Raw genomic sequence first — 41,931 nt, 5'->3', positions numbered from 1 at the left:
GCGCGGGGACGACCGTCGTGAACTTCCCGTACCGGTCGATCGTCAGCGGCCGGACACTGACGGGCTCCGCCTCGTTCCGGAAGAGACCGCCGGGGTAGTAGGAGAGCTGCACGGTGCCGCTCCGCAGCGTGGACCAGTAGACGTCGCCGTCGGCGCTGACGCTGAGGGCCCGGACCCGGCCGGTGATCCGTGAGGACCGGCCGTCGGTGGCCCGGGGGGTGGTGATCGACGCGTCCAGCACCGTCTCGCGTCGCACGGACACCGTCTCCGCGTTGTTCACGTCGACCCTGTGCCACATCGACCGGCCGTCGGGACGCTTCACCCGCGCGGTGAACTCGATGCCGACCCGGTAGGAACCGGGCGTCAGGGTGCCGGGCAGCTTGATCGTGCCGCTCCGCTTCCCGTCCCTGTCGACGGTCACCGGAAACTGGCGCACCTGCTTGGCGCCGACCCGCTGGAGCGTCACCACGCCGTCGAAGTCGCTCACGCTCAGCTTGCCGCCGGACCAGTCCAGGTCGATCTCGTACCGGACCTTGGCGGCCGAGAGCTTGTCGGTCGTGACGTCGCCCTCGATCACGGACCCCCACGCGTCCATGCGGGTCTTGACGACGGTTCCGCCGCGCGAGTCGAGGTCGACGACGGGCACGGCCTGTGCGGACGGGGCGACGACGAGGCCGCCGGCGAGGAGCGTCGTGGCGGTGGCGAGCGCCACCAGGCCCCGACGGAGGAGGGCGGTACGGGACGTGCGGTGCTGAGACATGGCTGTTCCTGTCTGCTCGACGGCGCCTGTCCCGGCGAGCTGGTCGCTCGCCGTCAGGCTTCTGCTGTCCAACACGGACAGGGCGTCAGGAACGATGTGGGTGAAGAAATGCGGCAGCGCCCGTCCGGTCGGGACCGGACGGGCGCTGCGCGTGCTTCTATCGTTCGGTGGCGCCGATCATCGGCAGGCCGAACGACAGGCAGACGGCGAGGATGCCGCCCACGAACAGGTAGGGCGACGACGCCGCCTCACCGAGCGAGCCGACGGCCATCAGCGCGAACCCGCCCAGGAACAGGGCGAAGCACACGATGAAGCGAACCACCAGCGCCGCCGTGGGCTCCTGCTTCTGCCTGCGGGCCACCTCGAAGTTGCTCATGAGGTAAATCTACCGGCTCACGGCGACCATGAGCTCGCCGCGCGCGCCGTTGACCGTGACGGTCACCGTGGCCCGGCCCGGCCGCAGGGCCGTGAGCTCGTGCGTGGCGGGGTCGAGCGCGAGCACCGCGCCGTGCGAGCAGTCCCGCAGGGCGTCCCGGCCCCGCTCGTCCGTGACGCACACCCCCGTGCCGCCCCAGTCCGACGAGACGGGCCACGCCACCGGCACCTCGCGGTCCCCGTCCTGCACGACGACGGCGGACGCAGGCGCGGACGCGCCCACCGCGAGCGCCGTCGGGCCGGAGACCGTGACGCGCTCGGCCCGGGCGTTGACCTCCCAGGTGAGCCACGGGTCACGGGACCCGCCGCCCGGGAAGCTGCCCCGGACGTTTCCCGGGGCCTTGCCAGATGCCGGGCGCACCCCGACCATCGACCAGCCCGTGAAGCCGCCGTCGGCCGGGGTGCTCGCCGGGCTCTTCCCGGAGTTGCCGTTGACCAGGTACGGGACGCCGTCCTGCGTGCTCGCGTGGAACACGCCCACGTGGGAGCCCACCGACGCGACCGACTTGCCGGAGGTCTCCTCGAAGTCCTCGAACCAGCCGCGCAGCGTGTCGGCCTCCAGCCGGTCGGTGAGCTGGCTGGCCTTGGTCGGCAGCGGGTCGTCGAGCGGGTGGTGCGCGAACACCAGCACGCCGGTGACGGCGCGGTCGGTCGCGGCGTCGTCGAGGGCCTCGCGCAGCATCTGGACCTGCGCGAAGTCGGCGCCCAGCCGGCCGGCCGACGAGTCGAGCATGACGAGCCGGGTGGTGCCCGTCCGGTGGCCGGAACCCCGCGGGCCCGGCGTCGGGATGTCCAGCACCCGGGTCCGCTCGCCGAACTCCTCCTCGAAGTTCTCGATCGAGCCGCCCATCACCTCGTGGTTGCCCGGCAGGTAGTACCAGGGGAAGTCGGCGTCGGCGAGCTCCTCCGTGAGGACGCGCCGGGCGAGATCGAAGTCCTCGGGGGCGGCCTCGTCCACCAGGTCGCCGTTGATGACCAGCAGGTCGGGATCGTCGTCCACGATCTCGCGCAGCGCGGACCGGGCACCGGCCACGGCACCCGACTCCGGGTCGCGCGCCACGAACTGGGCGTCGGACAGGACGGCGACGCGCAAGGGCGCGTCGTCGGTGGCGCCGTCGGCGCCCACGACCGGGTCCTCGACCCGGGGCGCCTCGGGGGCGTCCACCGCGGGCGGCACCTGCGCCGCGACCGCCGACAGCGTCAGCGCGCCGGTGTACTGCTCGCCCGCCGCCGTCTCCAGCGCCCGCACGCGCTGCAGCCTGAGGGGGAACGCGACGCCGTCGGGCACCGGGAAGGTGACCTGGCGCCATCCGGTCCAGGTGACCTCGGGGCCGTCGAGCTGCGTGACGACGCCGTCGCCCTGCCGCACCTGGAGGCGCAGCCAGGCGCCGTGACCGTCGCCGTCCACCCACATCGTCACCGCGCGCGGCGCGCCGGGCAGCTCGCGCCCGCCCGCGGCGGCCTCGGGCAGCACCGCGTACTGGCCGCGTGTCGCCGTGGACCGCGTGAAGTCGTAGGTCATGCGCAGCCCGGCCGCGCCGTCGTGCCCGGTAGCCGGGGCGAGCGTGCCGCCCGGGGCGCGGTCGTTGGCCGAGGTCCAGGAGGCGGCGTCGGCGAAGTCGGCCACGACGTCCTCCTCCAGGCTGACCGTCACGGCCACCTCGGTGGTCAGGTCCGTCCCGCGAGGGCCGGGCGCGGACAGCTCGAACGTGGTGCCGCCCACCGCCGCGAGCGCCCGGACCTCGAAGGACCCGTCGGCCCGGGGGACCAGCTCGGCGACCGGTTCGCGGGTCGCACGCACCCCGGCGATCCGGGGCTCGCCCGGCTCGACGGCCGTCACCGTGACGTCCTGCGCCTCGATCGGCGCGGCGAAGCCCTGGGCGTCGTAGCCGGTCAGGACCAGCGGCGCGGTCGCGTCGGCGTCCTCCAGCCCGACGACCGGCGTGTCCACGCCGGTCCGGACCAGGTCGCCCAGGACCTCCACCTCGGTGGTGCCGGTGGCGAGGCCCCAGCGGCTCAGGGATGCCGCGGTCACCATGGTGGTGCCCGTCTTGCGGCCGGTGACCACGCCGTCGCGCACCGAGGCGACCCGCCCGTCGCGAGCGCGCCACGAGGAGGGTTCGCTCGCGACGGGGCCCATGGCGTCGTCGTACCCCTTGCCGGTCAGGGTGCGGTGCAGCCCGGGGAACACGCGGTCGGCGTCGGCGGCGGGGACGGTGGTGCGCACGTCGTAGGCCGCGACGCGGCCCGAGCCGGCCGGGACGTACAGGCCGAGGCCGTTCGCGTCGGACCGCTCGAACCCGTCGGACGGGCTGTTCAGGATGGTGGTGGCGCTGTCGCCCGGCAACCGGGCGACCATCTCGGAGGAGCCGCCGCCGTCGAGGTTGATCGCGTCGTCGGCACCGAGCTGGGCCATGAGCTCGCCCAGCTCGTAGAGATTCATGCCGATGCTGTGGGTCTGGCGGCCGTCGACCACCACGAAGTACGCGCGGGTGCCGGACCCGTCGAAGCCGACGGCGGTCCGCGGGTGCCGCAGCTCCACGTGGTCGCCGGTCGCGGACGTGACCTCGCCGTCCTCCAGCAGCGGGTCCTCCGGCCCGCCGCCGATGGCGACGGCCACGTCGTCCGCGTCGGCGCGCAGGCCGTAGGCCAGGTCGACCCGGTCGCCGGGCCGCAGGGCGGCCAGCGCGTCGGCCGCGGCGCCGGGCCGCGCCACGAGGGCGCGCGTCCCGTCCGGGAGCTGCCCGGCGGCAGGCTGCCCGACGGCGGTCACGGTGCCGTCCGCGGAGACCGTCACCTCGACCCCCTGCTCGCCGGCCGCCAGGGGACGCGCGCGGGTGAAGCCGCCCCAGGCGGCGTCGAACACGGCGACGCCGCCCGCGGGCAGGGCGGTGACGTTCAGGCCGCTGACCGGGACCTCGATGCGGCCGGCCGCGTCGTCCGAAGCGTCCGCCTCGTCGCCCGAGGCGCCGGCCCAGCTCACCGAGCCCTCCAGGAAGATCTGCGCGAGCCGTCCGACGCCGCGCTGCCCTGAGCCTGTCGAAGGGGCCGACCCGAACGCGGCCGAGCGCTCCCGGCCCGGGGAGGCGGACTTGAGCAGCGTGCCGTCGTCGACGCTCGCGCCGAGCGCGGCGCCCGAGTTGTTGATGTCGAAGTAGTCGCCGTTGATCGCGGCGATCGCGCCGCGCCCGGAGGCCATCTCGGAGACCGTGGCCGTGCCGGCGACGTGCTCGGCGCCCACGTAGCCGACCCGCACGGTGCCCTTCGGGACCTGCCCGCCGGCCCCGGGCGCGCCCAGGTCCGCCACGAGCACCTCGCCGCTGAGCCAGCCGTCCGCGCCCAGCCGCGCGAACCGGGTGAGCTCCAGGCCCGGCGCGATCAGCCGCTCCTCGCGGCGGGTGACGACGGCGTCGCCGTCGTCGTCCAGCCTGAGCGGGGTGACTTCTGCCGACGTCTCGACGGGCGTCCCGGAGCGCAGCGGCGCGCTCGGGAACGGCGTCGGGGCGGCCAGTGCGGCGGCGCTGCGCGGGACGTCCTCGGGTGCCGGAAGCGGTGCCGCGACGGCGCCGCTCGCGGGTGCGACGAGGAACGCGGCGACAAGTCCGCAGGTCAGCGCTTTGGCAGATATTCCTCGTGGCTTTTCCGGCCGCGCGCCGGAGAGTGCTCGTCGCATGCTCGTTCCTTCTGAGGAGTCGGGGAGAGCGTTCTGCGGCAGGCTTGCGCGGCGAGGTTATGGCCCCACGACCTCTGTGTGAATATCACCCGAATCGCTACGTTGTTCACTGAACGCGAAACATGGGCGAGTTCGTGTGACACTACGATGCGTTCGTGGCAAACACGTCCCCGGCCTTCGACCAGCGTCCCGCCCGTGTGCGCACGGACTGGGGTATCTCCGGCGCTCTCGCCCTCACCAGCACCGACGCGCGCTCGTCGCTGGTGATCGTCGTGGACGTGCTCTCCTTCTCGACCACGGTCACCGTGGCCTGCGAGCAGGGGGCCGGCGTGTACCCGTTCCCGTACCACGATCCCGCGGGGGCGGCCCGGCTCGCCCGCACCATGCGCGCGGCCCTCGCCGGTCCGCGCTGGGAGGACGGCATCAGCATCTCGCCGGCCTCGCTCCAGGACCTCGACGCCGAGCGCCTCGTCATCCCGTCGCCCAGCGCCGCGCAGATCTGCCACACCATCGCGAACCGCGGCGCCCTGATCGTCGCGGGCAGCCTGCGCAACGCCAAGGCGGTGGCCGGCCTCGCGGCGGCCCACCTGGACGCGTCCGAGCGGCACGACGTCGTGCTCGTGCCCGTGGGCGAGCGGTGGCCCGACGACACGCTGCGCCCCGCTCTCGAGGACTACCTGGCCGTCGGCTCGATCGCGGCGCGGCTCACCGCGATGCTGCCCACCGTGAGCATCTCCCCGGAGACCGAGGCCACGGTCACCCTGTGGAAGGGCACCAAGGACATCGTCGACTCCGTCGGCGGCACCGCGAGCGGGCGTGAGCTGCTCGACTCCGGCTTCGCGGACGACGTCATGATCGCCACGGACGTGGACGCCACCGACGTGGTGCCGGTGCTGATGGACGGCGCGTTCGTGCCGCTCGGGCACCGTGTCGCCGCTGCTCGCGGCCGCCGCAACGTGGGCGCGGGCGCGCGCTAGCCCCGGGCTCGACGCACAGCGTCAGCCCCGGGCGAGGTGACGGGCGGCGCCCGTCACGACCTGCACGTCGCCGTCCAGCCAGGGGACGTCGTCCAGCTCGCCGGCCGTCAGCCAGCGCAGCTCGTCGTGGTCCTCCAGCGGTTCGGGCGTGCCCTCGGGCAGCGCGAACCACACGCGCATGCGGTGCCGGGCCGTGATCGGCCACGCGCCGTCGTCCGGCCCGGTCAGCTCGTCGCCGACGACGACACGGACGCCCAGCTCCTCGTGGAGCTCGCGCCGCAGCGCGTCGAGGGGCTCCTCACCGGGCTCCACCTTGCCGCCCGGGAACTCCCAGCGACCGGCGAGCTCCTCCGGCGCCGAGCGGCGCGCGGCGAGCAGCCGGGTGGGATGGTCCAGGTCGTCGACGAGCACGGCGGCGACCACGTGGATCAGGGTCTGCTGCATGCCGAGCAGTCTCCCACCCGGCGCCCCGGCGGTCGTGGCACGACGGCCGGACACAGCACGACGACGGCGCCACTGGGGAAGGCGCCGTCGTCGGGTTTACTGCTGCGTGTCAGGCGACGATCTCGAACTCGTTCGCCTTGGCGATCGCCTCCGCGCGCGAGGACACGCCGAGCTTGCGGTACACACTGCGTACCTGCGTCTTCACCGTGTTACGGGTGACATAGAGACGTCGAGCGATCTGCTCGAGGGTGGCGTCCTCGGTGAGGTTCGCCAGGATCACCCGCTCACGGCGGGTGAGGCTGGGCAGACGGTGGTCAAGGGTCATCGCGGTCATGATCGGTTTCCTCCACACAGCGGCCGGCTCTGGGGTTCCGGCCTACGGATGCTGCTATGAGAAGAACGGCGCTGACGCAGGTTCATGACGCGGTTCTGCAAGAACTTCTTGACCGTTATCAGTCCGATATAAAAACCGCCCCCCGAGCGCATGAAACTGCACGTCGAGGGGCGGTTTCGCCCGGGCCCCGCCTGCGGGGGCACCAGCGAGGGGCCCGTCAGGCCCCGGTGTGCTCCGCGTACTGGGCCGCGGTGAGGAGCTCACCGGTGCCGGAGACCTCGACCTTGAAGAGCCAGCCCTTGCCGTACGGGTCCTGGTTCACGATCTCCGGGTTGTCCACCGCCTCGGTGTTCACCTCGGCGACGGTGCCGCTCACCGGGGAGTAGAGCTCGGACACCGACTTGGTGGACTCGATCTCGCCCACGACGGAGCCCGCCTCGATCGTGGCGCCCACCTCGGGCAGCTCCAGGTAGACGACGTCGCCCAGCGCCTCGGCCGCGACGTCCGTCACGCCGATGACGGCGGGGGTCGACTGGTCCAGCCACTCGTGCTCGGTGGTGTACTTCAGGTTCTCGGGGAAGTCAGCCATGACAGCTCCTTGCGTGTAGGTCAGTTCTGAGGACGACGGTAGAACGGCACGGGCACCACCACGAACGGTTCGGCCCGCCCGCGCACGTCGACGGCGAGCTCGGTGCCCTCGGCCGACACCTCGGGCGTCACGTACGCCAGCGCGATCGGGTAGCCGAGCGTGGGCGACGGCGCACCGGACGTCACGCGCCCGACGACGGCGCCCACCTCGGTACCGACACCCCGCTGCACGACCTCGTGGTCGGCGCGGGCGGGGCGGCGGCCCTCGCCGCGCAGCCCGACGAGCACGCGCGCGGGCGGCGACTGCTTGCGCGCGGCCAGGGCGTCCCGGCCCACGAAGGGGATCGGCGTGCCGTCGTCGGACACCTTGTCGAGGCGCACCACGCGGCCCAGCCCCGCCTCGAAGGGCGTGGTCGTGGTGTCGAGCTCGTGGCCGTAGAGCGGCATGCCGGCCTCCAGGCGCAGCGAGTCGCGGGCCGACAGACCGGCCGGGACCAGCCCGAAGGGCTCGCCCGCGGCGAGCAGCGCGCGCCAGAGCGCGACGGCCTTCTCGGCGGAGACCCAGAGCTCGAACCCGTCCTCGCCCGTGTACCCCGTCCGGCCGACGAGCAGGGGCTCGCCCTCGAACCGCATCCCCATGCACGCGTAGTACTTGAGGTCGGCGAACGCGGTGCCGCCCGAGATCTCGGCGTCCTCCACGAGACCGGCCGTGGCGAGCATGATCTCGGCGGCCCGCGGGCCCTGCACCGCGATCAGCGCCTGGCCGGGCTGGACGTCCTTCAGCACGACGTCGAAACCGGCGGTGCGCTCCCCCAGCTTCGCCAGGACGAGCTCGGCGTTGGCGGCGTTCGCGACGACGGAGTACTCGCCGGGGGCGTCGTGGTAGACGATCAGGTCGTCCAGGACGCTGCCGTCCTCGGCGCAGATCATCGAGTAGCGCGCACCCATCTCGCGGACCTTCGAGATGTACCCGACCAGCGCGTGGTCGAGGAACGCGGCGGCGTCGGGGCCGGTCACGTTGATGTTGCCCATGTGCGACAGGTCGAACAGGCCGGCGGCCTCGCGCACGGCGCGGTGCTCGGCCAGGTCGGACGTGTAGCGCAGCGGCATCAGCCAGCCGCCGAACGGCGTCATCGACGCGCCCAGCGCCACGTGCTCGTCGTGCAGCGGGGTCTTGCGGTCCTCACCCATGGATCGATCCTCTCGTCGGCGACGTGTCAGACGTACAGGTCACCGGGGTGACCTGTACGTCTGACAAATGCAGGTTGGTCCTCACTCGGCGAAGGCCTCGACCGGCGGGCAGGAGCACACCAGGTTGCGGTCGCCCTTGGCGCCGTCGATGCGGCGCACCGGCGGCCAGTACTTCGCGGCCCGCAGGCTCGCCACGGGGAACGCGGCCAGCTCGCGGGAGTACGGCTTGGTCCACTCGTCCGTCGTGACCGACACCGCCGTGTGCGGCGCGTTGTGCAGCGGGTTGTCGTCGCGCGGCCACGTGCCGGCGCCGACGGCGTCGATCTCGCCGCGGATGGCGATCATCGCGTCGATGAACCGGTCGAGCTCGGCCAGGTCCTCCGACTCCGTGGGCTCCACCATGAGGGTGCCCGGCACGGGGAACGCGAGGGTCGGGGCGTGGAAGCCGTAGTCCATGAGGCGCTTGGAGACGTCCTCCGCGGTCACGCCGGTCTCGGCGGTGATCCTGCGCAGGTCGAGGATGCACTCGTGGGCCACGAGCCCGTTCGGGCCCGTGTAGAGCACGGGGAAGTGCGGGTCGAGCCGGCTCGCCACGTAGTTGGCGGTCAGCACGGCGGCCTTGGTCGCCTCGGTCAGCCCGTCCGGTCCCATGAGCGCCACGTAGGCGTACGAGATCGGCAGGATGCCGGCGGAGCCGTAGCGCGTCGAGGCCACGGGGATGCCCGCCGCCCCGGCCTCGCCCTGCCCGAGACCCGGCGTCGGGTCGCCCGGGAGGAACGGCACGAGGTGCTCGGCCACCGCGACCGGGCCCACGCCCGGGCCGCCGCCGCCGTGCGGGATGCAGAACGTCTTGTGCAGGTTCAGGTGCGAGACGTCGCCGCCGAACTCGCCCGGCCGGGCCAGGCCCACCAGGGCGTTCAGGTTGGCGCCGTCGATGTAGACCTGGCCGCCGGCCTCGTGCACCAGGTCGCAGACCTCGCGCACGTGCTCCTCGTACACGCCGTGCGTGGACGGGTAGGTGATCATGATCCCCGCGACCTGGGGGCCGTGCTGGTCGAGCTTGGCGCGCAGGTCGTCGAGCAGGATCTCGCCGTCGTCGGCCGTGGACACCACCACGACGCGCAGGCCCGCGAGCGCCGCCGACGCCGCGTTCGTGCCGTGCGCGGACGCCGGGATGAGCACGATGTCGCGGTGCTCCTCGCCGCGGGAGGCGTGGTAGCCCTTGATCGCGAGCAGGCCGGCGAACTCGCCCTGGCTGCCGGCGTTGGGCTGCACGGAGACGGCGGCGTAGCCGGTGATCTCGGCGAGCTGGCTCTCCAGCGCGGTGACGAGCTCGGTGTAGCCCTGCGTCTGGTCGACGGGGGCGTACGGGTGGATGTCCGCGAAGCCGGGCCAGGAGATGGCCTCCATCTCGGCGGTCGCGTTGAGCTTCATGGTGCAGGAGCCCAGCGGGATCATGGTGCGGTCCAGGGCCAGGTCCTTGTCCGAGAGCTTGCGCAGGTAGCGCAGCATGCTGGTCTCGGAGCGGTGGCTGTGGAAGATCGGGTGCTGGAGGTACTGGGTCGTGCGGGTCACGTCCGCGGACAGGACGGACGCGGCGGCCGGGACCGTCACCTCGGGCGACGTGCCCGCGACGACCGCGAGCACGGCCGCGACGTCCTGGGCGGTCGTGGTCTCGTCGGCGCTGACCTGCACGTGGTCGGCGTCCGGCACGAACAGGTTGTACCCGGCGTCGGCCGCGGTGCGCGCGATCTCCCGGGCCCTGCCCGGGACGACGGCGCGGACCGTGTCGAAGAAGACGTCGTGCTCGACCTCGCCGCCGGCGGCGCGCAGGCCCTCGGCGAGAGACACGGCGTGCCCGTGCACGCGGGTCGCGATCGCCTTGAGCCCCTCGGGGCCGTGGTAGACCGCGTACATGCTGGCGACGATGGCCAGCAGCGCCTGCGCGGTGCAGATGTTGCTCGTGGCCTTCTCGCGGCGGATGTGCTGCTCGCGGGTGGCGAGCGCCAGGCGGTAGCCCGCGGCGCCGTCGGCGTCGATCGAGACGCCGACCAGTCGGCCGGGGAGCTGCCGCTCCAGGCCCTTCTTCACCGCCATGTAGGCGGCGTGCGGGCCGCCGTAGAACAGCGGGACGCCGAAGCGCTGCGCGGAGCCCACCGAGATGTCGGCGCCGAGCTCGCCCGGGCTGGCCAGGAGCGTCAGCGCGAGCAGGTCGGTGGCTACGGTGACGAGCGCGCCGGCCTCCTTGGCCTCGGCGACGACGGCGCGGGCGTCGAGCACCCGGCCGGACGCCCCGGCCTGCTGCAGCACGACGCCGACGAGCTGGCCGGCCGGCAGCTCGGCGGGCAGGCCCGCCCGCAGGCCGCCCGAGAGGTCCGCGACCACGACGGGGAGGCCGATCGCCTCGGCGCGGCCGCGCGCGACGGCGAGCGACTGGCCGAACAGGTCGGCGTCCAGGACGACGTAGCCCTCCTTGGCCCGCGAGGCGCGCCACATCAGGGCGACGGCCTCGGCCACGGCGCTGGCCTCGTCAAGCAGGGAGGCGTTCGCGATCTCGAGGCCCGTGAGGTCCTCGACCGCGGTCTGGAAGTTGAGCAGCGCCTCCAGGCGGCCCTGGCTGATCTCCGGCTGGTACGGCGTGTAGGCCGTGTACCAGGCGGGCGACTCGAGCACGTTGCGCCGGATGACGGCGGGCGTGTGCGTGCCGTAGAAGCCCTGCCCGATCATCTGGGTCTTGACCTGGTTCTTGCCCGCGAGCTCACGGAGGTGCGCGAGCACCTCGGCCTCGGTGCGGGCGGCCGGCAGGTCCAGCGGCGCCTGGCTGCGGATCGCCTTGGGGACGGCCCGGTCGACGAGGGTATCCATCGTGTCGATGCCGAGCTGGTCCAGCATGGCGCGGACCTCGCGGCCGCGGGGGCCGAGGTGCCGGTCGGCGAAGACGTCGGGGTCGAAGACGTCGGAATGGTGGGGCGTGCTCACGGCGGGCTCCTGGCTGTCCGAGGGCGTGGGGACGACTGCGGTCCCTCCCCGCTCTGTCATCGGACCCTGCCCGCGTGCGGGCATGCGTCGACCTGAGAGTTTTGCCGGTCCGTCATCCCTCCCGGACAGCGGGGAGAAGGGCGGGACGCGCCGGCTTGCACCGTCGGTGGAGCCCCCGCGCCCGGCGGCCCGGGCCTTCGACAGGCTCAAGGCACCGCGGCGGCGGCTCGCTTTCCAGAGTTGCCTCACCGCGGCGGTACGGGGGCCTGAGAGATTCCCGGGGAGGAAATTGCTCCTTCGGCGCCGGTTCGCGCGGCGTCTGGACGACGACGGCGCGGGGCCGGACTCTCCCGCCGCGGTTCGGGCGGCACGGTCCCGGTTCGAGCCGATGGAGGTCGGGCCGGGGCCGTTGAAGATGTTCAGTTATGCGGACATCGTAGCGGGCGCTACCCGAGGTCGATCTCTCGGGCCGCGAGGACCATCTCGTCCACCACCGCCCGGACGATCGGGCCGGGCTCGTGCCGGTTCTGGCGGTGCCGCACCACGAGCCGGCGCGAGCCGAGCCCGGCGAGCGACACGACGACGACGTTGTCGGGCACCTCCCGCTGGAGCGCCAGGGCGGGCAGCATCGCGACGCCCTGTCCGGCGGCGACCAGCGAGATGGCGGTGTCGAAGTCGTTGTACGCGTGGCGGGTCTCGAAGGTGGTGCCGAGCTGGGCGGCGAGCCTGCTCAGGGCGCGCTCGGCGGCCGACTCGGCCTGCGGCCCCACCCAGGCGAGCGCGGCGAGGTCGTCCAGCCGCTCCGGCTCGGGAAGGCTGGTGGGCACGACGATGCGCCACGGCTCGTCGAGCAGCGGCACGTCGTGCGCGCCCCGCGGCGCCGGGGCGTCGACGGCGACGTCGCGCTCCAGCACCACCGCGTCCAGGTCGCCGGCCCGCAGCTTGCGCACCGACTCGATCGGGTCGTACTCCTGGACGTCGACCTCGATGTGCGGGTGGCGTTCCGCGAGCGAGACGAGCATCGGGGCGATGACGGTACGGATCGCCGTCTGGATGGACCCGACCGAGATGCGGCCCGTGAGCTCGCCCTCCAGGGCGGCAACGGCCTGCCGCGCCTGGACGAGCTCCGCCTCGATGCGCTCGGCGGCGTCGGCGAGCACCCGGCCGGCGGGGGTGAGCGTGACGCCGCGGGGGCCCCGGTCCAGCACGTCGATGCCCTCCTCGGCCTCCAGCCGGGCGATCTGCTGCGACACCGCCGACGGGGTCACGTGCAGCAGGTCGGCCGCCGCGAGGACTCCGCCGGCGCGGTGCACGGCAAGGAGGAACGCGAGTCGGCGCGGGTCAGTGGCCATGTAGCGATGCTACATCCCGGAGTCACGAACATTCGATTGTGCTGAACGCAGATCTGTCTCATGATTGACCGTGGCGGCAGCCGGACCCCCGGGTCCCGGGCCACTGCCACACCCTCCCCCATGGATTCCGCGTCTCGGTCTCCGCCACATCCTCGAATCGTTTCGAGAAGTTCCCCAGGAGTTCTCTCATGTCCCTCATGCTGGTCGTCACCGTCCTCGGCTGGGTTGGCGCGCTCGCCGGCCTCGTGGCCTATGCCATGGTCAGCCGCGGTCGCTGGAGCGCGGACTCGATGGCGTTCCAGGGCACCAACATGCTGGCGGCCGGGACCCTGCTCACCGTGGCCGCGGCGAACGGCATCTGGCCGTCCGCCGCCTCGAACCTGGCCGCCATCCTGATCGGCGTGAACGCGGTCTACACCGTGGTCCGCGCCAGGAAGCGCGCCGCCAAGGAGGCGGCCGCGGAGGTGCCCGTCCTGACGGTCGTCGAGGACGTGACGCCCGTCCAGGTGCCGGACCACGTGCCGGCCGGCCTCGCGGACCGCATGCCCGCGGCGCAGCCCGCCGTCGGCTACCGCGCGTACGCCGAGGCCGCCTGACGAGCGGACGTGTCAGACGTACAGGTCACCCGGGTGACCTGTACGTCTGACACGTAGTGCCCGCTCCGCGAGATCCGGTGTCTCCCCTCGGATCTCGCGGAGCATCGCGCGTCTCCCGTTGCGACCGGCGCGGTATGTGGTGCGCTGGCCTCATGACCCCGCGCATCCAGCAGGTGGTGCTCGACACCACGGACGCCCGTGCCCTCGCCGAGTTCTACCGGGAGCTGTTCGGGCTCACCTACCGCCCCGGCGACGAGGCGCCGCCCGAGGGCGAACCCGACCCGAACGGCAACGACTGGCTCGTGCTGCGCAACGACGACGGCGCGCACCTGGCGTTCCAGCAGGTCTACGACCTGCCGCGGTCGACCTGGCCGGAGTCCGGCATCCCGCAACAGCTCCACCTCGACACGACGGTGCCGGACGTCGACGCCCTCGTCGAGGCCCGCGACCATGCCCTCGCGCTCGGCGCGACGCTGCTCTACGACCGGTCGGACGACCCGGAGGAGCCCCTCTACGTCTTCGGCGACCCGATGGGCCATCCGTTCTGCGTCTTCGTGGCCTGAGACCGCGGCTTCGGTAGGCGGCGCTACGCCGTCGGGCCGGCGAGGGTCAGGTCGACGACCAGGGCCTGGTGGTCCGAGACCCCGGTGTCCACGGCCCGGCCCTCCACGGGGCCGAGGCGGCCGGGTCCGTCGTCGTCCAGGAGCACGTGGTCGATCTGGAAGCGCGGGTCGTGCCGCGGGAACGTGTCGCCCGTCGCGAGCGGCCGCCAGCCGGTGCGGTCGGCGGGCAGGGAACCGCGCAGGTTGAAGTCGCCCAGGAGCACCAGGGGCCGGGGCAGCCCCACGAGCCGACGGCGCAGGTAGTCCACCTGGTGCTCCGCCTGCCGCTCGCCGGGGGTGCCACGGCGGTAGCCGACGACGCGGCGTGCCAGCCCGGCCGCGCGGCCGACGGCGGAGAACTTGTACACGCTGAGGTGCGTGCACACCACGGTGACCGGCCCGGACGGCGCGTCCACCCGGGCCGCGAGCGCCACCCGCGGCTCGTCGGTGCCGAGCTGCACGCGGCCCCAGACCCACGGCGTCGCGGGTGGCAGGAGCACGGCGTGCCAGCTCAGGACGGGGTACCGGGACAGGAGCGCGATGCCGTAGCCGGGGGCGCCGTCGCGTTCCCGGCGGCGGGCCCGACGTCGGACGCCGGGGTAGCGGAACGGGCCGGCGAGCGCCGGCCGGAACCGGTGGTCGACGGCGCCCATGGCCTCGGCGCAGAGCGCGGCCTGGTCCGCTCCCCCGGAGCGCGCCTGCCCCTGGTCGACCTCCTGCAGCCCGACGACGTCGGCGTCGAGCGCGGCGACGGCCCCGGCCAGGCGGTCGTTGTCGACGCGACCGTCCGGGCCGAGGCCGTGCTGGACGTTGAAGGTGGCGATGCGCACAGCACCGATCATGGCGGTGCCGTGCGACATCCGCCATCGTCAGCGGTGCGGTGAGCGGTGCCCGGGGCGGGTCAGCCGACGGTGACCCGCACCTTCTTGACGTCGGTGGCGTTGACGTTGTTCTGCCGGTTGCCCACCTGCCAGGTGCCGGACGCGTCGGTCCACACCCGGACCTTGTAGACGCCGTCGGCGTCCGTCTTCACCGTCTTCTCCAGCTCGGGCCGCGACCCCACGATCCAGGAGACGTCCACGTTGGTGTAGCGGGCGGCCTTGAACGCGGCGCTGCCGCCGTCAGCGGCCAGGGACAGCTTGCGCACGCGGCCGGTCAGCGTGACCCAGCCGGGCTCGTCCAGCGAGGTCCTGTTCGCGGTGGCCGTGACGAGGCTGGCGCGGCGCAGGCGGAAGACCTCGAGGCTGTGCTCCTCGAACGAGAAGTCCTCGGAGGCGATCTCGCCGTCGTCGTCGGTCAGCGGCGTCTCCGTGTACACGCTCATCGAACCGCAGGCGCCGATCTCGTAGAGGCCGACGGGGTCCGTGGCCCGGAAGGTCTCCGTCGTGTGGCCGGAGCCCGGGTTGGTCCAGCGGGTCGGGGCGGTGTTGGTCCGCTCGCCGGACGCCCACCGGCCCTCGACGCTGATGTTCCGGAAGCAGGGCGTGAAGTCACCCTGGCCGTAGCTCTCCATCGTGGCGTCGAGCGGCACCTTCACGGGCGTGGTGCCGAGCACCACGTCCCGCGCGAAGACGCGGCCCTCCGCCCGGGGAGCGGTGTTCACCGTGAAACCCGACGTCTTGAGGGTCCACCTGTTGATCGGCCGGATCTCCTGGCGTACCTCGACCGTCGCGGGCTCGTGCGTGTCGTCGCCGTAGTAGCGGAGGCTCCACGTGGCCGTGCGCTGCGGGTTGATGTTGAACGCGAAGGCGCCGCTCGCGCTCACGAGCCCGTGGCTGGAGAAGAACTCGCGTCCGTCGTCGAGCACGCGGTAGACGCTGAACGGCGCGCCCTCGTGCGGCACCCAGTCCGCGGGCTCGCTCCCCGGCTCGGAGCCGCGGGCCAGGAGGCCGTACACGCGGCCGGACCCGCTCTGGTACGCGGTGTCCGGCGTCACGTAGACGTCCATGAACTGCGTCTCGGTCAGCTCGGCGGGCTCCTCGTCCGCCGTCGCGGGCGCCACCGCGCCGCTCACCACCAGCCCGAGAGCTGCCGTCAGGACCAGGATCGTACGGTTCTTCGACCTCATCGCCGTGCCCCTCGCTCGAGGTCCCCGATACCCGGGGGTCCCGTCCACTGTGAACCTCGGACGAGCGGTACGCACGGAATGTTCGGGTGAACTCGGCGCCCTCCCGGCGGTTCCACCCGGACATACCGGCCAAAGATCAGTGGCCGCCCGGGGCGCCCGGGTCGGCGAGGAACCGGTCGATCGCCTCGCGGGTGGGGACCACGGTCACGTCCGGGCCGGAGAACAGGTCCACCAGCGTGAGGGCGATGTCGCGCACCGCGATGTTCGCCAGGTTCGACGCCTCACGGAGCAGGCCGAACGCCTCTTCCTCGTCCACGCCGTAGACCACCATCAGCACGCCCTTGGCCTGCTCGATCACCGCGCGCCGCTGCGCCGAGGCCCGGATGGAGGCCGTCGCGTCGCGTGCCGCCGCCGCCCGGTGCGAGTCGGTGACGTCGATGAAGTACCCGAACAGCTCCGTCACCCGGCCGCTCTCCGGGTCGCGGAGCCCCTGCCCGGTCACCGCGAGCGTCCGCGTCTCGCCCGCGGCGTCGAGGATCCGGTGCACCGAGCTGAACGGCTGGCCCGTCTCGGCCGCCTCCAGCAGCACGCCGTCCACCCGGTCCCGGTCGTCGGGATGCTTGTGCGAGAGCATCAGGGGCGTCGTCGGCACGACCTGGCCCGGCTCGAAGCCGTGCATCACGTACACCTCGTCGGACCACGCCCACTCGCCCGTGGCCAGGTCCAGCCGGTACCGTCCCACCGGGGACGTGCTGCCGACCGCGAGCACCTCCTCGACCTCGTCCGCGATCGCGGGCTCGTCCGGCGTCGGTGCAGAGTTCACAAGGCTCCTTCCAGGGCCGTTGTCCCCAACCTGGCGGGACCGAGAGTACGGGAAGTGCGGCTCGGTGACCCCCGGGCTAGCGTGAACAGCGGTCGAAGAGAGGCCACTACGTCGACGCGTCGCACGACGATGGAGGACGACATGAGCCAGGACCAGGCGTTCCCACCGCAGCAGCAGAACCCGCCCGGGACCACCGACCAGATGATCCCGACGCCGGACCACGGGGAGACCAGCTACGTGGGCAGCGAGAAGCTGCTCGGCCGCAAGGCGCTCGTGACCGGAGGCGACTCGGGGATAGGCCGGGCGGTCGCGATCGCGTTCGCGCGCGAGGGCGCCGACGTCGCCCTGTCCTACCTGCCCGAGGAGGAGCACGACGCGCGGGCGACGGCGGAGTGGGTGCGCGGCGCGGGACGGCAGTGCGCCCTGCTCCCGGGTGACCTGCGGGACGAGGCGACGGCGCGCGGCGTCGCGCACCGGGCCGCCGGCGAGCTGGGCGGACTCGACGTGCTGGTGAACAACGCCGGCTACCAGATGGCACGGCGCGAGTCGGTGGCGGACGTGACCACCGAGGACCTGGACCGGGTGTTCAAGACCAACCTGTACGCGCTGTTCTGGGTGACGCAGGCGGCGCTGGAGCACATGGGCGAGGGCGGCGTGATCATCAACAACTCGTCGATCCAGGCGTACCAGCCGTCGACGTCGCTGCTCGACTACGCGTCCACCAAGGCCGCGATCAACAACCTCACGGTGAACCTCGCCGCCGAGCTGGGTCCGCGCGGCATCCGCGTGAACGCCGTGGCGCCCGGTCCCATCTGGACGCCGCTGCAGCCGGCCACCCAGCCCGAGGAGAAGATCACGTCGTTCGGCACGGACACCCCGCTGGGCCGGGCCGGCCAGCCCGCCGAGGTGGCGCCGGCGTTCGTCTTCCTGGCCTCGCCGGCCACGGCGTCGTACGTGTCGGGGACGGTGCTCGGGGTGACGGGCGGCAAGCCGGTGTTCTAGGAGCGTCCGGCGGCGCCCGTGACGGGGCGCGCCTGCAGGACGGCCGGCGTGCCGTCGTGCACCGCCCACTCGACGTCCATCGCGACGCCGTACAGCTCCTCGATCCGGACACCGAGCGTGGCGAGCCGCACCGCCTGCTCGTCGGTGAGCGAGGGCCGGTCCCGGAGCGCGGCGGACACCGGCTCGTCGCGGGTGCCGTCAGCCGTGCGCACGGTGCGGACCTCCTTGGTGCTCACCGCGCGCTCGACCGCCCCGCCGACCCGGGCGACGTAGAAGGTGTCGGGCGTGACCCGGCCGCCGACGACCGCCTCGCCCAGTCCCCAGGCCGCGTTGATCAGCACCCGGTCGCGGGAGCCGGTCATCGGGTCGACGGTGAACAGGACGCCGGCCGCGTCGGCGTCGACCAGCCGCTGCACCACCACGGCGAGCGTGACCTCGTCGGCGGGGATGCCGCGTCGCGCCCGGTAGGCGATCGCGCGCGCCGTCCACAGCGAGGCCCAGCAGTCGCGGACCGCCCGGAGCAGGGCACCCTCGCCGCGGATGTTGAGGAACGAGTCCTGCTGGCCCGCGAACGACATGCCCGGCAGATCCTCGGCCGTCGCGGAGGAGCGGACGGCGACGGCGGGTTCGACGGCGTGTGCCGATCCGGCCGTGCTGCCGCCCGCGGCGCCGTCCGGGGAGCCGCCCGCGGCGCGCAGGCTCGCGTACCCGGCCCGGACGGCGTCGGCCAGCGGCTCCGGGACCTCCAGCGCGGCGAAGACCTCGGCGATCCGGGCAGCCGCGGCCTCGTGGGTCTCGGGGCGGTCGGGGTCCACGTCCCGCGCGGCGGCGAGGATCGCCTGCTGCGGCGGACCGGCCACCGCGGACCGGTATGCGTCGGTGGTGACGTGGAACCCGCCCGGGACCGGCAGGCCGGCCGCGGCCAGGCGGGCGAGGGACGAGCCCTTTCCGCCGGTCACGGCCAGTTCCACCGCCGTGGGGTCGTCGAGCGGCAGCGTGAACGAGTGCGTGACGTCCGTGCTCACGACGGTTCTCCTTCGATCTGGCCGTCCTCGGAGGCTAGATCTGGGCGCCGGCCCGGTCAACACGCTCGCGGCGGCCGTCTGACCTGCGGATTCGGAGACGCGTCACGGGGCATGGAACCTTTCTCGTGGGTCGCCGCGTGGTGGGGGACATGACGAGGGAGAGCACGCGAACATGTTCGCCGAGGTGAGCGACGAGGCGCGGGTCCAGGTCGACGTCACGCGCACCAAGGACCAGGAGTTCACGGCGTTCGTGCACGAGGCGGGACCGTACCTCCACAAGACGGCACTCCTCCTGTCCGGTGACGCGCACCGCGCGGAGGAGCTGGTCCAGGCGACCTTCGAGCGCACCTACCGGTCCTGGCACCGGGCGCGCGCCGGAGAGCCGCGGGCCTATGCCCGCCGCATCCTGCTCAACCTGCGCATCGACGGCTGGCGGCGCACCCGCGGCGAGGTGGTGTCCGACGTCGTCCCCGCGGGGTCGGTCGCCGGTCCGGCCGAGGGTGTGGCCGTGCGCGACGAGGTGGTGCGCGCGCTGGCCGCGCTCCCGCTGGCGCAGCGCCGGGTGGTGGTGCTGCGGCACCTGCTCGACCTCACCGAGCAGCAGACGGCCCGCGAGCTCGGGATCGCCGTCGGCACCGTCAAGTCCGCCAACGCACGCGGGATCGCCCGCCTGCGCGAGATCTTCCAGGAGGGCGAGCGATGAGCATCGACGACACGGGCGTCGTGGCGCGCCTCCGGGCCGGCGCCGACCAGGTCGAGCGGCACGAGTTCGACGCGGCACAGGTGGTGGCCGGGAGCCGGCGCGCCCTGCGGCGACGTCGTGCCTGGCAGGCCCTGGGCGGCGGCACGACGGCGGCCGCGGTCGCGTTCTCGCTGGCCCTCGCCGGTCCGGTTCCGGTGCCGGGGGTCGGCGAGCTGACGCTGCCGGGGAGCGAGCAGATCCGCGAGCTGTTCGGGCTGACGGAGGCTTCGGACTGCGTCGCGCCGGAACCTGCGTTACGCCGAGACTCCGTCGACTGGGACACCAGTGTGCGCCCGGAGGTGACGTTCGACCTGGCCGACGCCCGACCGGTGTCCGCCTGCTCCGACGTGACGCTCGACAAGGTCTTCCAGCGCTCCGATCTCTGGCCGGAGACCCTGACCGAGTCCGGAGGGTTGTGGTGGACGGGCACCAAGAACGGCCTGGAGGCACGGAACCCCAGCGAAGACCCCTACGTGATCGGCCATCACCTCGTCGACGGTCCTTCCCGGGAGATCATCGTGGAGATCGCGCGTGTGGAGGGCAAGGAGACCTTCATCGGAGGGCTCAGCGCCGAGAACGGCCGCATCGCCTGGTACGAGCGCACGCTGACCGGTTCCGAAAGCATTGCCGACATGCCACGCACGATTCGCGTCGCCGGGATCGGCGAGCCTGTCCGGACGATCGCCCAGGTCCCTTCGCTGGACGTCGGCAGCCTAAAGTTGACGGGGCAGCACATCGCCTGGCAGCACGGTTCCAGCGTGTCGCTGGCCCCCTTCGACGGCTCCGGAGCTCCGGAGACGGTGACCGACCACGCGACCGCCGTCGGGGCAGGCCATCACGAGATCGTCGTCGCCGCACTCGACCAGCCGGCGTCCGGGGCCTGGACCACTACCTTCACCAGCTACGACGACGACGGCAGCGAGACGACGGTGCTGGTCCTGGAGCATCCGCGCGACACATCCGTTCCGCTGGTCGACATCACCGAGGATGTCCTCGCCTACACGCTGGAGGGTGGCGACCTCGTCGTCCTGCCCCGGGTCGGCGGAGTGGTCGATCCCGCGGCGTCGAACGGCGTCGTGATCCGGCCGGGTGGCGCCGGTGTCGACACCCTGACCGCTGAAGCCGACAGGGTCGCCTGGGCGTCGGGGCGCATCGGATACCTGCTGCGGGACGTCCCGTCGGGCGGCGAAGGCCGACCGGACCTGCTACGACTCGGTCAGAGCGGGCCGGAACACAGGATGATAATCGGCCTCAACGGGGGTCTGATCGCATGGAACACGGCAGGCGACCCCGGGCCCCAGGTCAACGTCGGCACCCTGCTGGACCCGGACGCCGGTGCCGCGCTCCGGGACTCCGAGGCGGAGGCACCCGGAACGTCTGCCGGGGCGAAACCCGCCGCGCCTTTGGTCACAGTCCCGGAGGACGCCGTCTTCCACACCTACGACTGAGCGGTGCGGAGACGGAAGAGGTCCGCCTCCAGGATGTGACCTGGAGGCGGACCTCTGCGGGTGCTTCGCCGGGTTCGGTCAGCGGACCGTGATCGTCACCGACCGCTCCGACGGGGCCTGCAGGCTGGAGCCCACGTACTTCGCGATCCACTTGCCGGACTTGCTCGTCTTTGCGGTCGTCCGGTACACGCCGCTCGAGTTCGTGCGGACCGTCTTCTTGTAGACGGGCCCGGCCGAGCCGGCCGGGTCGAAGTACAGCTTGACCGCCGTGTTCGGTGCCCAGCGGTTCGCGGCCTTGGCAGCACTGATCAGCTGCACCTTGCGCACCGAGCCCTTGAGCTCGATGTTCCGGGACCCGGTGAACGACGTCGACGACGCGGAGATGGTGGTGGTGCTGGCACGGCGGACCCGGATGGTGGTGATGGGCTTGTGCGGCATCTTGACGTACAGATTTCGGAGGGTGCCGCTGCCGTCCCGGTCCCAGTAGTCGTCGTAGTGGCCGATCTTGTAGTTGTAGTAGACGTCGTAAAGGCCTGCGGGATGCACCGCGGACATGCGATAGGTCTGCACCGCGCTGTACCTCGTGGACCATCTTCCCCAGCCGGGTGTGAGGAACTCGCCCGCGCTGTACTGCCCCTCGGCACGGCGGGTGACCAGGTAAGGCCGGGGGTCGAAGGACGTGTTGCCTCCCGGCGACAGAATCCCCGCATCGAGGTACACGGTCTGCGGTTCCACACCTGTCACGACGTCTTGAGTCGTCACCCTCATCTTCGCGGTAAAGCCGTTCTTCGTGGCCGAGATTCCGCCGGACCGGACGGTCTCGTTGGTCGACCTCGCGGTGAAGGTCGCCATCTTGGTCCCCCTGGGCTCACCGCTCTCCTGCGCGATGATGTCGTACGTCCCCGAGGTGGACGGCCGGTAGGTCCTCTGGAACCAGCCGTCCTCGTCGGTGACGACTCTGTCCACCGCACGACGGGGCGCCGTTCCCTTGGGGTTGAAGTACACGTCCACCGTCGCCTCGACGAAGGGTTGGCGCGAGCTTGCGTCCCCGACGTACCCGTGGAGCTGGACCGCTGTACCGGCCGGAGCGGCGTTGGGCGCCAACGCCACGTCGTAATAGGTGTACAACATCTGCGGCCCGACTGATCCCGAGGCCGCATCGTCCGGGCTCGCGGCACTCGCCGGCGGCCCGCCCAGCAATGTCCCGGCCAGCACCAGTCCGAGCGCAGAAGTGAACAGTTTTCGGGCACCGACGACCATGGGATACCTCGCGAGGAGAATGTGACCCGAGAACCGGGAGCAAGCACAGATCCTGCCAGTACCGGGGAATTTCCAGGCCGGTATTTCCGGGTGAACTTCCGGGCAGCACAAAGGTCCGCCCCCACCAGGCGATCAGGCACGGATTCGCGGGAGAACCCATGCCTGACCGGCTGGCGAAGGCGGACCTCTGTCCACCGTCAGCCGAGGAGGAGCTAGCCGACGGACACGTTCACGCCCGCCTGCGACGGAGCCAGCAGGCCCGTCCCGGCGTACTTGGCGATCCACTGGCCCGTGGAGGCAGCCCGGACCGACGTCGAGAACGTCCCGTCGGCGCCCGTGGTGACCGTCTTCTTCAGAGTCGGCCCGGCGGAGCCCGCGGGGTCGAAGAACAGCTTGACCGCCACGTTCGGCGCCGGACGGATCGCCGCGCCACCGCCGCTGACCAGCTGCACCCGCTCGACGTCGCCGCTCAGCGTGATGTTCCGGGCGGAGGGCACCGACGCCTGCGACGCCGCGACCGTCGTGGTGCTGGCGCGCTTGACCGAGATGGTCGTGACCGCGGGGTCCTCGACCAGCACGTTGTGCGTGCAGTTGCTGGTGCCACCCTCGAGGCCGTCCCAGTCCGGAGCGGAGCACGCCTTCATGGCGTCCCGGATGCCGATGTCGTAGACACCGGCCGGGAGGGTCGGGTTGAACGTGATCGTCGCGTGGCTCGTGCCGAGACCGGAGTGCGTCATGTCGCGCTGCACGCGGTACCCGTCCGGGTAGTTGCCCTCGCCCCGCCGGCTCTCCGCACTGATCCAGCCGGAGGTGCCGCCGACGGTGAAGCCGAGGCTGCCGACGTCGACCCGGCGCTGCACGGGGGCGAGGCCCAGCACGACGTCGTGCGTGATGAGGTGGTCGCCCGCGGTGTAGGCGCCCTGCGTGGCGGAGACGGTGCCCTCGCGCAGCTTGGTGTCCCGGGCGCGCTCCCCCGAGGTCAGCGTCCACACGGCCTTGGCGCCGGTGTCCGTCATCGGCATCTCGGCCCGCCACTTGCCCGACGCGCCCGGCTTCTGCCGGGTCGTGAAGTAGCCGCGGTCGTCCGTCGTGAGGGTCTCGATGAAGACTTCCGGCGCGTCGCCCGTGGGGTCGAAGTACAGCTTGACCTCCTGGTCGGCAGCCGGCTCGTAGTCACCGGTCCCGAGGCTCCGGATGTTGGCCGCCCCGGAGACCGAGATGGTCGAGCCCGCGGGCGCGCTCGACGGCGAGGTCCAGATCAGGGGGATGTTCCGCTTCGCCCGGAACGGCACCAGGACCGGGTCCGCGGTGCGGATCGGCACCTTGACCACGCCGTCGGTCGTGGTCACGTCGATCTCCGCGGACACGGACACCTCGTAGACGCCGGGTGCGGCGTCCGCGGGGAGCGTGACCTTCGAGGTCCACGTGTTCGCCGTCCCCGACGCCACGAACTGGGCGCCGGTCAGGCTGCGCCCGTCGGGGTCGATCATCGTCATGCGCCCGGACCGCATGGCCGCGGACGAGCCGTTGTGCGTGATCGACATGGTGCCGGTGATCGAGCCCTGCACGTCCCCGCCGGGCGGCAGGGAGATCTTCGCGGAGACGACGACGTCGTCCACCTTCTTGGTCATGCCCTGGACCGTCGTGGTGCCGGGCGGGGGAGCGCTGCTCGCCTCCGCCGCGATGCCCGGAGTAGCGGCAACGCCGGTCATCATCAGTGCGGCCCCGAGCGCCATGCTCAGTGGCGCGCGCATCCTCGATCTCATCAATGCAGCCCCCTTGTTCGAAGGACGCGGACGCGTCCCGCCCAGCCGCATGCTCCCCCGGCAGACAGGGGCGGGCCACGGGAGGCGGTGATGCGAGCGGGTGAATTTCTCTCACCCGCAACGCCAAAACGGACGTTGAGTGAGAATGGGGATTATGCAGACCGACGGCCGGCAGGAGACGCAGACCGAACGCGCGGACCGGAACTGGAACGAGCTCCTCCAGGAGCTGCGCGTGATGCAGACCGGCGTCCAGATCCTCACCGGTTTCCTGCTGACCCTGCCGTTCCAGTCGCGGTTCGCGGACCTCGACCGGTACCAGGTGACCGTCTACCTGGCCCTCGTCGTCGCCTCGGTCACCGCGACCGGCCTCATCGTGGCCCCGGTCAGCGTGCACCGCGCGCTGTTCCGCAAGCAGCTCAAGCGCAGCATCGTCACCCTCGCGGACCGCATCACCCGCGCCGCCCTCGCGGTCCTCGCCCTGGTGATCACGGGTGCGACCCTGCTCGTGTTCGACGTCGTCGTCGGACGGACGGCGGGGATCGTGGCCGGGGCCAGCGCGCTCGTGCTGCTGGCGCTGCTGTGGGTGCTGCTCCCCGCGGTGCTGCGCCGGCGGGCCTGAGCCGGCGCAGCACCCAGGACTACCTGACGGTGACCGAGACCGTGCGGCTGGACGGCGCGTTCAGCGATGTCCCCGGGAACTCCGCGATCCACCTGCCCGACGCGCTCATCGGGAACTTCGCGGTCCAGGCGCCCTTCGCGTTCGTGGAAACCGTCTTCTTGTACCGGGCGGGAGCGGAGCCTGCCGGGTCCCAGTAGAGCTTCACAGACGTCTTCGGGGCGAGGCGGTACGCGGCCTCCCTCTTGCTGACGAGCTGCAGCTTCCGCACGGAGCCCTTGAGGGTGACCCAACCGGGCTTGGCGAGTACCTTCGACGACGCGGAGATCGTCGTCGTGCTGGCCCGCTTCACGGTAAGGGTCGTGACGGTGTCGTCGTTGATCCGCACGTTCTTGCTCCCGCAGCTGCCGGACGTCGGGTACGCCTCCCCCCACCACTTCGTGCAGGAATTAACCGTGACATCGGCGCCGACGTCGTACACCCCGGGCGGAGTCAGAGCGTCCATCCTCGTCGTGATGTAGCCCGCCGTGCCGTCCCCGCTGAACTTGTGGCGCGGCCAGAGATGACGGCCGTTGGGGTAGATACCTTCTCCCCGACGCCCGTCGAGGTGCACGCCGTAGACGCTCAGGATCGTGCCGAACGTCGTCACACCGAAGTCGACACGCACGGTTTGCGGTTCCAGCGTCGTCACGACGTCCGTCGACGTCACACGGATTCCCGCAGTCACACCGTTCTGCGTCCGCTCAGCTGTACCTTGATGAATCGCCAAGTCATGGGGCCGGGCGGTCTGTGTGACACGGACCGTCGCCGCCAGCTGGGTCTCGTTCCCGGCGTAGGAGGCGTACCACTTGCCCGGTCCCGCGACACGAGTGCTGAAACTGTAGAAGCCCGTTTGGTCGACCTTCGCGCTACCCAGCGTTCTGCGAGTCGCGGCCCCGTCAGGATCGAACGCGAAATCGACCACCGCGCCCGTCGCCGCGACCGGGGCGTATTCATCAGTGCTGTCGCGGACGAGCCAGCCCAGAGAACCCGCGAGCGTGGTGACCGCCCCGACCGGCATGTTGGCCGACCGAACCGTCATCTCGAGGTCGGACCGATAGAGAACCTGGAACGTCACGACGTCCGCCGCTCCGATCCGCACCGAGGCGGGGCCCGAAGGACCGTCGACATCGACAAACGCAGTGAAAGAGACCGTGTAGTCGCCGATCGGCGCATAGTTCTGGAGCCGCGGTACAGCCCGCAGGTGACCATCTGCAATCTCTGTGAGACCCGAGTCCCCCGCCCTGAGGTCTCTTCCGGCTGAGTCGGTCACGACCACCCATCCCTGGTCCAGCGAGATCGCAGTGCCGTCGTGCTCGAGGTAGATGTCGACCGGCAGCTCATAGGGCGTGGTCGTGGACCGATCCTCCACGACGACGCGCGCCGTCACCTCGTACCCACCGGACGTGACGGTGACCGTGCCTTCACGCACGTCCGCCTCGGCCGGAATCACACCAGCGCCTGTGATCAGCAGCATCGTTCCGAGCGTCGCGCCGAGCGCACGCCTCACCTGTGACATCACTGTCGTGGCCTCGCAAGAAGGAAGGGAGAAGTCACCGGAGATCCCGGGCACCGAGATCCTGCCAGAGAGGGCCTGCCGGCCACGCGGTCAGCCGGATATCCACAGGGTGATCTTCGCGAGCTCCTCAGAGCGTCTTGTGCCAGGCCACGATCCGGTCGACCGCGCGCGACACCGTGTCGAGCGACGACGCGAACGACAGCCGCACCCACTCCCCGCCGTGCACGCCGTCGAAGTCGGTGCCGGGCGTGATGGCGACGTCGGCCTCCGCGAGGAGGCGGGCGCAGTAGGTGATCGAGTCGAGCCCGAACGAGGCGATGTTCCCGTAGAGGTAGAACGCGCCGTCGGCCGGGGCGACGGGCCGCCAGCCGAGCTCGCCGAGCCGCTCCAGGAGCAGCCTGCGCGACGCCGCGTACCGCGCGACGTTCTGCGCCGCCGCCTCGTATCCCTCGGGCGTGAACGCCGCGATGCCCGCGTGCTGCGCGAGCGCGGGCGGCGAGAGCGCCACGTTGCTGGCGAGGGCGTCGACGGGTGCGACCAGCTCGTCGGGCAGCACCAGCCAGCCGAGTCGCCAGCCGGTCATCGCCCAGTACTTCGAGAACGAGTTCACGACGACGGCGCCCTGGTCGACGAACGTCGACGCGGTTGCCTGCGCCACCTCGTCCGAGTAGGCGATGCCGTGGTAGATCTCGTCGCTGATCAGGCGCACGTCGTGGTCGGCGCACCACTCCGCGACGGCCGCCAGCTCGGCCGGCGTGATCATCGTGCCGGTCGGGTTGGCGGGCGAGGCAACCATCACGCCGTCGAGCCCGCCGCCGTAGTACGCCTCGTTGAGCTGCGACACCGTGGGCTGGTAGCGAGTCTCGGGGCCGCAGTCGAGCTCCACGACCTCGCAGCCCAGCGCAGACAGGATGTTCTTGTAGGCGGGGTACCCGGGCCGCGCGAGCGCCACCCGGTCGCCGACGTCGAACGACGCGAGGAACGCGAGCACGAAACCGCCGCTCGACCCCGTGGTGACGGCGATCCGCGCGGGGTCGACGTCGACGTCGTACCAGCGCTTGTAGTGGCCCGAGATCTCGGCGCGCAGCGCCGGCACGCCCATCGCCTCGGTGTAGCCGAGGTTCCCGTCGCGGAGCAGGGCGATGGCACGCTCCCGCACGACGTCGGACGCGCCGGTCGACGGCTCCCCCGCACAGAGGTTGAGCACGTCGGCACCGGTGGCGCGGCGCGCGTTCGCGGCGGCGAGCACCTCCATGACGGCGAACGGGGGCACGTGGGACCGACGAGAGACCTTCATGCCGCCATCATGGCCCACCTGGGGCCCCTGTCATCCGCGAGCCACCCTTTCGGGCCGCTTGTGAAAGTTGTAACATGACGCCCATGGCGCCGGGACCGCGCGACGACGCAGACAACGACCCCCTCCGCCGGGCCGCGCAGTACCGCGTGAGCCGGGAGGCCGACGCCGAGCGCGCGGACACCGCCCGCTCCCCCGAGCGCCCCGCCGACGAACCGGACGACGACGCCAACGGCTCCCCCGGCAAGCGGCCCGGCAGCATGACCGTCGAGGAGCGCTCCCGCTACGTGGACGTGGTGATCGACCAGGCGATGCACCGCGGCGAGTTCGACAACCTGCCCCTGCACGGCAAGCCGATCCCGGGCATCGGCGGCAAGCACGACCCCGACTGGTGGGTCAAGGGCCTGATCGAGCGCGAGAACATCACCGGCGTCCTGCCGTCGGCGCAGCTCCGCAAGGACGACGCCGAGCTGGACGCCCGGCTCGACCTCGAGGCGATGGAGGAGCGCGTCCGGGAGATCGTCGGCGAGTTCAACGCCCGCGTGGTGGACGCGCGGCGCCAGCTCCAGGGCGGGCCACCGATCGTCACGCCCACCCGCGACGTCGACGAGCAGGTGCGCAGGTGGCGGGAGCGGCGGGCAGCACGAAGGGCCGCCGCGTCGGCCCCGGCGCCGTCGCGCGAACCGGGGACGCCGGCCCGCCGGCCCTGGTGGAAGCTCTGGTGACGGCGGGTCAGAACCCGTAGGCCGTCACGATGACCACGGCGGTCATCAGCCAGTACGGCACCGACCCGAGCGCGAACCCGAGACCTGCTGCGATGGCCATCCGTCCGCGGCCCGCGCCGAACCTGCTGGACACCGCTCCGACCGCCATCGTCAGGCAGCCCACGATGGTCACGCCCTCTGCCGCGCCCTGCGAGATCAGCATCCCGAGGACGAGCGCCACCAGCCCGACGACCGCCTCGCCGCGAGCGAGGTACGGGCCACCTCGACGGGCCCGCGAGTGAGTCTCCTGGTGCGTTGTCATGGCATCGCCCCTCGTGCCCGACATCGGTGTGGGCACCTCCGTTCCAGGATCGCACCATGACCCGTTCTTTGCCAGGGACGCCCGGGATCCAGGGACGCCCGGGATCAGGCCCGTGGAGCGCCGTCGTCGGCCGGGGAGAGCACGTAGCCGCGGAACCAGCGCCGCGTCTCGCGCCACACCTGCTCCCGGGCGGGCGCGGCGGAGAGGGTGGCGTCGTGCAGGCCGCCGGCGATGCGCACGAGCGTGGTGAGGGAGCCGACGTCGGGCACGCGGCGGGCGATGCCGACCACGTCCAGCACCGAGTCCGTGCTCCTCATCTCCTCGCTCCACCGCGTCGGGATGCTGCTGCGGGCGCTGAGCAGCACCAGGACCGGCACGTCAATGCCCAGGCCGCGGGCGACCTGGTCCTGGCCGCGGAAGATCGCGGCGAGCCAGGCGGGGGTGGCGCGCCATCCGGCGTCGGGCCGCCAGGCGACGTCGTAGTCCCACTCGCCGTCGAACCGCGACGAGATCGAGCGCGCGTAGAGGCCGCGGTCGAGGTTGACGAGCTGGCTGCGGGGCACGAGCACGGACTGCACCCGGATGCCGGGCTCCATGAGCTTGCGCCCCGCCTCGCGGGTCTGGAACTCCAGCCACGGCCCGTTCAGCACGAGCCCCGCGACACGCTCCTGGTTGTGCGCCGTCCACAGGCTGAGGATGAGGCCGCCCGTGGAGTGGCCCATCAGCACGAGCCTGCGGTCCGTCCGCTGGTCGCGGCCGTGCCCCATGACATCGAGCGCCGCCTCGATCTCCTCGTCGTAGATCGCGAGGCTGCGGACGTAGCCCGGGGTCTGGCCCTCGCGCAGGCTGCGGCCGTAGCGCCGCAGGTCGAGCGCGTGGAACCGCACGCCCTGGGACTCCCAGAAGTCCGCGAGGTGCGTCTGGAAGAAGTAGTCGAGCCAGCCGTGGACGTAGAGCACGTCGACGCCGGCGTCGGGCGGGGTCGGGTCGGGCGGGGTCCCGTCCTGCTGCGCTGCGCCCGGCTCGCCGTCCGCGTCCGCGTGGTGGCGTGCCGCGCCCGGCAGCCGCAGCCGGCGTCCGAGCTCCGACAGCTCGTCCCAGAGCCGGGCCACCTGCGGGTTCTCCGCGCCGATCCGGTGCATGACCCGGCGTGGCCCGGCCTCGCCGTCGCAGTCCGCCGCGCCCTCGCCCGTCCCGTCAGGGGCGGGCCGGGCCCGGCGCACCAGCGTCGCGACCACCTCGGGCTCGTCCTCGTCGGGCTCCAGCGGCAGGGTCAGTCGTTCGAAGCCCGGCAGCACGTCGGGCTCCCAGACCGGCTCCGAGGCCGGCCCGTCGTCAAGACCGGGGGAGAGGCTCGTCATCTGACCGACGGTAACCGGAGGTGCGCCCACTCCGCCGGGTAGTCGTCGAGCCAGACCTCGAACGAGCGCGCCGCACGCCCGGCCAGGTGCCCGACGTCGGGGCTCACCCGCGCGAGCACACCCGCCTCGATCGCCTGGCACTGCGTGATCCAGTCCTCCACCTCGGTGGCGGTCGACCGGTAGAACAGGGCGCGCGCCTGCTCCACCGTCTGGGGCACGTACCTGATGGTCCGGCCGACGGCCTCCGAGAGCGTCGCCGCGATCTCGTCGAAGCCCAGGGCCTCGGGCCCGGTCAGGTGGTAGGCCAGGCCCGCGTGCCGGCCCGGGTCCTCGTCGAGGAGGACGGCGGTGGCGACGTCGGCCACGTCGTCGTGCGACACGGTGGCGACCCGGCCGCGGCCGGCCGGTGCGCGGAGCAGCGCGTTCTGACCCGAGCCCGACGACTCGTCGTACACCGCGAACGTGGGGGTGCGGTGGAACATGCTGGTGCGCAGCATCGTCCACGTGAGGTCGGTACCCCGCAGGTACTCCTCGGTGCGCCAGTCGTCGCGGGCGCCGGAGGCGATCGCGTCCGGCGCCACCCCGATCGACGAGACGTAGACGACGTGCCGTACCCCGGCGAGCACGGCGGCGTCGATCGCCGCGCGATGCCTGGTCAGCCGGCCCGGCCGGTCCCGGCCCGGCACGAGGAAGACGGCGTCGGCGCCGGCGAAAGCGCTGGTCAGAGCCCTTGTGTCGGCGTCGGCCGGGATCGCCGTGACCTCGGACTCGGGCAGCGGGGCGCCGTCGGGCAGACGCGGTGCGACCCCCCTGCCCGTGACCAGCAGGCGCTGCCGGCCGCCCGCCGCCGCGAGACGGAAGGCCAGTCTGGAACCCAGCCGACCGTCGGCCCCGGTGAGGACGATCAGCCGTTCCGGCGACACGGGGGTCATCCACTCACCGTAGACGGCGGACCGCCGGTCAGCCGGTCGGGGCAGGGTGAAAAGCTGGTCAGGTGCCCGAGGACACACCCAGCTCGGCCCGGACGAAGTCGACGACACCGTCGGCCGCGGCCTCGATCTCGGCGAGGCACTCCTCGAAGTCCTCGGGCCCGCCGTACCAGGGGTCGGCGATGTCGAGCTGCTGCTCGGACGCGCCCTCCGTGGCGGGGTCGAACGACCGGTACATCCGGATCGCCGGATCGGCCTGGCCCCGGCCGGCGAGGTTCCGGAGGGCCTGCGCGTGGCGCGCCGTCATCGCGAGCACCAGGTCTCGCGAGCCGACGTCGTCCCTGGTCACCTGGCGTGCCCGATGGCCGTCGCCGACGGGGTACCCGTGCTCGGCGAGGACGGCCCGGGCGCGCCGGTCCACCGGGTTGCCGTGCTCCTCGTCGCTCACGCCGGTCGAGTCGATCTCCACGGCGTCACCCAGGCCCGCGGCCTCGAAACGGTCGCGGAGCACGATCTCGGCCATCGGGGACCTGCAGATGTTTCCGGTGCAGACGGTCATCACGCGGTAGGCAGTCACGCACACATTCTCCCCGGCCGCACCAGCCGCCTGCGAGCAGGGAACCGAGGCGCGGGAAAGCCCGCGGGGCGACGAATGTCAGCCGTGCTGGACGAGGGCACGGCACCCGCGGGCTCCGGTGGTCGCGAGGAAATCGCCACCAGTGTCCCGTTGCGCCTGAGCTGGTCAGGAAGGCCCCGTGCTGAGCCCCCCGACCGCCGTCGGCGCGAAACGCTTACGCGTCACGCGACTAGCGCGCGACCACCTCATGGGTCCGATGTGAAATCACTTCTCGGATCACCTCCCTTCTCATGTGCCACTGAACCTACGCCGCACCGCGCGGTACGCCCAGGCTTTTTCCTTCGGGCGAAATTCGTCGCCCCGGGCATGTCAGGGAGCGACGATTTTTCGGGGACCGGCTCGTCTGCCCTGCATGACCACCACCACCGTCGACGCCCTGACGACGTCGGCCGACGGGACGCGGATCGCGTTCGACCTCACGGGGCCGGGCCGTGGCCTGGCGCCTGCGGTCGTCGTGGTCGACGGCGTGCTCGCGCACCGGATGCCCGTCACGCTCGCGGTGGCGTCCGTGCTGGGCGACCGCGTGACCACGCTGCGGTACGACCGGCGCGGGCGGGGCGGGAGCGGTGACACCCGGCCGTACAGCGTGGACCGCGAGGTCGACGACATCGCCGCGTTGCTCGAGGTCACGGGCCCGGCGGCGTTGGTGGGGATCTCCACGGGCGGGTTCCTCGCCCTGCGCGCCGCCGCCGACCTGGGCTCCTGCGTGACCGGTGTGCTCTGCTACGAGCCGGGCTACGACGTCGCCGGCGGGGAGCCGCCCGCCGACCCCCGGATGATCGCGGGGGTGGAGGCCTGCGTCGAGGCCGGCGACCCGGGCAGCGCGGTCGAGCTGTTCCTCGACGTGGTGGGCATGCCGTGCGCCCTGGTGCCGCGGATGCGGGCCTCGGCGTCGTGGCCGGACCTGGAGGCGATGGCGGCGACCATCGCCTACGACGGCCGGGTGCTCGCCGCCGTCGCCCTGGGCCGGCGCGCGCTGATGGGCCGGTGGGACGGGATAGACCAGCCGGTCGTGGTGGCCCACGGGGCCGCGAGCGCCGCGCAGGTGGCGGCGTCGGCGCGGTCCCTCGCGGCGGTGCTTCCGGCGGCGCGTCGCGTGACCCTGCCCGGGCACGGGACGGACGTGCCGCCGGAAGCGATGGCGGAGGCCGTGGCCGGCCTCCTCGGGATCAGTCCGTGACCGTGGCCCGGAAGCCGGTCAGCGGGGCGACGCCGGCCGGGGCGGCGAGGCCCGGGGCGGCGAGGCTCGTCCGGGCGGCGGAGCTCGCACCGCTGGGGTTGAACAGCTCGTACTTGGCGTACTGGATGTAGTTCTGCCCGCTGGAGCGGTCGATGATGCGCCACCGTCCACCGTCGCGAACCGACTGCGGGGCGTTGGAGTACGCGACGAAGGAGCCGCAGCCGTCTTCGTCGAGCGGGACGCCCCACGAGAGGTGGTCGCCCTGCTCCGAGCCGGCGTCGGCGTAGACGTGGCCGTTGTTGCCGACGAACCGGACGCTCAGGTCGTTGCTCGCGTAGTACCCGGGCGCTGCGCAGATCCAGACCTGGGCGGCCAGGTAGCCCTGGTACTGGTCGGAGTTGGTGACCAGCGCGTTGTAGTTCCACAGGCTGAACCACTGGTTGATCGCGAACGGGTGCGCCAGCGAGGACTGGATCCACATGTAGCTGTAGGCGCTGGTGTCCCTGCCCGCCATGTTCGTCACGACCACGCGGAACCGGTTGAGGTCGAGCGTCGTCGAGCCCTTCATGGTGAGCGTGGAGCTCGTCCGGCCGGACATGTTGGTCCACTTCGGGTTCGCCGGCGTCCAGCGCTGCCACTGGTAGCGCAGGCCGCCACCGGTCGCGGAGACCTTGAGCGTGATGGTGCGGCCGACGGTGGACTCGGTGGACTGCGTCGGGTTCTTCGTCACCCGCGGCACGCTGATGCCGACGGGCCACTTCACGGCGGCCGTGCTCGAGCTGCGGCGGGTGGCCGTCAGGTAGGCGTGCTTGCGGCCCTTGACCTCCACGGAGATCTTCTTGCCGTGCTCCTTGGTGGTGAGCTTGTAGGTGCGGCCGGTCGCACCGGCGATCACCTTGCCGTTGGCGAGCCAGCGGTAGCTGACCGACGTCGGGGCGGGCGACCAGGTGCCGCGGTTCGCCGTGAGCGTCTTGCCCACGCGGACGGTGCCGCTGATCGTGGGCGCGACGGTCCTGGCGAACGGCTTGGCCACGACGGACGACGCCGAGGTGACCGTGCGGGTCGTGTACCCGGTGCGGGACGCCGTCGCGGTGACGGTGAGCTTGTCCCCGTGCAGCCGCGAGGGGATCGTGTAGGTGCGGCTGGTCGCGCCGGAGATCGACCGGCCGTTCGCCTTCCAGCGGTAGGTCACCTTGCTGGGCGCGGGGGAGAAGTTGCCGGTCGTGGCGCTGACCTTGCCGCCGACCTTGACGGTGCCGCTGATCTTCAGCGACGTGGCGGTGAAGGTCGCCTTCGCGACGGTCGCCGCGGCGCTGGACACCGTGCGCGAGCCGTAGCCGGCCCGGGTGCCCGTCACCTCGAGCCGCAGGGTGCGGCCCGCCTGGGTGGCCAGGGGCGTGTAGGTCGCGGCGGTGCCGGCGGTCGTGCCGCCCACCACCCACCGGTAGGCGAACGTGGTTCCCGCCGGCCAGCCGGCGGTCTTCGCGGTCAGCTTGTAACCCACCCGGACGGTGCCCGAGACGGACGCGGTGCCCGCGACCAGGTCGCCCTCCACCACGGGTCCGACGACGGCGGCGGCGGGCTCGCCCGTGAGGCCTGCGGCCGTCCCGGTGACGGTGCCGATCAGGTACTTGCCGAGGTGCTCGGGCAGCAGGGTGAGCGACTCCGCGGTGGCGTCCGTGACCGGGACGTCCGCGTCGTCGAGGGCCGCGTCGTCACTCAGGAGCCAGGCGTAGGCGCGGCTCTCGGGCTCGGGCGTCCAGGTGCCGCCGGACTCGTCGAGGGTGAGCACGGAGCCGACGGCGGCGGTGCCGTCGGCCGTCAGGGTGCCGGCGAAGACCGGGCCGTCGGCCTCGGCAGCCGACGCCGGGGCGGCGGCGAAGGGTGTCGCGACCAGGGCCAGCGCGGCGAGCGAGGCGGTGCCGCGCCAGCGGCGGACCGTGCTCCGGGTGGGTATGGCGGACGCGTGGGTGGCGTCGCCGAGGACTGTGGGGTTCATGGGGGGTCCTTCGTGATCCGTGACTCGGACGGGCGCCGGGCCGTCGTCGGTCCCGCGCGCCGCGAACCTAGCCCCCGCCGCCCTCGCCCGGAAGCGAATTCCCCTGCGGATCAGCGGAATCACGTCGCACTTCACCCGCCACTTCACCCGTTGCCGGGACGTGCCGGGGCCTGGGCCCCGACACGTCGGCCGGCTACCCCCGGACCTGGTGCGTCAGAACGGCCGGCGTGCGGTGACGAGGATGCGGGGCGCCTCGTCCACGAGCTCGTTGCCCGTCGCGAAGTGCATGTGCAGCCCGCGCAGCGCGGCCTCGTGCCGCGCGACGGCGGCCGGCGTGAGCTCGGCGAGGTCGGGCACCTGCCATGCCGCCGTCCGCAGGTACCAGAGCACGGACGACAGGTCCTTGAACGTGCGCGTCCCCGCGTACTCCGTGGCCTCGACGATCTCGAGGCCGGAGGCGACGAGGCCGTCGGAGATCACGTCGATCGTCACGCCGTCCGGGTCCCAGCCCAGCGGCACCCGGAGCGCCTGGTTGAGCACGATGCCGTCGCGGGTGTCCACCTGCTCGGTCAGGAACGTCCCGCCCGGCTCCAGCACGCGGCCGACCTCGTCGGGGTCGATGCTGCTGAACCGGCTGAGCACCGTGCTGAACTGGCCGTCGAAGAACGGCAGCAGCACGTCGCCCGTCCAGGACGGCTCCACCCGGCGCACGTCGACGCCGAGCGGCGCCAGGCGGCGTCGGGCCGCGAGGAAGACCGGGCCGGCCTCCGTGGCGGCCGAAGCGATGGGCAGCGGGCCGAGGCCCGCGAAGAAGTCACCGTCACCGGTGCCGATGTCGAGCACGGCGCCCCGTGTCTTGAGCACGATCTCGCGTGCGAGGGCGGGGTAGTCCCAATCCGGCGTGTCGGTCGTGAGACGGTCGACGGCGGGGGTCGCGTCGAGACCACCCGTGAACAGCGCCGCGGGTGTTGCAGGAGTCGCAGGGGCGTTGCGCGCCCATTCGACGTGGTCCTCGAACGGCGCGTCCGGCGCCGGAGCAGGGGCGATCGAGACGTCAAGCATGTGGGAGATTGTGACGCAAACGGGGAGTAAGGGCTAACACTGGTACAAACACGACCGGAGGAGTCGCCGTGATGGGAGATCCCATACCCGGAGCACGCATCTCACCGGCAGACCCGCGGTTTCCACTCCGAGTGGTCGGCCTGATGTCCGGCACGTCCCATGACGGGGTCGACGCCGCGGCGTGCGAGCTCCGGCTCGCCGGCGACACGCTGACGCTCACGCCCCTCGGACACCTCTCCGTCCCCTGTCCGACGGCGCTGCGGAACGAGCTCGTGGCCGCCCTGCCGCCGTCCGCCACCTCGGCGGAGACGTTCTGCCGCCTCGACACCGGCATCGGCCAGGCCTTCGCCGACGTCGCCGCGCGGGCCGTCGCGGAGCTGTGCGACGGACGCGCCGACCTCGTCGTCTCGCACGGCCAGACGGTCTTCCACTGGGTGTCGGACGGCGGGGCTTCGGGCGGCGGGGCTTCGGGCGGCGGCCCCGGCGGCGGCGTGCGGGGGACCCTGCAGATCGGCGAACCCGCGTGGATCGCCGAGGCGACCGGCCTGCCCGTCGTCTCCGGCCTGCGCACGCGCGACGTCGCGGCGGGTGGTCAGGGCGCCCCGCTGGTCGGCCTGTTCGACGCCCTGTGGCTCGCCGGGCGCCCCGGCACGGCGGTGGCCCTGAACCTGGGCGGCATCGCGAACGTGACCGTGCTGGCCGGCACGGGCGATGCGCCGGTCGCCTTCGACACGGGCCCCGCGTGCGCCCTACTCGACGCCGCGACCAGGCACGTCACCGGCGGCCACCTCGTCTTCGACGCCGACGGCGCGCTCGCCGCCCGCGGCCGCGTGCTGCCCGACCTGCTGTCCCGGCTGCTCGACGAGCCGTACTACGCGCGCCCCGCCCCCAAGTCAACGGGCAAGGAGCTGTTCCACCTCTCCTACCTGCTGGACCGCCTGGGGCCGGCCGAGCCGACGGCGGAGGACCTGCTCGCCACGCTCGTGGCCCTGACGGCCCGCACCGTGGCCGACGCCGTCCGGGGCACCGCCACCGAGGTCGTCGCGTCGGGCGGCGGCACGCGCAACCCGGTGCTGATGGCGGCGCTGCGCGCCGAGCTGCCCGGCGTCGCCGTGCTCGGCTCGGACGAGCTGGGGGTACCGAGCCAGGCCAAGGAGGCGCTGGCGTTCGCGGTGCTGGGCTGGCACACCTGGTACGGCCTGCCCGGGGTGCTCGCCGGGGCGACCGGGGCACGGCACGCGAGCGTGCTGGGGTCCGTGACGCCGGGACCGGACGGGCGGTATCCACCGGGACGGAGTGCTGGGGTGGAGCGGCCAGGACGGCTGGAGATCGCGCGGGCGGTCTGAGTCGACGGAACGTCACCGGGTGAAGATGCGCGAGACGCGTTTATTTCGGGGCAGACGTGGCCGAGCGACGGATACAGTCACGCGACTTGTCGTTCCGCGCACGAACCGTGCGCGGCTACTGCTGGAGCGTCCGATGTCGACCTCAGTATCTCGGCGGTTCCCTCCCTCGGCCCGGCGGGCTTGTGTGTCGCTGGTGGCTTCCGGGCTGGTCCTCGCCCTCACCACGACGGCTGCTGGTGCGGCGCCTGCCCAGGCCGCACCGCCGTCGAGCACGGCCAGGACGGCCGCCACGACTCTTGACCCGACCTTCGTCCAGGAGGGCGCACCGAGCCCGCACGGCGGACAGGTGGTGATGTGGGGCGACCGGGCGTGGGCCTACCAGCCCAGCATGGACGCGGTCCCCGAGGCCCTGCCCGACGGCGTCCTCGCCACGGCCATCTCGTCGGACAGCAGCGACCTGCTGGTGCTGCGGAGCGACGGGCTGGTCGACGGCTGGGACTCGGCCGGCACGCTCAACCCGAAAGCACCGCCCGCGGGCACCACGTACACCGGGATCGCGGCGAGCTCGGGACGGCTCCTGCGGTCCGACGGCGTCGTCGTGGACACGGCCGGGAGGATCGCCCTCACGACACCCGCCGGGGCGTTCTACACGGCAGTGTCCGGGTTCGACGCGCTGAGGTCCGACGGCATCATCGCGCCCTTCGATGCCAGCACCAGCTGCGCCTCCGCTCGACGACCGGCCGCCGGGCTGCGATACACGGCGATCAGCAGCGTCCCCGACTATGCCGTCTGGGCGGCGGTGCGCTCCGACGGCGCCCTGGTCTACTGCACGACGTCCGGCAGTGCCGTCGTGCGACAGCCGAGCGCCGGGACCCGCTTCGTCGGCGTGGACCGGTCCTCCGAAGAGATCCTCGCGGCCACGTCGGACGGCCGGATCGTGGCGGTCCTCGGGGCTCAGCCGCCCGCGGTGCCCGAGGGGCGCTCGGTCGTCTCGCTTGCGGCGGTCGGCAAGGGGTCCGGTGCTGCGGTCCTGGACGACGGATCGATCTTCCGCTGGGGGCTGAGCGGCGAGGCCGCCAGGCTTCCGGCGCTGCCGGCCGAGCGTGCCACGTACTCCGCCGTCGAGAACGGGGACCTCAAGAGCCACAGCTGGGCGATCATGGTCGGCGACCCGATCCCCGTCGACGTCGTCGCGAACGTCGCCCAGCCGGCCGGCAGGCCGCTCCGGGTCACGGACGGCCTGACCGTCGACGTGACGGCCCGCACCGCGGACGGAACTCCTGCGTTCGGGCACATCTCGCTCGAGGCGACCGGTCCGGACGGCATCGACACCCGGCTGCCCGACAAGACCATGCTCGGCGGGGACATCCGGCTCACCCTCGACCCGCGCCTGGAACAGGGCGACGGGGTCGGGACCTGGAACGTCTCGGCCACCTTCAGCAGGTCGCCGTTCGTGACCACGACGGCCACGACCTCGACCGACATGGCAGAGCCGAGCCCCGTCCGGATCGTGGCGTCCGGCCCCACGACCTGGCGCCAGAGCGCGAACCAAGGCGCGCGCTGCTTCGAGGTGGTGTCGGTCGACGGCTCCCCCCTCTGGCACCAGAGGTTCGGGATGAGCGTGGTCGAGGACCCGGCGAAGAGCATCAGTGCCGCGTGGTCTCCGGCATGCGCCAACGACCTGGGCCTCCGGGCGGGCTCCTGGACCGTGCGGTTCTACTACCTTGGCTGGGGCGCGGTCGACTCCGCCGAGCTGCTGGACGGCGTGGTCGTACGACCGCCGGCGGTGAGCTCGGTGCGGACCGACCTGCCGACCACCTGGCACTACGACCAGATGCCCCGCGCCATCCCGGTCGCTGTCGACGCCGAGGAGCTCACCGCACAGGGGAGGGTGCGCCTGCTGATCGACGGGGAGTTCGCGTCGGACACCGACCTCGAGAACGGCGCGGGCACGATGAGCGTCATGTGGGAACGCGTACCCGGCACCTACCTCTACCGCTTCGAGTACGAGGGCGGCTTCGGCGCCCTGCCGTCCACCCGGGAGCAGACGGTCACCGTGCAGCCCGGCCGGTTCACCACGGTCGCGCCGACGGTGACGGGTACGGCCAAGGCCGGATCGACGCTGAAGGCCGCACGCGGCACCTGGGCCCCTGAACCGACCGGCGTGCAGTATCTCTGGAAGGCCGACGGCGCGGCGATCAAGGATGCGACGAGCTCGACGCTGAAGCTGCCGACGTCGGCGGTCGGGAAGAAGATCACGGTGACGGTCACGGGGGACCGGCAGTACTACAGCACCAGTTCCGCGACCAGCGCCCCGACGGCCGCCGTCGCACCCGCGACCTTCACCACGGCGACGCCGAAGATCAAGGGCACCGCCAAGGTCGGCCGCAGGCTGATCGCGTACCGCGGCACGTGGTCGCCGTCGCCGTCGTCCGTGAAGTACGTGTGGAAGGCGAACGGAACGACCATCTCCACCCGAACGTCGAGCGAGTTCGTGGTCCCGGCCTCGGCCCGGGGCAAGAAGCTGACGGTCACGGTGACCGGGACGCGGACCGGATACACGACGAAGTCGGTGACGAGCGCCAGGACCTCGACGGTCGCGGCGGGCACGTTCGACGCGACGCGGCCGGCGATCAAGGGGACGACGCGGGTCGGGTCGACCCTGACCGTGGTCCGGGGCTCCTGGTCGCCGACGCCGTCCGCGGTCAAGTACGTCTGGAAGGCGAACGGCGTCACGATCTCGACCCGGACGAGCAGCAAGTTCGTCGTCCCGGCCAAGACCCGGGGCAAGAAGCTGACGGTCACGGTGGTCGGGTCCCGCACCGGCTACGCCACCCGGTCGGTGACGAGCTACGGGACGACGACGATCCGCTGACCCCCTGGACCAGGCCTGACCGAGGCGGCGACATCTCCGGATGTCGCCGCCTTGGCCGTCTCCGGCCCCGCGAGCCACCCGACCACCGCTAGGACATATCGGGGTAGAAGTACCCATACCGGGTCACTTTTTGATACCGAAGTCCGGGCAAGACGAAGGCCCCGACTCGATGAGCCGGGGCCTTGCGTACAACGTGCGCGAGGGGGGAGTTGAACCCCCACGCCCTTTCGGGCACACGGACCTGAACCGTGCGCGTCTGCCTATTCCGCCACTCGCGCGCTGCGAGGATGACGCTAGCACGACTCGGAGGGCAGTTCCGAATCCAATAACGGTGAAGTGGTTCACGTCCTGCCGCAGGTCTAGTAGCGTGCGGACCCGCCCACGTCTCTCCTCGCCGCGCCACCTGAGGGAAGATCGGAGAAGATCCGCAGGACATCCACAGTATTGGAGTCTGCGGGGACCTACCGGTCTATACGATCTAGGTAGTCTGCCCGGCGCAGACCCTGGAAGGAGGTGGCATGGGCGCCCTGGACCGCTTCGAGAAGAGCGTGGAGCGCATGATGAACAACGCGTTCGCCAAGGTGGGACGTGGCGAAGTGAAACCCGTCGAGCTAGCGAGCAGGCTGCGGCGTGAGCTGGACGACCGTGCCGCGGTCGTCGGACGCGACCGTACCGTCGCACCGAACGAGTTCACGATCGAGCTTTCTCCCGACGACTTCGCCCAGATCGAGGCGTGGGGCGCACAGACCCTCGCCGACGAGCTCGCGTCCAACATCACGGCGTACGCCGCGACGCAGCACTACGCGTTCGTCGGCCCCGTGAGCGTGACGTTCGACGAGCAGTACGAGCTCGTCCCCGGCCGCTTCACCGTGCGGTCGCGCAGCGTGCAGGGAAGTGTCGCCCCGGCGACCTCCGGCGCTCCGACGGGACGACACCCGCTCATCGACATCGACGGGCAGCGCTACCTGCTCACCGGACCCGTGACCGTCATCGGCCGCGACGCCGAGGCGGACATCGTGGTGGACGACCCGGGCGTGTCCCGGCGCCACCTCGAGATCCGTGTGACGCCGGACGGCGTCGTCGCGACGGACATGGGCTCGACCAACGGCCTGTACGTCGAGGGACACCAGGTCCCTGCCGCGACCTTGCTCGACGGCAACACGATGACCATCGGCCGTACCCGCATCATGTTCTGGACCGGCAGCGCGTCCGGTGCGGACAACGAGGACTGGTGAAAAATCCGAAATGAGTGAGCTGACGTTCACCCTGCTCCGGCTGGGCTACCTCGTGCTGCTGTGGGTGTTCGTGCTCTCGGCCGTCGCCGTGCTCCGGCGCGACCTGGCGGGACCGCGCACGTCCGGCAGCCGGCGTCGCCGGCCTGAGCTCGCGGGGCCGTCCCCGACGCCGACCCCCGCCGGCGGCGCGCCCCGCGCGCCCCAGCGCGGTGGTCCGTCGCGGCTCGTCGTGGTGGCCGGCCCGCTCACCGGGACGACCATCCCCCTCACCTCGTCCGGAGTGCTGATCGGGCGCGCGCCGAGCTGCACCCTCGTGCTCGACGACGACTACTCGTCATCGCGCCACGCGCGGATCTTCCCCCAGGGCGGCCAGTGGTTCGTGGAGGACCTCGGTTCCACGAACGGCACCTACATCGGCGAGGAGCGGGTGCAGGGAGTCATCCCGCTCGGCCCGGGTGTGGGCGTGCAGATCGGACAGTCCGTCGTCGAGCTCCAGGGATGACCACCACGTGACCGTGACCTTGCGGTATGCCGCGCGCTCCGACGTCGGCCTCGTCCGCTCCAACAACCAGGACTCCGCGTACGCGGGACCCAACCTCCTCGTCGTGGCCGACGGGATGGGCGGACACGCGGGCGGCGACGTCGCGTCCGCCCTGACCATCGCGGCCCTGGTGGGCCTCGACCGGCCCGACCACAGCTCCGACCAGTCGATGTCCGAGCTGGAACGCTCGATCGACCGCGCCCGGCA

General features: G+C 72.2%; 37 protein-coding genes, 1 tRNA gene and 1 riboswitch (1 of these 39 cut by a window edge). Of the genes, 14 read left to right on the top strand and 24 right to left on the bottom strand.

All coding sequences use genetic code 11. The annotated features are described in order from the left end of the window. The 3 genes from FHX71_RS24180 to FHX71_RS24170 all read right to left on the bottom strand — a co-directional run. On the bottom strand, positions 1-760 hold a 760-nt coding region (locus FHX71_RS24180), incomplete at its 3' end, for a hypothetical protein (protein ID WP_182619913.1). 157 nt (positions 761-917) lie between these two features. Next, the gene (locus FHX71_RS24175; RefSeq protein WP_182619912.1) at positions 918-1,136 is read right to left on the bottom strand and encodes a hypothetical protein; all 219 of its coding nucleotides are present in this window, start codon (positions 1,134-1,136) and stop codon (positions 918-920) included. A 9-nt stretch (positions 1,137-1,145) separates the two neighbouring features. Continuing rightward, the gene (locus tag FHX71_RS24170; RefSeq protein WP_246403383.1) at positions 1,146-4,868 is read right to left on the bottom strand and encodes a phosphodiester glycosidase family protein; all 3,723 of its coding nucleotides are present in this window, start codon (positions 4,866-4,868) and stop codon (positions 1,146-1,148) included. 155 nt (positions 4,869-5,023) lie between these two features. Between FHX71_RS24170 and FHX71_RS24165 the strand changes: the two genes are divergently transcribed. Beyond that, entirely contained in the window at positions 5,024-5,845 is an 822-nt protein-coding gene (locus FHX71_RS24165) for a 2-phosphosulfolactate phosphatase (protein ID WP_182619911.1), read from the top strand. Positions 5,846-5,866: 21 nt separating this feature from the next. Here the strand turns inward: FHX71_RS24165 and FHX71_RS24160 are convergent, their stop codons facing one another. The 6 genes from FHX71_RS24160 to FHX71_RS24135 all read right to left on the bottom strand — a co-directional run bounded on the left by FHX71_RS24160 (position 5,867) and on the right by FHX71_RS24135 (position 12,733). Further along, positions 5,867-6,289, bottom strand: a complete 423-nt coding sequence (locus FHX71_RS24160; RefSeq protein WP_182619910.1) for a (deoxy)nucleoside triphosphate pyrophosphohydrolase — start codon at positions 6,287-6,289, stop codon at positions 5,867-5,869. 109 nt (positions 6,290-6,398) lie between these two features. Continuing rightward, positions 6,399-6,623 (bottom strand): helix-turn-helix domain-containing protein, encoded by a 225-nt coding sequence (locus tag FHX71_RS24155; protein ID WP_026365353.1) that lies wholly within the window; start codon positions 6,621-6,623, stop codon positions 6,399-6,401. Between the two features lie 217 nt (positions 6,624-6,840). Further along, positions 6,841-7,212 carry a glycine cleavage system protein GcvH gene (gene gcvH / locus FHX71_RS24150; protein WP_182619909.1) on the bottom strand — a complete coding sequence of 124 codons (372 nt, stop codon included), beginning with the start codon at positions 7,210-7,212 and terminating at the stop codon, positions 6,841-6,843. 20 nt (positions 7,213-7,232) lie between these two features. After that, entirely contained in the window at positions 7,233-8,402 is a 1,170-nt protein-coding gene (gene gcvT, locus FHX71_RS24145) for a glycine cleavage system aminomethyltransferase GcvT (RefSeq protein ID WP_182619908.1), read from the bottom strand. A gap of 81 nt (positions 8,403-8,483) precedes the next feature. Continuing rightward, on the bottom strand, positions 8,484-11,441 hold the full coding sequence (gcvP, locus tag FHX71_RS24140) for an aminomethyl-transferring glycine dehydrogenase (protein WP_220490252.1): 2,958 nt from the start codon (positions 11,439-11,441) through the stop codon (positions 8,484-8,486). Positions 11,442-11,625: 184 nt separating this feature from the next. Continuing rightward, positions 11,626-11,744, bottom strand: a riboswitch (glycine riboswitch). 83 nt (positions 11,745-11,827) lie between these two features. After that, positions 11,828-12,733 (bottom strand): LysR family transcriptional regulator, encoded by a 906-nt coding sequence (locus FHX71_RS24135; RefSeq protein WP_182619906.1) that lies wholly within the window; start codon positions 12,731-12,733, stop codon positions 11,828-11,830. A gap of 188 nt (positions 12,734-12,921) precedes the next feature. On the opposite strand from FHX71_RS24135, the gene FHX71_RS24130 reads away from it, so the two are divergent. Then, positions 12,922-13,329, top strand: coding sequence for a CBU_0592 family membrane protein (locus FHX71_RS24130; RefSeq protein ID WP_182619905.1), 408 nt, complete (start codon positions 12,922-12,924; stop codon positions 13,327-13,329). Positions 13,330-13,481: 152 nt separating this feature from the next. Next, positions 13,482-13,892, top strand: coding sequence for a VOC family protein (locus FHX71_RS24125; RefSeq protein ID WP_182619904.1), 411 nt, complete (start codon positions 13,482-13,484; stop codon positions 13,890-13,892). Positions 13,893-13,915: 23 nt separating this feature from the next. On the opposite strand, the gene FHX71_RS24120 is transcribed toward FHX71_RS24125, so the two are convergent. The 3 genes from FHX71_RS24120 to FHX71_RS24110 all read right to left on the bottom strand — a co-directional run bounded on the left by FHX71_RS24120 (position 13,916) and on the right by FHX71_RS24110 (position 16,822). After that, positions 13,916-14,791, bottom strand: coding sequence for an endonuclease/exonuclease/phosphatase family protein (locus FHX71_RS24120; RefSeq protein ID WP_246403382.1), 876 nt, complete (start codon positions 14,789-14,791; stop codon positions 13,916-13,918). Positions 14,792-14,832: 41 nt separating this feature from the next. Beyond that, positions 14,833-15,999: a hypothetical protein gene (locus FHX71_RS24115; RefSeq protein ID WP_182619903.1), complete on the bottom strand. Its 1,167-nt coding sequence runs from the start codon at positions 15,997-15,999 to the stop codon at positions 14,833-14,835. Between the two features lie 136 nt (positions 16,000-16,135). Continuing rightward, the gene (locus FHX71_RS24110) at positions 16,136-16,822 is read right to left on the bottom strand and encodes a PAS and ANTAR domain-containing protein (protein ID WP_182619902.1); all 687 of its coding nucleotides are present in this window, start codon (positions 16,820-16,822) and stop codon (positions 16,136-16,138) included. A 141-nt stretch (positions 16,823-16,963) separates the two neighbouring features. On the opposite strand from FHX71_RS24110, the gene FHX71_RS24105 reads away from it, so the two are divergent. Beyond that, positions 16,964-17,824: an SDR family oxidoreductase gene (locus tag FHX71_RS24105; protein ID WP_182619901.1), complete on the top strand. Its 861-nt coding sequence runs from the start codon at positions 16,964-16,966 to the stop codon at positions 17,822-17,824. On the opposite strand, the gene FHX71_RS24100 is transcribed toward FHX71_RS24105, so the two are convergent. Further along, positions 17,821-18,849, bottom strand: coding sequence for a PEP/pyruvate-binding domain-containing protein (locus FHX71_RS24100; RefSeq protein WP_220490251.1), 1,029 nt, complete (start codon positions 18,847-18,849; stop codon positions 17,821-17,823). The two genes, FHX71_RS24105 and FHX71_RS24100, sit on opposite strands and share 4 nt — an antisense overlap. Positions 18,850-19,021: 172 nt before the next feature. On the opposite strand from FHX71_RS24100, the gene FHX71_RS24095 reads away from it, so the two are divergent. Then, positions 19,022-19,552, top strand: coding sequence for a SigE family RNA polymerase sigma factor (locus FHX71_RS24095; RefSeq protein WP_182619900.1), 531 nt, complete (start codon positions 19,022-19,024; stop codon positions 19,550-19,552). Between the two features lie 80 nt (positions 19,553-19,632). Then, a complete protein-coding gene (locus FHX71_RS24090; protein WP_182619899.1) occupies positions 19,633-21,039 on the top strand; it encodes a hypothetical protein in 1,407 nt (468 codons plus the stop codon). Positions 21,040-21,117: 78 nt separating this feature from the next. Here the strand turns inward: FHX71_RS24090 and FHX71_RS24085 are convergent, their stop codons facing one another. Together FHX71_RS24085 and FHX71_RS24080 are read right to left on the bottom strand one after the other, a co-directional pair. Beyond that, positions 21,118-22,170 carry a hypothetical protein gene (locus FHX71_RS24085; RefSeq protein ID WP_182619898.1) on the bottom strand — a complete coding sequence of 351 codons (1,053 nt, stop codon included), beginning with the start codon at positions 22,168-22,170 and terminating at the stop codon, positions 21,118-21,120. Positions 22,171-22,511: 341 nt separating this feature from the next. Then, complete coding sequence (locus FHX71_RS24080) at positions 22,512-24,053, bottom strand: hypothetical protein (RefSeq protein ID WP_182619897.1); 1,542 nt, start codon at positions 24,051-24,053, stop codon at positions 22,512-22,514. Between the two features lie 166 nt (positions 24,054-24,219). Between FHX71_RS24080 and FHX71_RS24075 the strand changes: the two genes are divergently transcribed. Beyond that, a complete protein-coding gene (locus tag FHX71_RS24075; RefSeq protein ID WP_182619896.1) occupies positions 24,220-24,684 on the top strand; it encodes a DUF6328 family protein in 465 nt (154 codons plus the stop codon). 19 nt (positions 24,685-24,703) lie between these two features. On the opposite strand, the gene FHX71_RS24070 is transcribed toward FHX71_RS24075, so the two are convergent. Continuing rightward, positions 24,704-26,293, bottom strand: a complete 1,590-nt coding sequence (locus tag FHX71_RS24070; protein WP_182619895.1) for a hypothetical protein — start codon at positions 26,291-26,293, stop codon at positions 24,704-24,706. A gap of 73 nt (positions 26,294-26,366) precedes the next feature. Next, entirely contained in the window at positions 26,367-27,536 is a 1,170-nt protein-coding gene (locus tag FHX71_RS24065) for an aminotransferase class I/II-fold pyridoxal phosphate-dependent enzyme (protein WP_182619894.1), read from the bottom strand. Positions 27,537-27,619: 83 nt separating this feature from the next. Here FHX71_RS24065 and FHX71_RS24060 point away from each other — a divergent pair, with 83 nt between their 5' ends. Next, positions 27,620-28,258 carry a DnaJ family domain-containing protein gene (locus FHX71_RS24060; protein WP_182619893.1) on the top strand — a complete coding sequence of 213 codons (639 nt, stop codon included), beginning with the start codon at positions 27,620-27,622 and terminating at the stop codon, positions 28,256-28,258. 7 nt (positions 28,259-28,265) lie between these two features. Here FHX71_RS24060 and FHX71_RS24055 read toward each other — a convergent pair whose 3' ends face one another. The 4 genes from FHX71_RS24055 to FHX71_RS24040 form a co-directional block, all read right to left on the bottom strand. After that, a complete protein-coding gene (locus FHX71_RS24055) occupies positions 28,266-28,559 on the bottom strand; it encodes a hypothetical protein (protein ID WP_182619892.1) in 294 nt (97 codons plus the stop codon). Between the two features lie 104 nt (positions 28,560-28,663). After that, on the bottom strand, positions 28,664-29,920 hold the full coding sequence (locus FHX71_RS24050; protein ID WP_182619891.1) for an alpha/beta hydrolase: 1,257 nt from the start codon (positions 29,918-29,920) through the stop codon (positions 28,664-28,666). Beyond that, a complete protein-coding gene (locus FHX71_RS24045; protein WP_182619890.1) occupies positions 29,917-30,852 on the bottom strand; it encodes an NAD(P)H-binding protein in 936 nt (311 codons plus the stop codon). Before FHX71_RS24045 ends, FHX71_RS24050 begins: the two co-directional genes overlap by 4 nt. A gap of 58 nt (positions 30,853-30,910) precedes the next feature. Beyond that, the gene (locus tag FHX71_RS24040) at positions 30,911-31,408 is read right to left on the bottom strand and encodes a low molecular weight protein-tyrosine-phosphatase (protein WP_182620080.1); all 498 of its coding nucleotides are present in this window, start codon (positions 31,406-31,408) and stop codon (positions 30,911-30,913) included. Between the two features lie 430 nt (positions 31,409-31,838). On the opposite strand from FHX71_RS24040, the gene FHX71_RS24035 reads away from it, so the two are divergent. Then, complete coding sequence (locus FHX71_RS24035) at positions 31,839-32,666, top strand: alpha/beta fold hydrolase (protein WP_182619889.1); 828 nt, start codon at positions 31,839-31,841, stop codon at positions 32,664-32,666. On the opposite strand, the gene FHX71_RS24030 is transcribed toward FHX71_RS24035, so the two are convergent. Together FHX71_RS24030 and FHX71_RS24025 are read right to left on the bottom strand one after the other, a co-directional pair. Continuing rightward, complete coding sequence (locus FHX71_RS24030) at positions 32,656-34,665, bottom strand: hypothetical protein (protein ID WP_182619888.1); 2,010 nt, start codon at positions 34,663-34,665, stop codon at positions 32,656-32,658. The genes FHX71_RS24035 and FHX71_RS24030 overlap by 11 nt on opposite strands. Positions 34,666-34,878: 213 nt before the next feature. Then, complete coding sequence (locus FHX71_RS24025) at positions 34,879-35,727, bottom strand: class I SAM-dependent methyltransferase (RefSeq protein WP_182619887.1); 849 nt, start codon at positions 35,725-35,727, stop codon at positions 34,879-34,881. A gap of 71 nt (positions 35,728-35,798) precedes the next feature. Between FHX71_RS24025 and FHX71_RS24020 the strand changes: the two genes are divergently transcribed. Continuing rightward, a complete protein-coding gene (locus FHX71_RS24020; RefSeq protein ID WP_182619886.1) occupies positions 35,799-37,073 on the top strand; it encodes an anhydro-N-acetylmuramic acid kinase in 1,275 nt (424 codons plus the stop codon). Positions 37,074-37,266: 193 nt separating this feature from the next. Then, the gene (locus tag FHX71_RS24015; protein WP_182619885.1) at positions 37,267-39,948 is read left to right on the top strand and encodes a hypothetical protein; all 2,682 of its coding nucleotides are present in this window, start codon (positions 37,267-37,269) and stop codon (positions 39,946-39,948) included. A gap of 194 nt (positions 39,949-40,142) precedes the next feature. Here the strand turns inward: FHX71_RS24015 and FHX71_RS24010 are convergent. Further along, positions 40,143-40,226 (bottom strand) — tRNA-Leu (locus FHX71_RS24010). A 240-nt stretch (positions 40,227-40,466) separates the two neighbouring features. On the opposite strand from FHX71_RS24010, the gene FHX71_RS24005 reads away from it, so the two are divergent. The 3 genes in view from FHX71_RS24005 to FHX71_RS23995 are tightly spaced (at most 10 nt apart) and all read left to right on the top strand, a layout consistent with a single transcriptional unit that may run on beyond the window. Then, positions 40,467-41,183, top strand: coding sequence for an FHA domain-containing protein (locus FHX71_RS24005; protein WP_182619884.1), 717 nt, complete (start codon positions 40,467-40,469; stop codon positions 41,181-41,183). 10 nt (positions 41,184-41,193) lie between these two features. Continuing rightward, entirely contained in the window at positions 41,194-41,685 is a 492-nt protein-coding gene (locus FHX71_RS24000) for an FHA domain-containing protein FhaB/FipA (RefSeq protein WP_182619883.1), read from the top strand. A gap of 7 nt (positions 41,686-41,692) precedes the next feature. Continuing rightward, positions 41,693-41,931: the start of a PP2C family protein-serine/threonine phosphatase gene (locus FHX71_RS23995; protein WP_182619882.1), read on the top strand. 1,267 nt of this gene lie beyond the right edge of the window; the window shows 239 of its 1,506 coding nt (coding positions 1-239); it begins with the start codon at positions 41,693-41,695; its stop codon lies off the right edge, out of view.

It is taken from the genome of Promicromonospora sukumoe (assembly GCF_014137995.1).
GTDB classification, from domain to species: Bacteria; Actinomycetota; Actinomycetes; order Actinomycetales; family Cellulomonadaceae; genus Promicromonospora; species Promicromonospora sukumoe.
This window is presented reverse-complemented; position numbering and strand designations above follow the sequence as displayed.

Excerpts from the sequence above, each read along its gene's own strand:
- FHX71_RS24175 (WP_182619912.1), bottom strand. The coding sequence starts at position 1,136 with ATGAGCAACTTCGAGGTGGCCCGCAGGCAGAAGCAGGAGCCCACGGCG.
- FHX71_RS24170 (WP_246403383.1), bottom strand. The coding sequence starts at position 4,868 with ATGCGACGAGCACTCTCCGGCGCGCGGCCGGAAAAGCCACGAGGAATA.
- FHX71_RS24160 (WP_182619910.1), bottom strand. The coding sequence starts at position 6,289 with ATGCAGCAGACCCTGATCCACGTGGTCGCCGCCGTGCTCGTCGACGAC.
- FHX71_RS24155 (WP_026365353.1), bottom strand. The coding sequence starts at position 6,623 with ATGACCGCGATGACCCTTGACCACCGTCTGCCCAGCCTCACCCGCCGT.
- gcvH (WP_182619909.1), bottom strand. The coding sequence starts at position 7,212 with ATGGCTGACTTCCCCGAGAACCTGAAGTACACCACCGAGCACGAGTGG.
- gcvT (WP_182619908.1), bottom strand. The coding sequence starts at position 8,402 with ATGGGTGAGGACCGCAAGACCCCGCTGCACGACGAGCACGTGGCGCTG.
- gcvP (WP_220490252.1), bottom strand. The coding sequence starts at position 11,441 with ATGACAGAGCGGGGAGGGACCGCAGTCGTCCCCACGCCCTCGGACAGC.
- FHX71_RS24135 (WP_182619906.1), bottom strand. The coding sequence starts at position 12,733 with ATGGCCACTGACCCGCGCCGACTCGCGTTCCTCCTTGCCGTGCACCGC.
- FHX71_RS24130 (WP_182619905.1), top strand. The coding sequence starts at position 12,922 with ATGTCCCTCATGCTGGTCGTCACCGTCCTCGGCTGGGTTGGCGCGCTC.
- FHX71_RS24125 (WP_182619904.1), top strand. The coding sequence starts at position 13,482 with ATGACCCCGCGCATCCAGCAGGTGGTGCTCGACACCACGGACGCCCGT.
- FHX71_RS24120 (WP_246403382.1), bottom strand. The coding sequence starts at position 14,791 with ATGTCGCACGGCACCGCCATGATCGGTGCTGTGCGCATCGCCACCTTC.
- FHX71_RS24115 (WP_182619903.1), bottom strand. The coding sequence starts at position 15,999 with ATGAGGTCGAAGAACCGTACGATCCTGGTCCTGACGGCAGCTCTCGGG.
- FHX71_RS24105 (WP_182619901.1), top strand. The coding sequence starts at position 16,964 with ATGAGCCAGGACCAGGCGTTCCCACCGCAGCAGCAGAACCCGCCCGGG.
- FHX71_RS24095 (WP_182619900.1), top strand. The coding sequence starts at position 19,022 with ATGTTCGCCGAGGTGAGCGACGAGGCGCGGGTCCAGGTCGACGTCACG.
- FHX71_RS24085 (WP_182619898.1), bottom strand. The coding sequence starts at position 22,170 with ATGTTGTACACCTATTACGACGTGGCGTTGGCGCCCAACGCCGCTCCG.
- FHX71_RS24080 (WP_182619897.1), bottom strand. The coding sequence starts at position 24,053 with ATGCGCGCGCCACTGAGCATGGCGCTCGGGGCCGCACTGATGATGACC.
- FHX71_RS24075 (WP_182619896.1), top strand. The coding sequence starts at position 24,220 with ATGCAGACCGACGGCCGGCAGGAGACGCAGACCGAACGCGCGGACCGG.
- FHX71_RS24065 (WP_182619894.1), bottom strand. The coding sequence starts at position 27,536 with ATGAAGGTCTCTCGTCGGTCCCACGTGCCCCCGTTCGCCGTCATGGAG.
- FHX71_RS24060 (WP_182619893.1), top strand. The coding sequence starts at position 27,620 with ATGGCGCCGGGACCGCGCGACGACGCAGACAACGACCCCCTCCGCCGG.
- FHX71_RS24055 (WP_182619892.1), bottom strand. The coding sequence starts at position 28,559 with ATGACAACGCACCAGGAGACTCACTCGCGGGCCCGTCGAGGTGGCCCG.
- FHX71_RS24050 (WP_182619891.1), bottom strand. The coding sequence starts at position 29,920 with ATGACGAGCCTCTCCCCCGGTCTTGACGACGGGCCGGCCTCGGAGCCG.
- FHX71_RS24045 (WP_182619890.1), bottom strand. The coding sequence starts at position 30,852 with ATGACCCCCGTGTCGCCGGAACGGCTGATCGTCCTCACCGGGGCCGAC.
- FHX71_RS24040 (WP_182620080.1), bottom strand. The coding sequence starts at position 31,408 with ATGACCGTCTGCACCGGAAACATCTGCAGGTCCCCGATGGCCGAGATC.
- FHX71_RS24035 (WP_182619889.1), top strand. The coding sequence starts at position 31,839 with ATGACCACCACCACCGTCGACGCCCTGACGACGTCGGCCGACGGGACG.
- FHX71_RS24030 (WP_182619888.1), bottom strand. The coding sequence starts at position 34,665 with ATGAACCCCACAGTCCTCGGCGACGCCACCCACGCGTCCGCCATACCC.
- FHX71_RS24025 (WP_182619887.1), bottom strand. The coding sequence starts at position 35,727 with ATGCTTGACGTCTCGATCGCCCCTGCTCCGGCGCCGGACGCGCCGTTC.
- FHX71_RS24020 (WP_182619886.1), top strand. The coding sequence starts at position 35,799 with ATGGGAGATCCCATACCCGGAGCACGCATCTCACCGGCAGACCCGCGG.
- FHX71_RS24005 (WP_182619884.1), top strand. The coding sequence starts at position 40,467 with ATGGGCGCCCTGGACCGCTTCGAGAAGAGCGTGGAGCGCATGATGAAC.
- FHX71_RS24000 (WP_182619883.1), top strand. The coding sequence starts at position 41,194 with ATGAGTGAGCTGACGTTCACCCTGCTCCGGCTGGGCTACCTCGTGCTG.